Origin of the sequence: Streptomyces sp. NPDC051219, from assembly GCF_040682335.1 — a bacterium.
Lineage (GTDB): Bacteria > Actinomycetota > Actinomycetes > Streptomycetales > Streptomycetaceae > Streptomyces.
This window is the reverse complement of the sequence record NZ_JBFBAS010000008.1, coordinates 56,295-113,482: the sequence shown is the minus strand read 5'-3', so window position 1 is coordinate 113,482 and position 57,188 is coordinate 56,295. Positions and strand designations below refer to the sequence as shown.

Here is a 57,188-nt window from a genome sequence, read left to right as displayed (position 1 = left end):
TCAGCCGACGACCTTCTTCAGAGCGTCGCCAAGGGCGTCGGCCTCGTCCGGAGTCAGCTCGACGACGAGCCGACCGCCGCCTTCGAGCGGAACGCGCATGACGATGCCCCGCCCCTCCTTGGTCACCTCGAGCGGGCCGTCGCCCGTCCGCGGCTTCATGGCCGCCATGCTCGTTCCCCTTCCTGAAACCAGCTCATCGGCCGACAACCCAGGTGTCACCGGCATCGAACACATTGCTTCCAGGTCATTATCCCGCATCGCAGGACCCGATGACCAACATCGGTCTGCATCGCTTGCGCAACGCGCTTCCCCAAAACCACTCATTTCGGCGTTCCGCCTGCGATACTTCGCCGCCTCGCCCGGCACGGCGGCGCTTCCTTCTTTGACGCAGGTCACATGTGCGGCGTCCGCGATCTCCGCCATGCTGGCCCTGTACCGGTCAGTACCGATAGCTGGCCGAGCCGCGACGGAGGGGACCCCTGCCATGGCCGACACCGTGCTCTACGAAGTGACCGACGGCCTTGCGACGATCACGATCAATCGTCCCGAGGCCATGAACGCGATGAACACGGAGGCGAAGGTCGCCCTGCGGGACTCGGTCCAGGCCGCCGCGGCCGATCCGGCCGTACGGGCCGTGCTGCTGACCGCCACCGGTCGCGCGTTCTGTGTCGGCCAGGACCTCAAGGAGCACATCGGCTCGCTCGCCGCGGACCGGGAGTCGGGCAGCGGAAACACGATGAGCACCGTGCGCGAGCACTACAACCCCATCGTCCGGGCGCTCACGCAGATGCCCAAGCCCGTCGTCGCCGGGATCAACGGCGTCGCCGCCGGTGCGGGCTTCGGTTTCGCGCTGGCAGCGGACTATCGTGTCGTGGCCGAGACCGCCGGCTTCAACACCTCGTTCGCGGGCGTCGCCCTCACCGCCGACTCGGGCGTGTCCTGGACTCTTCCCCGCCTGATCGGCCAGAGCCGGGCGGCGGACCTGCTCCTCTTCCCGCGCTCGATCTCCGCGCAGCAGGCGTACGAGTTGGGTATCGCCAACAAGCTCGTCCCCGAAGCGGATCTGGCCGAGGAAGCGGCGGCCGTGGCCCGCACCCTGGCCGAGGGGCCGACAGCCGCCTACGCGGCGATCAAGGAGTCACTGGCGTACGGGGCGGGGCACTCGCTCAGCGACACCCTCGACAAGGAGGACGACCTCCAGACCCGGGCGGGTTCGTCGGAGGACCATGCGATCGCGGTGCAGGCGTTCCTGGACAAGGCCAAGCCGCGTTACCTGGGCCGCTAGGCAGGCCCTGCCCGGACCGCGCCGCTACAAGCCCCGCCGGTACGAACCCCGCCGCCGGGCCCGCCCGACGGCGGGGCTCCGGGCCGTGTCAGGTCCGACGGGACCGGAGAACACGCCCTCAGACGCCGCCGCGTGCCACACAGTCCGCCAGGTGGTCGTCCACCAGGCCGCACGCCTGTATCAGGGCGTACGCCGTCGTCGGGCCGATGAACCGGACGCCGCGCTTCTTCAGCTCCTTGGCCAGCGCCGTCGACTCCGGGGTGACCGCCGGCACGTCCGTGATCGTGCGCGGGGCCGGGCGGGCGGCGCGGTCGGGGGCGTACGACCAGATCAGTGTGTCCAGCTCGCCCGGCTGCCACTGCGCGAGGACCTTGGCGTTGGCGAGGGTGGCCGCGATCTTGGCACGGTTGCGGATGATGCCCGGGTCGGCCAGCAGCCGCCCGGCGTCCTCGTCGGTGAAGTCCGCGACCGCAGCGATCTTGAAGTCGGCGAAGGCGGCGCGGAAGCCGTCCCGGCGGCGCAAGATCGTCAGCCAGGACAGGCCGGACTGGAATGCCTCCAGGCACAGCCGCTCGTACAGGGCGTCGTCCCCGTGGACAGGGCGTCCCCATTCGGCGTCGTGGTACGCGATGTAGTCCTCGGTGGACAATGCCCAGGGGCAGCGGAGTCCGCCGTCCGGGCCGGCCACTGCCGCGCTCGTCATGACTGCCGCTCGTCGCCCTTGAAGAGGTCGGGGCGCCCCGAGGCCGCGGCCCGTGCGCCGGCCAGCGCCACCTCGAGCTCCGCGATACGGGCGTCCCGTTCGGCGAGTTCCGCGCCGAGGCGGCCGAGCACGTCGTCGACGTCGGCCATCCGGTAGCCGCGGGCGGTCACCGGCAGCCGCAGCGCCTCGATGTCGGAACGGGACACCGGGCGGGTCGCCGGGAGGGGGTCCGTTACCTGCTCGGGCGGGGCCTCGGGAAGCACGGCTTCCTCCCCGCCGCCTACGACGGCGAGCGTGACCGCGGCGACGACCACGACCAGCGCGATCAGCAAGAACCAGAACACGATCATCTCCCCAGCGCACGCAAAAACTGTCCGGCCACGATCGTGCCATGCGCCGCCGGCAGTCCGACAGCTAAGGTCGCACCGACCGATACGAGGAGGAAACTTCGGATGCTGCGCCTGGGCACGCGCGAGTTCGACGCGCACGAGCCGGTGATCATGGCGATCGTGAACCGGACGCCGGACTCCTTCTACGACCGCGGCGCGACTTTCCGGGAGGAGCCCGCACTCGACCGCGTCGAGCAGGCGGTCTCCGAGGGCGCCGCCGTCATCGACATCGGCGGGGTCAAGGCCGGCCCCGGCGAGGAGGTCAGCGCCCAGGAGGAGGCACGCCGCACCGTCGGCTTCGTGGCCGAGGTGCGCAAGCGCTACCCGGATGTGGTGATCAGCGTCGACACCTGGCGCCACGACGTGGCCGCGGCGGTGTGCGAGGCGGGGGCGGATCTGCTCAACGACGCGTGGGGCGGGGCCGACCCGAAGCTGGCAGAGGTCGCGGCCCGGTACGGAGTGGGCCTTGTCTGTACGCACGCGGGTGGCGCGGAGCCGCGGACCCGGCCTCACCGGATCGCGTACGAGGACGTGATGGCCGACATCCTGCGGGTCACCCTCGGGCTGGCCGAGCGGGCCGTCGAGCTGGGCGTGCGGCGCGACGCGATCATGATCGACCCGGGACACGACTTCGGGAAGAACACGCGCCATTCGCTGGAGGCGACCCGGCGGCTGGGTGAGATGACGGCGACGGGCTGGCCGGTGCTGGTCTCGCTGTCCAACAAGGACTTCGTGGGCGAGACCCTGGACAAGCCGGTCAAGGAGCGGCTCATCGGCACGCTCGCGACCACCGCGGTGTCGGCCTGGCTCGGTGCCCAGGTCTACCGCGTGCACGAGGTCGCAGAAACCCGGCAGGTGCTGGAGATGGTGGCGTCCATCGCGGGCCACCGGCCACCGGCGACGGGCCGCCGGGGCCTGGGCTAGGTGGTCCCGCTCGGATCAGGCCGGCCGGCAACGCCCGGCCTGATCCGGAGGACATCCCCTGCCCCTACTTGGCGACCTCCTTGGTGACGAGGGAGATCGCCTCTTCGACGTCGTCCGTGACATGGAAGAGCAGCAGATCGTGCTCGGACGCCTTGCCCTGCGCGATCACCGTGTCACGCAGCCAGTCGACGAGGCCGCTCCAGTACTCCGTACCGAAGAGCACGATCGGGAAGCGGGTGACCTTCTGGGTCTGGACCAGGGTGAGGGCCTCGAACAGCTCGTCCAGGGTGCCCAGTCCGCCGGGCAGAACCACGAAGCCGTGCGCGTACTTCACGAACATCGTCTTGCGGACGAAGAAGTAGCGGAAGTTCACGCCGATGTCGACGTGCTGGTTGAGTCCCTGCTCGAACGGCAGCTCGATGCCCAGCCCCACCGAGATGCCCTTCGCCTCCCGGGCGCCCTTGTTCGCCGCCTCCATCGCACCGGGACCACCGCCCGTGATGACCGCGAAGCCGGCCTCGACGAGCGCCCGGCCGAGTCGCTCCCCGGCTTCGTACTCGGGAGTGCCCGGCGGTGTCCTGGCCGAGCCGAACACACTGATCGCGGGCGGCAGTTCGGCGAGCGTGCCGAAGCCCTCGATGAACTCCGACTGGATGCGCAGAACCCGCCAGGGGTCGGTGTGCACCCACTCGGAGGGGCCCTCGGAGTCCAGCAGGCGCTGGTCGGTGGTGCTCTTCTGGACCTGTTCGCGCCGTCGCAGGACCGGGCCCAGGCGCTTTTCCTCCGGCTTGTGCCGGTCGCCCTCAGGGTTGCCCATCATGTGCTCCCTCCGCTACAGATCGTTGCCGGTTCAGCGTAGGCGCACCCGGGTGACATACAGGGGAATTCAGGAGGTCAGCCAGGCGCGGAGTCGCTCCTCGCAGTGCGTGATCCACCTGGTCTCGACCCGCTCGTCACGCTTGTGCGCCAGGACCGGGTCGCCGGGCCCGTAGTTCACCGCGGGTACGCCGAGCGCGCTGAAGCGCGAGACATCCGTCCAGCCGAACTTGGGCATGGGCTTGCCCCCGACGGCCTCCATGAACGCCATGGCGGCCGGGTGCGAGAGCCCGGGAAGGGCCGCGCCCGAGTGGTCGTCGACGATGAACTCCTCCACTCCGCATCCCTCGAAGACCTCGCGGACGTGGGCGAGGGCATCCTCCTCGCTGCGGTCCGGTGCGTACCGGAAGTTGACCGTGACCGTGCAGACGTCGGGGATGACGTTGTTGGCGACCCCGCCCTCGATCCGTACCGCATTGAGGCCCTCGTGGTACTCGAGCCCGTCGATCACCGGCAGCCGGGGTTCGTACTCGGCGAGCCGCGCCAGGATGGGTGCGGCGGCGTGGATCGCGTTCGACCCCATCCAGCTGCGTCCGGAGTGGGCCCGCTCCCCCGCCGTGCGCAGCACGACCCGCAGAGTTCCCTGGCAGCCCCCTTCGACCTGTCCGTTGGACGGCTCCAGCAGGACGGCGAAATCGCCGGTGAGCCAGTCGGGGTGGGCCTCCGCCACATGACCCAGACCGTTGAGGTGTGCGGCGACCTCTTCGTTGTCGTAGAAGACGAAGGTGAGGTCGCGGTTCGGCTCGGGGACGGTGGCCGCGATGCGCAGCTGCACGGCCACGCCGGACTTCATGTCGCTCGTGCCGCAGCCCCACAGGAAGCCGTCGTCGTCCAGCCGGGACGGGACGTTGCCGGCGATCGGGACGGTGTCGATGTGGCCCGCCAGCACGACCCGTTCGGCGCGCCCCAGCCGGGTACGGGCCACGACGTTGTTGCCGTACCGGTCGACGGTGAGATGCGGGAGGGTGCGGAGCGCCTCCTCGATCGCGTCGGCAAGAGCCTTCTCGTCACCGCTCACGGACGGGAAGTCGATGAGACGGGCGGTCAGCTCTGCGGCGTCCAGAGTGAGGTCAAGTGCGGTTTGGGGCATACGCCGACCCTAGCGCCCGTGCCTCCGCAGGAGCCCTGGAGTCCGGTCTGCGGACCCCGGACCGGACTCCAGTACGGTGGGCTGCGTGTCCGAGCAGACCCCGCGTGTCCGTCGTCGTGGCCGCCTCTTCCGAATCGCGGCGGCCGGTGTCGTGCTGCTCGCCCTCGCCGGCTATCTGGTGGTCCAGTACGTGAGCGGCGGTGGCCGGGGAGCTCCCCGCTGCACCGTCCGCGCGGCCGACAGTGGTGGCGGGGCGGCGTACGAGTTCAGCCCCGCTCAGGCGGCGAACGCGGCGACGATCTCCGCCGTCGGTACGACCCGCGGGATGCCGGAGCGGGCGGTGACCATCGCGCTGGCGACCGCGCTGCAGGAGTCGGGGCTGCGCAACCTCGACCATGGCGACCGGGACTCGCTCGGCCTCTTCCAGCAGCGCCCGTCGCAGGGCTGGGGAACGCCGAAGCAGATCATGGACCCGGTGTACTCCGCCGGGATCTTCTACGACCGGCTGGCCGAAGTGCCCGGATACTCACGCCTGCCGCTGACGGTCGCCGCGCAGCGCGTGCAGCTCAGCGGTTTCCCACAGGCCTACGCCAAGCACGAGCCGGACGCGGCGCTGCTGTCCGGCGCCCTCACCGGCCGGAGTGCGGCGACCCTCACCTGCACCGCCGCACCCGATGACGGCACGCCGGGTGACCCGGCCAAGGTGCGGGCGGAGCTGGTGCGGACCTTCGGGCCGGGGACGCTGCCCGGGACCGGGAAGGCCGGCGCGTCCGCCACGTCGGGCGGCAAGGGCCCCACGATCAGCGTGCCGGTGCGCACCTCCGACCGGGCCGCGGGCGGGGGCGCCCCCGAACAGCGGGGCTGGGAGCTGGCCCACTGGGCGGTGGCCCATTCCGCCGCGCTGCGCATCGAGCGGGTCTCTTTCGCCGACCGCGAATGGGCCGCCGGGGATGCCGGGGACGAATGGCGCGAGGCGGCAGATTCGGCACAGACGGCCGGTTCGGACGAGGTCCGGATCGTCATCGCGCACTAGTACGGACGCTCACTCGCCGGGGTTGGTCCGGTGGTTTTCGGCACCCCCGAAACCCTATGACCGGAGCCTTTTTCCGCGCTTCGCACGCATTCCGAAAAGCCCTTGCGATCAAAGGGATGTGACGATTCCGCAGGACGAAGAGGTGACAACCCTTTGTCCGTTTTTAACCGGAACCGATAATGCGACGCATTACCAACTCTTTACCTTGATTCACCGCAACTTCCCCCTCCCCCGGAACGGTTGTCACTGCGTAGTCAACGTCGTCTCCCGTCTAAGGAGCCTCATGTCCCTCCCCCTGACCCGCCGGATCGCTCGTGCCGCACTGCTGATCGCAGCGGGTGCGGCACCCGTGGTCGGCGCGGCCGGCTCGGCAAGCGCCGCGGGCCTCCCCGCCGCCCCCGACCTGGGTGGGCTGACCGCCGTGGACGCCGCGAGCGTCAGCAGCACGGTCGACGGCACCGCCCAGCAGGCCACCGGGCTCGCCGGTGAGGCCGGCGGCAAGGCCGTCCAGACCGCCGTTCCGGCCGCCGGCCAGACCGGCGGCAAGATCGTCGGAACCGCCACTCCTGCCGCACAGTCGGCCACCGGTCAGGCCGCGGGCAGCGCAGCCGGCCTTGTCGGTCAGACCGCCGGCACCGCCACGGAAGGTGGTCTGCCGACCGACAGCCTCGGCTCGCTGGCCTCCCAGGGCAGCCTGGCCGGCGTGAGCGACAGCGGCATCCCTGGCGCCGAAACGCTGCCGGCACTGCCGCTCGGCTAGAGCATCGCCCAGGGGGCCGGAAGCCCCCGTCCCGCGCGCGGTGCGGGTACACGAAGGGGCCCGGGGAGCACGAACTCCCCGGGCCCCTTCGAACGTCCGGAACCTGCCGGCCGTGATCAGCCGAGGCGCTTGACCGCCGCCGCCACGCGCTCGTCGGTGGCCGTGAAGGCGACCCGCACAAAACGCTCCCCGGCCTCGCCGTAGAAGTCGCCCGGCGCGACCAGGATGCCGAGCTCCGCCAGGTAGGCCACCGTCTGCCAGCACGGCTCGTCCCGCGTCGCCCACAGGTACAGGCTCGCCTCGCTGTGCTCGATCCGGAAGCCGTGCGCCTCCAGGGCGGTGCGCAGGGCGGTGCGGCGAGCGGCGTACCGGGTCCGCTGCTCCGCGACATGCGCGTCGTCGCCGAGCGCCGCGACCGTGGCCGCCTGTACCGGGCCGGGCGTCATCATCCCGCCGTGCTTGCGGATGAGGAGGAGTTCGCGCAGCACCGCGGCGTCGCCCGCCAGGAACGCCGCGCGGTAGCCGGCCAGGTTGGAGCGCTTGGAGAGCGAGTGGACGGCGACGAGCCCGTCGTAGGAACCACCGCAGACGTCCGGATGCAGTACGGAGACGGGCTCGGCCTCCCAGCCGAGCTCCAGGTAGCACTCGTCGCTGAAGACGAGGACGCCGTGCTCGCGCGCCCAGGCCACGACACGGGTCAGCTCGTCCTTGCCGAGGACCCGGCCGGTCGGGTTCGACGGCGAGTTGAGCCAGAGCAGCTTCAGGCCCGCCGGGTCCAGCTCGGTCGGATCGTCGTACACGACGGGCTCGGCGCCGGCCAGTCGCGCGCCGACCTCGTACGTCGGGTAGGCGAGCCGGGGGTAGGCGACCCTGTCGCCCGCCCCCAGGCCGAGCTGCGTCGGCAGCCAGGCCACCAGCTCCTTCGAGCCGACCACTGGCAGGACGTTGGCATGCTCGACGGAGAGGGCCCCCAGTCGCCGCTCCACCCAGCCGGTGAGCGCGTCACGCAGCTCCGTGGTCCCCCACACCGTCGGATAGCCCGGCGAGTCGGCGGCTGCGACGAGTGCCCGCTGGATCAGCTCGGGCACCGGGTCGACGGGCGTGCCGACGGACAGGTCCACGATGCCGTCCGGATGGGCGGCGGCCGTCGCCTTGTAGGGCTCGAGCTTGTCCCACGGGAAAACGGGCAGGCGGGAGGAGACTGCGGACAAGGTGCTTCCCTTTTTCGTACGTACGTGAGCAAACACCACGGTCCCGTACGGCGGAAGGTGCCGTACGGGACCGAGGACGCGCAATCAGCCGTTCTGCGGCGGCAGCGCGGCGATGAAGGGGTGGTCACGCTCGATCAGACCGAGCTTGGAAGCACCACCGGGCGAGCCGAGCTCGTCGAAGAACTCGACGTTCGCCTTGTAGTAGTCCTTCCACTCTTCAGGAGTGTCGTCCTCGTAGAAGATCGCCTCGACCGGGCAGACCGGCTCACAGGCTCCACAGTCGACGCATTCGTCCGGGTGGATGTACAAGGACCGCAGGCCCTCGTAGATGCAGTCGACCGGGCACTCCTCGATGCACGCCTTGTCCTTGACGTCGACACAAGGCTGCGCGATGACGTATGTCACGCTGTCGTTCCTCCTCGGTAGGGCGCGGCGGGCCGATCTGCGGCTCCGTCCACGTGGCGCGCGGGAGCGCGGCGTCGTCGATGCCCGCCCCTAGTATCTCCGTTCCCGGGCACGATCCGAACAGGAGGGGCTGACAGAGCTGTGGAAATCACTGCCGGTGGACGGCTTGAGGTGCGTATCACCCATGCTGACGTGGGCAAACGCGTATCGGTGCGGTGCTTGACCGGTGATCGGAAGGCAGCGGAGAAGTTCACCGACACGGTTGGTGTTCTCACATCATGGAACGCGGGTGTGCTGCTGATCACCCTCCGGACGGGTGAGACCGTCCCTATCGCGGAATCCGCGCTGGTCGCGGGCAAAGTGGTGCCCGCCGCGCCGGCCCGACGACGGGGTCCCGCGGCGAGCTTCGAGGAGCTCGCGCCGGTGGCAGCCCGCGCCTGGCCGCCCGTCGAGAGCGAAAGGCTCGGCGACTGGCTGCTGCGGGCCGCGTCCGGCTTCACCCGTCGGGCGAACTCGGTGCTGCCGCTCGGCGACCCGGGACTGCCGCTCGACGAGGCGCTGGCGCACGTGACCCGGTGGTACGGCGCACGGGGACTCCCGGCGTACATCCAGACGGCCACCGGGGCGGAAGGCACTCAGGAGCGGCTCTGTGCGGAGCTGGAGCAACGCGGCTGGATGCGCGAGGTCTCGGCCGAGCTGAGGATCGCCGCTCTCGCCCCGATCGGCGACCTCGACGCTGACGCTTCCGGGGTCCGGCTCCTGCGGGTCGCCGACGACGCCTGGCTCGCGCGGTACCAGCGAGCCAGGGACCACGGCGCGTCGGACATGAAGGCAGCCGGCCGTAAGGTGATCGCCAATGGTCCCTCGGTGTGGTTCGCGAGCGTGCCGCGCGGTACCGGCGAGTCGTCGGCCGCCATCGGCCGCTGCGTCGTCGACGGCCGCTGGGCGGGATTCATGGCTGTGGAGGTGGCCCCCGAGTACCGGCGGCAGGGGCTGGCCTCTGCCGTGATGGCCGCCCTCGCCCGGCGGGCCCTGGAGGAGGGCGCTTCCGCGTCGTGGCTCCAGGTCGAGTCGGACAACGCCGGTGCGCGAGCCCTGTACGACGGCATGGGCTTCGCCACGCACCACCACTACCACCACTTCCGGTCCCCGTAGACCGGGTCGCCTGGACGGGTACAGAGTTCGTATGCACGAGGAATCCGGCGGCCGACGGGATCAGTTCGCGGCCGAGGCCCGCGCCGAGCGGCCCGACCTCGCGCTGCTGTGCCTGCTGGTGGCTGCGGAGGCCGATCCCGCGCTCGGCGAGCGTGGGATCGACGAGGCCCAGATCGAACTGGACCGGCTCACAGGGCTGCTTCCCTTCGCCCCCGGCGCCCCGCGGGCCTGGGCCGCGGCGCTCGCCGAGCTGCTGGGCGTGCGCTGTGGCTTCCGGGGCTCCCCGGCCGACTACCAGCGGCTGGAGTCGTCGCTCCTCCACGAGGTGCTGCGGCGCCGTCGCGGTCTGCCGATCCTGCTGTCGGTCGTATGGATGGAGGTGGCCCGCCGGGCGGGCGCCCCGGTGTACGGGGTCGCCCTGCCCGGGCATTTCGTGATCGGCTTCGGCGACCCGGCGGCATCGGACCAGGTGCTGGCCGACCCGTTCGCCGGGGGCCGGCTGCTGACGGACGCGGACACGGACCTGCTGGTCGCCGGCGCGACTGGCGCCCCGCTGGACCCGGCGATGCTGGTCCCGGCCGAACCGCTGGAGATCCTGCTGCGGATCCTGAACAACATCCGGGCCTGGGCGGCGACCCGTCCGGAACGCTCCGACGTACAACTGTGGGCAGTGGACCTGGCGCTACTGCTTCCCGCGCATCCGGCCAGGCTGCGCTACGACCGCGCCCAGCTTCTCGTCCAGCGCGGCGAGTTCCTGACCGGTGCGGCGGAGCTCGACGCGTACGCGGAGGTGGTGGCCGCGGTGGACCCGGCCACGGCGGAAACCGTCCGCGGCCGGGCCCGGGCGGCCCGGGCGAGGCTGAACTGACCTCCGGGCCGATCCGAACGAGAGACCCTAGTCGGCGTTCGTCTCGATCACGCCGGTGCGTTCCGCGGGCGTCTTGCCGCGCAGGACCTTGCCCAGCACGCCGGCGACGTCCTGCGGAGTGACGGCGGTCTTGTCGCCGTTGCCACGCTGGATGAGGACCCCGTCGAAGACACTCCCGTACAGCTTCTTCAGCTCTTCGAGGTTGTAGGTCTCGACGAGCTTGCCGTCGACGGCCTTCATCCCGAGGAACTTCGGCAGCGACTTGGTCGGGCCGAACTGGATGGAGTTCCCGCCCGCCGACACCGTGACCAGCCCGGACATCGCGGGCTGCGCGAAGTCACGCATCGCCCGGTCGAGCTCGGCCTTGCCGATCGTCGGCTCCTTGGTGCTGACGGGCAGTTCGACCGGGCCGGACCTGCCGGTCGCGACCTGAGCGCGGTACGCGTCCTTCACCGAGATCATCGAGCGGCTGACGTCCAGCGACTGGCCCGACTTGCCCGGTACGGCGACGGCTTTGCCCGGCTCGAACCTGATCGTGCCCTCGGCGGCGGATCCGGAGACGCCGGCCAGGTCGGTCAGGGCGACCTCCAGCTTCTCGGCGTCGACCGGGATCACCGGTTGGGCGACGCGCTCGCCACCGAAGAGCGAGCTGATCACCGAGACCGGGTTGTAGTCGCTGCCCGCGGCGGCCCTTACGGTCTCCTGGCTGTCCAGCGAGAGCCCGGCCTTGTCCGGCTTGAGTTCCACCTGGTCGCCGCCGACCGTCAGTTGCATCGAAGCGGTGGCGCGCTTGCCGAACGCGGCGTCGAGCTTGCCGACCGCCTCCTCCTTCGTGCCTCCGCCGATGTCGACGCCGAGCACCGTGGTGCCCTTGGGGACTTCGGAGTGATTGAGCAGCAGGCCCGCGCCGTACGCGATGCCGAGCAGCCCGAAGGCGCCGACTCCGGCGAGCACCAGCTTGGACCGGCCCTTCTTCACCGGTGCGGACGCACGCGGCTCGGGGGCCGGCGCCGGGGCCGGAGCGAGGTCGGACCGCGCTCCGGTCGGCGGCCCGTCGAGCGGTGCCAGGTCGGGACGCGGGCCGCCGGTGTGAGTCGGCGGAGCGAACGGCGAGTGATGGGACGGCGGTACCGCGGGGATGCCGCTGGTCAGCGTGTCACCGGAGACATGGCCGTGGTCGGGCGGCGTGGGCGCGGGCCGCTGCGGGGTGAGTACGGCGGTGTCGTCGCTCATCCGCGGCGGGCCGGCCGGGACGTCGCCGCCCTGGCGGAAGGCGGGCGGGAGCAGCGGCATGTCGCCCGTGGCGGGTCCGGCGGTCGGCCCGGCGGGACCGGCGGCGGCACCGGGCGGCCGGAGACCCGGCCGCGGTGCGCCCGGCGGCGGCGCGAAGCCGCTGCCCGCGGGGCGCGGGGCGGTCCCCGCTCCCGGCGGCCCGGCTTGCCGGTTCTGCGCAGCCTGGCCGTTCTGGCCGGTCGGGCCACCCTGGCCGCCCTGCTGGGCGGCGTCCGAGAAGTAGGGAAGGTCGGGACGGGCAGCGCCACTGCCCCCTGGCGCAGCGGGAGCCTGCGCGCCCGCCGGTCCGGCCGGGGCATGCGCGCCCGCCGCTCCGGCCTGTCCCGCAACGTTCGTACGGGAGGCCGGGGCGGGGACGGTTGGCCCGGGCGCCGACTTCCGGGGGGCGAACCAGGCGCTCGCCCTCTCCTCGGGCTGCGGCTCCTCTGCCGGAGCTTCCTCCTGCTGAGGGGCCGCGGGCTCCGCTCCGGCCTCGGGCAGCTTGGTACTACCAGTGCGCTCACCGGCCCTGCCCGCCGCCGTCGCGTCCGAGTCCGCCATGGGCGTCCGCATCACCACGGGCGGGATCGGCCGCGAACCCGGGATGTTGATCCGGATCCGGGTGGTCAGCGTGGTCTCGGTCTTCTTCTCCTCGGGCTGCGGCTGAGCGGGCGCTTCGGCTCTCTCTTCCGGCGCGTCCGGTCCCGACGGGTGCAGCGACGGATACTGGCGGGTTCCGTACGGCGGCGTACCCGAGGGGTAGGCGGCTCCACCGCGCCCCTGGGGCCCGGAGGACGAACTGTCAGTTTCACGACTCAAGGCAGGTTCTCCCGGTTGGCTCCGCCGCCCGTCTTTGTCCGTGCGCGGGCAGCTCGGCGGCGCGCACCACCATACTGGCCGCTGCCGACACGCACCGGGCGACCGTCGGAAGGAGGCTTCCGACAGCCGTGCGGGCGTGCTGTTTTCGACAGCTGAAGTGGCACGTCACTTGCCAAGTCGGGCGTCCGGAACCGGTGGTTCCGAAAGACGCTGCAGGGTGGCGCACATCACAGCGGCGACGATTCCGCCCAGCAGGAAGGCATACGTACCCAGCCCTGCGGCAAAGATGAAGTCGCCCTCCGGACGCGTGGCCGAGAGCAGCAGAAACGACAGCATCCAGCCCGCGGCGCCCGCCAGCACCCCTGCGGGGCCGCCCGCGGCACGCCGCCCCGCGTAGAAGAAGGCGGTGGTCGCCAGCAGGACGAGCAGCAACCCGCCGGGAAACCAGGCTCCCTGGACGAGTGCCCCCGCCACGCCGACCGCCACTCCGATCATCACAAGCAGCAGATACAGCGCGATTCGGGCAGGGTTGAAGGCGGATGCCGACGAGGCGGGCGGCGTCACCGGACCACTCCGGCGAACAGATCGCTCTCACGCTCGCCGGCCGGGGCGCCGGGACGGCCGACGGCCAACTCGTAGTACTCGGCGGCGAAGAGTGGCTGCCCCAGGTCGTTCGAGAGCGCGAAGAACGGGCCGTCCACCGCGATCTGGGTGGCGTGGGCGCGCATCGCGGCCGCCTTGGCCTCCGCGTACGCCGCGCCGTCGATCTCCGCGGTGATCTGCTCGTCGTCCACCACGCCGGGCACATCGTCCGCCGAGGCGATCCCGGGGAAGGGAATGTCCTTGCCCGCCGCGCGCAGCCGGGCGAAGCCGGCCTCGACGACCGAACGCGGCACCCTGTTCCAGTAGGTCTTCGCGATCGTGTGCGGTGCGCCGAGGTCCCGGCGGTAGGCCGGCTCGGCGGCCAGCTCCGCGGCACGCATGGCCACGCGATGGGCCTGGATGTGGTCGGGGTGCCCGTAGCCGCCGTTCGGGTCGTACGTCACGAGCACCTGGGGCCGGCGTCTGCGGATCACGTCGACGAGGTACGCCGCCGCCTCGTCCACGTCCGCGTTCCAGAAGGCGCCTTCGCGGTGGTTCTGCGGAACGCCCATCATTCCGGAGTCACGGAAGCGGCCGGGGCCGCCGAGGAAGGAGTGGTCGGTGACGCCCAGCTCCTCCATCGCGGCGGCCAGTTCACCGATGCGGTGGGCGCCCAGGGTGTCGTCGCGGTCGGCGGCCAGCTGCGCGAGGTCGGGCGGGATGACCTCGCCCTCCTCGCCCAGGGTGCAGGTCACCAGGGTGACCTGGGCGCCCTCGTTCGCGTACTTGGCCATCGTGGCGCCGTTGTTGATCGACTCGTCGTCGGGGTGCGCGTGCACCAGAAGCAGACGACGGGCGGGAAGGTCCGTCATGCGGGACAGCCTACGAGCATGCGGCTAGAACTTGATGCCCCCGATCATCCCGGCGACGTTCGTGGTCAGTTCGCTGATGGTGGGCGCCACGGAGGAGCTGGCGAGATAGAACCCCAGCAGCATGCAGACCAGCGCGTGTCCGGCCTTCAGCCCGGCTTTCCGGACCAGCAGGAAGACGACGATCGCCAGCAGCACCACCGCCGAAATCGAGAGTGCCACGGCGGTTCACCTCCATATCCGGACGGCCTTCAGGGCAGCGTTCATGGGCAGGTTCATGGGCAGCCTGCATGTGCCAGGAGGTTCTTACCCACCTTGCGCTACGGATCATAACTATCCGTACCAACGCATTGTTCGGTGCACGGCAGCACGAGGGGCGCATGGCTCCGGGACAGCCCGCGGGAGAGCCCATAGGGTCGGATCATGACCTCCGGAGAGCTCTCGTTTCCCCGCCAGTACGCCAGGACTCAGCGGTTCACCCTGGGCGCCCCACGCGCGTTCACTGTCTCGCCGGACAGCGAGCGGGTCGTCTTCCTGCGCTCCGCCTCCGGTACCGATCGGGCGAATCTGCTCTGGGTGCTCGATCTCGCGGACGGCGGGCGGGAGCGCGTGGCCGCCGATCCCGCGGTACTGCTGGGCGGCGCGGACGAACAGCTGTCCGCCGAGGAGCGGGCCCGGCGCGAGCGCAGCCGCGAGGGATCCGCGGGCATCGTCGGCTATGCGGTGGACGAGGCGGCGGAGTTGGCGGCGTTCGCGCTGTCCGGACGGCTGTTCACCGCCGAACTCCGGGCAGGCACCGCGCGTGCACTGCCCGTGCCCGGCCCGGTCATCGACCCGCGCCCGTCACCGGACGGCCGGTACGTCGCGTACGTGGCGAAGGGCGCGCTGCGGGTGACCGCGGCGGAGTCCGGCGACAGCGGCGCCGGAGCCGGTGCCGGCGGGGCCGACCGAGCGCTCGCCGAGCCGGAGAGCGCCACCGTCTCGTACGGTCTTGCGGAGTTCATCGCCGCTGAGGAGATGGGCCGTTCGCGGGGGTTCTGGTGGTCGCCGGAGTCCGACCGTCTGCTGGTGTCCCGGGTCGACGACGCCGCCGTACAGCGCTGGTGGATCTCGAACCCGGCGTTCCCGGAGCGGGCGCCGGAGCAGGTCGCCTATCCCGCGGCGGGTACCGCCAACGCGGAGGTGCGGCTGTTCCTGTTCGGGCTGGAGGGCAGCCGTACGGAGGTGGTGTGGGACCGGGCCCGTCACCCCTACCTCGCGCGCGTGCACTGGTCGGCCGCGGGCGCGCCACTGCTGCTGGTGCAGTCCCGCGACCAGCGCAGCCAGCGCTATCTGGCGGTGGACACGGAGACCGGCGCGACGCGGCTGGTACACGCCGACGAGGATCCGGCATGGCTGGAGCTGAGTTCCGGGGTGCCCGCGTGGGCGCCGGACGGCCGGCTCGTCCGGATCGCCGACGAGGGCGGGGCGCGGGTGCTCGCGGTGGGCGACCGGCCGCTGACCGGGCCGCAGCTGCATGTGCGGGCGGTCCTGGACATCGGGGCCTCGGACGTGCTCGTCTCGGCGTCGGCGGGCGAGCGGGCAGAGGCACCGGAGACCGGTGAGATCCATGTGTACCGGGTCAACGAGCTCGGTATCGAGCGTGTGTCCGTCGCGGCCGGGGTCCATACGGCGGTGCGCTCCGGGCCGGTGACCGTTCTGGCGTCGGCGTCAACAGCGCACAGCGGCGCGGTCGTTCAGGTGCTGCGCGAGGGCAGGCAGGTCGCGGTCGTCGCCTCGTACGCGGAAGAACCGGCACTGCGGGCAGGTGTGAAGCTCACTGAGGGGGGCGCACGGCGGATTCCGTGCGCCGTGCTGCTCCCCACGCAGTACACGGACGCGGACGGACTACTGCCGGTACTGCTGGACCCGTACGGAGGACCGCACGGCCAGCGGGTCGTCGCCGCGCACAACCCGCATCTCACCTCCCAGTGGTTCGCCGACCAGGGTTTCGCGGTGGTCGTGGCCGACGGGCGGGGTTCTCCGGGCCGCTCGCCCGCCTGGGAGAAGGCGATCAAGGACAACTTCACGCTGAGCCTCGACGACCAGATCGAGGCACTCCACGGCCTCGCCGGCCACTTCCCGCTGGACCTCGACAGGGTCGCGATCCGCGGCTGGTCGTACGGCGGCTATCTGGCCGCGCTCGCCGTACTGCGCCGTCCGGACGTCTTCCACGCCGCGGTCGCGGGCGCCCCGGTCACCGACTGGCGGCTGTACGACACTCACTACACCGAGCGGTATCTCGGCGAACCGGGCGAGCGGCCCGAGGTGTACGACGCGAGCTCGCTGCTCGCCGGGGACGGCCGGCTCTCCGCTGCGGCGGACGCGACCCGACCGCTGATGATCATCCATGGTCTGGCCGATGACAATGTGGTGATGGCCCACACACTGCGGCTCTCCTCGGCCCTGCTCGCCTCGGGCCGCCCCCATGAGGTGCTTCCGCTGACGGGTGTCACCCATATGACACCGCAGGAAGAAGTCGCCGAGAACCTGCTCCTGCTCCAAGTGGACTTCCTCAAGCGGTCACTGGCGCACTGACCCGCCACCGGACCCCGAGGGCCGGGCGACCGGCCGGGACACATGGTGTGCCCCGGCCGGCCTACGGCACCCGCACGGCCGTACGCTGTCCAGACTGACGCGTTCGTATATCGGAGCTGCGACAGCCGAGTTGCCTGCGTGTTAACGAAGTTGATGGGCATTTATAGGTCTATGTCGTCACACAGAAAGCGCTGTCAAGCACGACGTCACGTCGATCTGCACAACCTTCGCTCAAGATGTCACCCAGCGGGGCGTCTTCCCCTGCCGGGCTCTTGACTGGCGTAGACCTCCATTGCCACAGTCCGCTCATCCCGCGGCATTCACGGAGGCCGGCGGCGGGCTCCGGGAACCGTGATCTTCGGGGGCGCGAGTAGCGATGACGAGTCCGTCTCAGGCCGCAGCACAGGGAGTCGACGCCACCTCCGCTGTTCCTGACACCTCGTCGGGTCCGGTCGGCAAGTATTCCGAGCAGCTCGCCGGGAGGTCCCCCGGGCAGCTGGCCTGGCTCCGTTTCAGGCGCGACCGTACCGGCGTGATCTCCGCGTACGTCGTGCTGTTCTTCTTCCTCGTGGCGGCCCTGGCACCGTTGATCGGCTGGCTGTACGGAAAGGATCCGTACACGACCTACGGCCTGGACCGCCCGGAGCTGCTGGATCCGGTCACCAGCTACCCGATGAAGCCGAACGGCGGTATCGACGGCGAGTTCTGGTTCGGCATCGAGCCCAAACTCGGCCGCGACGTCCTGATGCAGCTGGTGTACGGAATCCGCACCTCGCTGCTGATCGGCCTGGCCGCCACGGTGCTGTCGACGCTCACCGGAATCATCATCGGTGTGACGGCCGGCTATCTGGGCGGCCGTACCGACTACTTCCTGGGCCGCTTCATCGACCTGCTGCTCTCCTTCCCGCAGCAGCTCTTCTTCGTCGCCTTCATGCCGGTGGTCACCGCTCTCTTCGTAAGCCCGCAGAAGGAGACGCCGACCTACTTCCGGGTCACGGCGCTGGTCATGGTGCTGTGGCTGCTCGGCTGGATGACCCTGGCCCGGCTGCTGCGGGCCCAGGTTCTCGGCCTCCGGGAACGGGAGTTCATCGAAGCCGCCAAGGTCACCGGCGCACCGCCGTGGCGGATCATCAGAAAGGAGCTGCTGCCCAACCTCACCACCCCGATCCTCGTGCAGTCCACGCTGATGCTGCCGAACTTCGTGACGCTGGAGGCCGGTCTGTCCTTCCTCGGCGTCGGTCTGGTGGAGCCGACCCCCGACTGGGGGCGGATGTTCGCGAACGGCGCCGACTTCTACGAGGGCGACATCACGTACATGTTCTTCCCCGGCATCGCCATGGTGATCTTCGTGGTCGCCTTCAACCTGCTCGGGGACTCGGTCCGGGACGCCATCGACCCGAAGACCAGACGTTGACGCAGGGCCAGAAGTGTTCCGTCCGACGAGGCAGGTGCATTCACAACCATGACGTCCAACATTCTGCGCAGAGTACGGATTTCCGTGATTGCCGTGGCCGGGGGTGCGCTCGCGCTCTCCGCGTGCAGCAGTGGCGGCGGTGGCGACGGCAAGGACGAACAGAGCAAGGAGCCGAAGCTCGAGCAGCAGTCGATCACCATCGGGACCGCGGCCGACTCCACCGGCCCCGCACCCGACCTGGCCGGCGCCAAGCCGGGGGGCACGGTCAGTGTCCTGCAGCGCGACGCCTTCGAGCACCTCGACCCGGGCCAGATCTATGTCAGCGATGAGCTGATCATGCAGACGCTCTACAACCGCACGCTCACCACCTACAAGGTCGACGACAAGACCGGGAAGGTGACGCTGGTCGGCGACCTCGCCACGGACACCGGCAAGCCGTCCGACGGCGGCAGGACCTGGACGTACACCCTGAAGGACGGCCTGAAGTTCGAGGACGGCACGCCGATCACCTCGAAGGACGTCCGGCACGGGATCGAGCGTCTGTACGCGAAGTACCAGACCAACGGCCCGACCTACCTCCAGCAATGGCTGTCCGGGGCCGGCCAGGAGTACCGCAAGGCACTGCCCGACGGCCCGTACGGCGGAAAGCACCTGCCGGACAGCGTGCTCGCGACGCCGGACGACAAGACGATCGTGCTGAAGTTCGGCCAGCCGCGCGCCGAGGTGCCGTTCGCGGTCGCCATGCCGAACATCACGGCTGTACCGGCGGCCAAGGACACCAAGGAGAAGTACGACAAGGCCCCGCTCGCCTCCGGCCCGTACAAGGTGCAGAACTTCAAGCCGGGCAAGAGCGTCGAGTTCGTCAAGAACGAGAACTGGGACCCCAGGACGGACGCTGTGCGCCATCAGTACGTCGACAGTTTCCAGGTGTCGTTCGGGCACCAGTGGGTCGACTCCACCCGCCGCCTCCTCGCCGACAAGGGCGCGGACAGGACCGGCATGACCTGGACCAACGCCGTCGACCCGTCACAGATCTCCACGGTCCTGGCGAACAAGGGGGCGACGCCGCGCACGTTCACCAGGACCCAGCCGTACGTCGACGTCGTCAGCTTCAACATGGACCGGATCAAGGACAAGCGGATCCGTGAGGCGCTGGCCTGGGCCTGGCCGTCCGGGCAGGTCCTCCAGCAGTACGGCGGTCCGAAGGCCGGTGAGGTCGCCGGATCGCTGGTCGGCCCGACGCTCAAGGGTTACAAGGACTTCGACCCCTTCGGGAAGAAGAAGTACCCGGCGGGCAATCCGGAGAAGGCGAAGGCGCTGCTGAAGGAGGCGGGCGCGGAAGGCAGGACGATCGTCTACGCGTACGCCAACACCGGGCCCGCGCAGAACGCCGCGGTGGTCGTGGAACGGGCGCTGGAGAAGGCCGGCTTCCAGGTGGAGAAGAAGGAGATCGACTCCTCCACGTACTACACGCAGATCGGCAAGGTGAAGAACCTGTTCGACGCCTACCGCTCCTCGTGGGGTGCCGACTGGCCATCCGCGTCGACGGTCGTTCCGCCGCTGTACGACGGCAAGAACGTCTACGACGACTCGGCGAACTACTCGCACCTGAACTCGAAGACCGTCAACGCCGAGATCGCGCGCGTGGAGAAGATCGGCGACATCGACCAGGCAGGCGACGAGTGGGTGAAGGTCTCCGAGAAGATCCTCACCGACGAGGTGCCGCAGGTGCCCCTCTTCTTCAACCGGCTGTACACGCTCTGGGGCTCCGGCCTCGGCGGTGTGAAGTGGCACGAGCCGTACGGCGCAGTGGACCCGACCGCGGTCTTTGTGAAGTAGCGCGCCGGAAAAACCCAGCAGGTCCCCGCCCGGCCCTCTCGAGCCGGGCCGGGCGGGGGCCCCTCCCGGAAGACCGCGGACCCATGCTGAGATTCCTCACCCGCCGAACTCTCGGCGCCCTCGTGATCCTGCTGGTGATCAGCGCGGTCACCTTCTTCCTCTTCTTCGCGCTGCCCGCCGAACCCGCGCGGCTCGCCTGCGGAAAGAACTGCGACCCCGCGGCGCTCAGAATCATCAATGAGAACCTCGGCCTCGACCGGCCGGTGCCGGTGCAGTACTGGAACTTCATGGTGGGGATCTTCGCGGGCCGGGACTTCGCCGTCGGGCACTGCGACGCACCGTGCTTCGGCTACTCCTTCGTCAGCCAGGAGCCGGTCTGGGCCACGATCGTCGACCGCTTCCCGACCACCCTCTCGCTCGCGATCGGCGGCGCGGCCGTCTTTCTGACCGTCGGCGTCGGTATCGGCCTGCTCGCCGCCGCCCGCCGCGGCACCTGGCTCGACAAGCTCTTCAGCTCACTCTCGCTGCTCGGCTCGTCGATGCAGATCTACTTCGTCGGTGTGCTCTGTCTCGCCCTCTTCGTCAGCAATCTCGGGATCATGGACCAGCCCGCCTACCACTCCTTCACCGAGAATCCGGGCAAGTGGTTCGCGGGCATGCTGCTCCCCTGGCTCGTCCTCTCCATGATCTTCATCGCCAACTACAGCCGTCTGACCCGCTCCCTGATGGTCGAGCAGCTTCAGGAGGAGCACGTCAGGGCGGCGCAGGCCAAGGGCATGGCCCGCCGTACGGTCTTCTTCCGCTACGCGATGCGCGGCGCGGTCGCCCCGGTCATCACCATCTTCGGCATGGACCTGGGATCGCTCTTCGGCGGCGCCATGATCACCGAGTACACGTTCACGCTGCACGGCATCGGCCGCCTCGCCGTCGAATCCGTACAGCTCACCGACCTGCCGATGCTGATGGGCGTGATGTTGGTCAGCGCCACGGCGATCGTCTTCTTCAACATCGTCGTGGACGCCGTGTATGCCCTGCTCGACCCGCGCGTGCGTCTGGCTTAGGAGTACGGGAGTGACCATCCTGACCAAGACCGAGAGCGCCCCGCCCGCACCCGGCGGCGGCGCCTTTCTCTCCGTCCGCGACCTGTACGTCCATTTCTCGACGGAGGACGGCACGGTCAAAGCCGTCGACGGGCTCTCCTTCGACGTGGAGCGCGGCCGTACGCTGGGCATCGTCGGAGAATCCGGCTCCGGAAAGTCCGTGACCAGCCTCTCCGTGCTGGGGCTGCACGACCCGCACAGCACGCGGACCCGCGGCGAGATCGTCCTCGACGGCCAGGAGATGACCGGGGCGGACGAGCGGACGCTCGGCCGGCTGCGCGGCAACAAGGTCGCCATGATCTTCCAGGACGCGCTGACGGCGCTCTCGCCGTACTACACGATCGGCCGGCAGATCTCCGAGCCGTACCGCAAGCACACCGGGGCTTCGAAGAAGGAGGCCTGGTCGCGGGCGGTGCAGATGCTGGAGAAAGTCGGCATTCCGCAGCCGAAGCTGCGGGCGCACGACTACCCGCACCAGTTCAGCGGGGGTATGCGGCAGCGCGCGATGATCGCGATGGCCCTGGTCTGCAATCCGGAACTGCTGATCGCTGACGAGCCGACCACCGCGCTCGACGTCACCGTGCAGGCGCAGATCCTCGACCTGCTGCGAGATCTGCAGCAGGAGTACGGCTCGGCGATCATCCTCATCACCCACGACCTGGGCGTGGTCGCCAACACGGCGGACGACCTGCTGGTGATGTACGCCGGCCGGGCGGTCGAGCGCGGTGCGGTGCGTGAGGTGCTGAGCGCGCCGCAGCACCCGTACACCTGGGGCCTGCTGACCTCCATGCCGCGGCTGGCCTCGGACACGAGCGAACCCCTCACCCCGATCCCGGGCACGCCGCCGAGCCTGCTCGCACCACCACCCGGCTGCCCGTTCCATCCGCGCTGCGGCCTGGTCGCGGACGTCGGCGGGACGCGCTGTGCGGACGAGCGCCCGGAGATCTCCGAGGGGCGGGGATCCGCCTGCCACCTCACACCCGACCAGAAGCGCACGCTCTTCATCGAGCAGATCAAGCCCCGTCTGGGCCAGGGAGATTGACACCATGAACAACGACGTCACCCTCCCCGCCCCGCGCGACGAAGTCCCCCACGACGGGGCCGCTGCGGGTCCCGGCGAGGTCCTGCTCATTGCCACCGGTCTGACGAAGCACTTCCCGATTCTGGCGGGCTTTCCCTTCAAGCGGCGGGTCGGCGCGGTGCAGGCGGTCGACGGAGTCGACCTGACCGTACGGGCGGGCGAAAGCTTCGGCCTGGTCGGGGAGTCGGGGTGCGGCAAGTCGACAACGGGTCGGCTGCTGACCCGGCTGCTGGAACCGACCTCCGGACGGATCACGTACCGAGGACAGGACATCACCCACGCGAGCCGCAAGCAGCTCGCGCCCGTCCGCTCCGAGATCCAGATGATCTTCCAGGACCCTTACTCGTCGCTCAACCCCCGGCAGACGGTCGGCAAGATCATCGCGGGCCCGATGGAAATCAACGGCATCAATCCGCCGGGCGGCCACGAGCAGCGCGTCCGCGAGCTCCTCGACATCGTCGGCCTCAACCCGGAGCACTTCAACCGCTTCCCGCACGAGTTCTCCGGCGGCCAGCGCCAGCGCATCGGTGTGGCCAGAGCCCTGGCCCTGCAACCCAGACTCATCGTCGCCGACGAGCCGGTCTCGGCGCTGGACGTCTCCATCCAGGCGCAGGTCGTCAACCTCCTCCAGCGGCTCCAGCGGGAGATGGGCATCGCCTTCCTCTTCATCGCCCACGACCTCGCGGTGGTACGGCACTTCTCGCAGCGGGTCGCGGTGATGTACCTCGGCAAGGTGGTGGAGACCGGCGACCGCACCTCGATCTACACCCGCCCCCGCCACCCGTACACCCACGCCCTGCTCTCGGCGGTCCCGGAGGCAACGCCGGGTGGGGAGTCCGCACCGCACGAACGCATCCGCCTGGCCGGCGACGTCCCGTCCCCGGTCCACCCGCCTTCGGGCTGCCGCTTCCGTACCCGGTGCTGGAAGGCGCAGGACGAGTGCGCGGCGGAAGAACCGCCGCTGGTACGGATCGAGGGCAACGCGGAGGGGCATCTGACGGCGTGCCACTTCCCGGAGGAACCGACGACGGCGGCCCGGGGGAAGGACGTGATCCTGGACCCGGCCCTACGGGGCCTGGAGGGCGAGGAGTAGACGGCGTCACCCGCGTGCCCGGGGCCGGTCGCGGCAGACGCGCCGCCCGAGAGTCCCTCCCAGCATCTTCCCGGCAGTCCGACCAGTCGGTACGTTGCATGCCAGCCGAACCGCGCTGAGGCGACGACGGAGGGACTCCCATGACACAGCCCGTGCCGCAGATCGAAGGCCACTGCGACGAACGCTTCTCTGCCGTGCGTGATGCGTTCGAGGCGAACTTCCGTGAGCGCGCCGAACTGGGTGCGGCGGTGTGCGTGCAGGTCGGCGGCGAGACCGTGGTCGACCTGTGGGGCGGCTGGGCCGACGCTGCGCGCAGCCGGGCGTGGGAGCGGGAGACCCTGGTCAACGTGTGGTCGACAACGAAGGGTGCGACCGCACTGTGCGCGCATCTGCTCGCCGACCGCGGGCTGCTCGATCTGGACGCGCCGGTTGCCACGTACTGGCCGGAGTTCGCGGCGGCCGGCAAGGACTCCATCCCCGTACGCCACCTCCTTTCCCACCGGGCAGGCCTGGCGGGACTGCGCGAGGCGCACACGCTCGCCGACCTCTACGACTGGGAACTGACCACCGCACGGCTGGCGGCGACCGAGCCGTGGTGGGAGCCGGGCACGCGGTCCGGCTACCACGCCATGACGTACGGCTTCCTGGTGGGCGAGGTGATCCGGCGGATCACGGGCCTGCCTCCCGGCGAGTTCCTGCACCAGGAGGTCACCGGGCCGCTCGGCATCGACTTCACCATCGGCCTGCCGGAGAAGGAAGCCGGACGCGCGGCCGAGCTCGTACACCCGCCGGTCGCGGAGGCGAGCGAACAGGCCGCGATCTTCACCCAGTTGCAGCCTGCGGCGATCGCGGCCCTGGCCAACCCCCTGGTCGGCGCCGCCGAGGCCAACAGCCCGGAGTGGCGGGCGGCCCAGATCCCGGCCGCCAACGGCCACGGGACGGCCCGGGCGGTCGCCGAGCTGTACGGCGTCTTCGCCCAGCGGGGCACGGCCGGCGGCCGGCGGCTCCTCTCCCCGGAGGCCGCCGAACAGGCTCGCGAGGGTCAAGGCGCATGCCGGGACCTGGTCCTGGGCGCGGGCTTCGCCCACGAGACGGAGGTTGCCCTGGGCCTCTGGCTCAGCGGCCCGAACGCCTCCTACGGCCCCAACCCCAGGGCCTTCGGCCACGACGGCTTCGGCGGCTCATGCGGCCTGGCGGACCCGGAGGCGAGAGTCGGCATGGGGTACGTGATGAACCGCATGGGCCCGCACATCGCGGACGACCCGCGCAAGATGGCCCTGGTCGATGCGGTGTACAGCGCGCTCTAACTTGTCGGTGTGGCCGCACTCGGAGCACTGCTGCGAGGTGTAGGCCGGATCGACGAAGACCACGGGCACGTCGGCCCGCTTGGCCTTATAGACGATGAAGTCTCCGAGCTGGGCGAAGGCCCAGGAGTGGAGTGTGACCCGTTGGGGCTTGCGGAGCCGTACCCTCTGCCGGATTCCAGCAACGCCACAAACTCCGGCCACGCGCGTTTCTCGGCATCGGTCGGATCGGTGGGGGCCGGCGCAGCGCCCGCCGACTCCACCACATCCGCCAGACGTATGCCGTCCCCGTTCGAAATCACGCGAGAAGGATCACACGCACCGGTTCACGATCGCAACGACAGTTCGCTCAGGGCGACTTCGCCGTCGGATCAGTGACTTCCGGACCCGGGTTCTGCGGGCCCCGTTCACCCGGCCCCGGCCCCGGCCCCAACTCCCCCGGCACCACATGTTTCTCCTCCGCGAAGTGGCACGCAGAGTCGTGGTGTGCCGGGCCCTGCGTCAGGCGGAACACCGCCGGCACCGCCAGCAGCGGTACCTCCAGCGCGCAGCGCTCCTGGGCCTTCCAGCAGCGCGTACGGAAGCGGCAGCCCGAAGGGATGTTCGCCGGGGACGGGACGTCGCCCGTGAGGATGATCCGTTCGCGGTGTTCCCGGGCGGCCGGGTCCGGGACCGGCACGGCCGAGAGCAGGGCCTGGGTGTACGGATGGGTCGGGTGCTCGTAGATCTGCTCGTCCGTGCCCATCTCGATGATGCGGCCGAGGTACATCACGCCCACCCGGTCGGAGATGTGCCGGACGATCGACAGGTCGTGGGCGATGAAGACGTACGAGAGGTCGAAGTCGTTCTGCAGCCGGTCGAGCAGGTTGATCACCTGGGCCTGGACAGAGACGTCGAGGGCGGACACCGGCTCGTCCGCCACGATGATCTCCGGCCGGAGGGCCAGCCCCCGCGCGATGCCGATGCGCTGGCGCTGGCCGCCGGAGAACTGGTGCGGATACCGGTTGATGTACTCCGGGTTGAGGCCGACCACGTCCAGCAGGTCCTGGACCTTCCGTCGCCGGTCGCCCTTCGGGGCCACCTCCGGATGGATCTCGTACGGCTCGCCGATGATGTCGCCCACCGTCATACGGGGGTTCAGCGAGGTGTAGGGGTCCTGGAACACCATCTGGATGTTCCGCCTGACCGCCTTCAGGGCGCGCCCGGACAGCTTGGTGACGTCCTCGCCCCTGTACCTGATGGCTCCTGCCGTCGGCCGTTCCAGGTTGACCAGCATCTTCGCGACCGTCGACTTGCCGCAGCCCGACTCACCGACGATGCCGAGCGTTTCGCCCCGGCCCAGATCGAAGTCGACCCCGTCGACCGCCTTGACCGCGCCGATCTGCTTCTTGAAGAGAATCCCTTGAGTGAGCGGGAAGTGTTTGACCAGGCCGCGCACTTCGAGAATCGCCTCAGCCATGGAGGCACTCCTTCCAGAAGTGGCACGCGCTCCGCCGCTCTTCCGACACGACGTACAGCGGAGGAACGTCCGTCCGGCACATGTCCTGCGCCATCGGACAGCGCGGATTGAAGGCGCAGCCGGGCGGGATGTTCATCAGGTTGGGCGGCAGGCCCTTGATCGCGTACAGCTCCTGGCCCTTCTGGTCCAGGCGCGGGATCGAGTCGAGCAGACCCCGGGTGTACGGGTGGGCAGGAGCCTTGTAGATCTCGTGCACCGGGGCGGTCTCCACGATCCGGCCCGCGTACATGACCGCGATCTTGTCCGCGACGTCGGCGACGACGCCCAGGTCGTGCGTGATCAGGATCAGACCCATGTTGAGTTCGCGCTGGAGTTCCGCGAGGAGATCCATGACCTGCGCCTGGACGGTCACGTCGAGCGCGGTGGTGGGCTCGTCCGCGATGATCAGGGCCGGCTCCAGGGCGAGCGCCATGGCGATCATGATGCGCTGTCGCATGCCACCGGAGAACTGGTGCGGATAGTCCCCGACCCGCTCCTTCGCCGCCGGGATGCGCACCCGGTCCATCAGCTCGATCGCCTTGGCCCGGGCGTCCTTGCGGGACAGTCCCTGGTGGACGGTGAACATCTCGCCGAGCTGCGCGCCGACGCTGAGTACCGGGTTCAGCGACGACAGGGCGTCCTGGAAGATCATCGCCATGCCGACGCCCCGGATCCTGCGCCGTTCTTCCTCTCGGAGGGTCAGCAGGTCGCGGCCCCGGAACAGGATTTCACCGCCGGTGATCCGGCCGGGCGGCATGTCGAGGATGCCCATGACCGCCTGCGCCGTGACGGACTTGCCGGAGCCGGACTCCCCCAGCACGGCGAGCGTCTCGCCCTCGTGCACGGAGTAGTTGACCCCGTTGACGGCCTTGGCGACACCGTCACGGGTACGGAACTCCACGTGGAGGTCGCGTACTTCGAGCAGACTGCTGCCCCTGCCGCCGGCCGTACCGTTCACCGGGACCTCACCTCAGCTTCGGGTCGAGGGCGTCGCGCACGGCGTCGCCGAGCATGATGAACGCGAGGACGGTGATCGCGAGCGCGCCCGCCGGCCAGAGCAGCATGTGCGGGGCGTTGCGGATGTACGCCGACGCCGAGGAGATGTCGATGCCCCAGGAGACGGCCGGCGGCTTCAGTCCGACACCGAGGTACGACAGGGTGGCCTCCAGCGAGATGTACGTACCGAGGGCGATGGTCGCGACGACGATGACCGGGGCCACCGCGTTGGGCGCGATGTGCCGCAGCAGCAGTCGGGAGTTGCCGGCGCCCAGCGCCCGCGCCGCCTGCACGTAGTCGTTCTGCTTGGCGGTGATGACGGAGCCGCGGCCGATACGGGCGATCTGCGGCCAGCCGAGCAGCACGATGAAGCCGATGACCGGCCAGACCGTGGTGCTGGTGATGACGGAGAGGAAGACCAGGCCGCCGAGGACGACCGGGATCCCGAAGAAGACGTCGGTGATGCGGGACAGTACGGAGTCCCACCAGCCGCCGAAGAAGCCGGCCAGCCCGCCGAGCACACTGCCGAGCAGTGCGACGCCGGCAGTGGCGCAGACGCCCACGGTCACCGAAGCCCGGGCGCCGTAGACCGTACGCGTGTAGACGTCGCAGCCCTGGCCGTTGAAGCCGAAGGGGTGGCCGGGCTGGGAGCCCTCCTGGGCCTTGCTGAGGTCGCACTGCAGCGGATTGCCGTCGGCGATCAGGGAGGGCCAGATCGAGATGATCACCAGGAAGACGATGATCAGGCCGGAGACGATGAAGACGGGGTTGCGGCGCAGGTCACGCCAGGCGTCCGACCAGAGGCTCCGCGCCCTTTCTCCGGCCCCGGAGGCCCCGGACGGTCCGCCGACCGGCCCGCCGTCCGCCAAGTCGCCCGCCACGCCTTCCGGCCCGCCGTCGGGCCCGGGGCGCCTCTCCAGCGTCTCGGCCTCGGAGGTGGCCAGGTCCATCGCGCCGCCCATGCCCGTGGGTGCGATCGCTCCGTCGTCGAATCGGTCGGGGGGCTGCTCAGGCATACCGGATCCTCGGGTCGAGAACGGCGTACAAGAGGTCGACGACCAGGTTGGCCACCAGGAAGACCAGCACGAGTACGGTCACGAAGCCGACCACCGTCTGCGAGCTCTGCCGCAGGATGCCCTGGTAGAGCTGGTAGCCGACGCCGTGGATGTTGAAGATCCGCTCGGTGACGATCGCCCCGCCCATCAGCGCGCCGATGTCGGTGCCGATGAAGGTGACCACGGGGATCAGCGAGTTGCGCAGCAGGTGCCTGCTGATCACCCGGCGCCGGGGCAGGCCCTTGGCGACAGCCGTACGGACATAGTCGGCGCGGGCGTTCTCGGCGACCGAGGTGCGGGTGAGCCGGATGACGTACGCCAGGGACACCGAGGCGAGCACCAGGCCGGGGACGATCAGTTCGTCGAAGGTGGCCTCGCTGGAGACCGAGGGCTTGATGACGCCCCACTCCACACCGAGCAGCAGTTGCAGCAACAGGCCCGTGACGAAGGTGGGGATCGAGATGACGACGAGGGTCAGGAGCAGTACGCCGGTGTCCACCGGGCGGCCGCGCCGCAGGCCCGTCACCACGCCCAGGCAGATGCCGATGACGATCTCGAAAGCGATCGCGACGACGGTGAGCCGGATGGTGACCGGGAACGAGTCGGCCATCAGCTCGGTGACCTTCTGACCGTTGAACGCGGTGCCGAAGTCGCCGGTGAACACGTTCCCCATGTAGGTCAGGTACTGCTGCCACACGGGCTTGTCGAGGCCGAATTCCTTGCGGAGCTGAGCTGCGGTCGCGGGGTCGCACTGCCTGTCGCCGCAGAGGCCCGCGATGGGATCGCCCATCACGTTCACCATCAGGAAGATCAGCAGGGTGGCGCCGAAGAAGACCGGGATCATCTGCAGCAGCCGCCGGATCACATAACGTCCCATCAGACCTTCTCGAAGGGGCTCGAAGGCGCGGAGCGCCGTGGTTCAGTCGGTGCCCTGCCCACGGGCAGCGGTCGGGGCTTGGCCGTCCCGAGTGTCCTCGGACCTGGGGTTCCGAGGGGTCGTTGAAGAGCTGCGGCCCGGCGCCGGGGATGGCGCCGGCCGTCCGGTTTCCGCCGTCCCACCTCCGCCGTCAGTTGACCTTGATCTCGTTGTACACAGGGACGCTGAACTGATCGAGGGCCACGTTCGAGAGCCGCTCCGTGTAGCCGGCGCTGCCGTTCTGGTACCAGAGCGGGATGGCGCCCATGTCCTCGGCGAGGACCCTCTCCGCGTCCTGGAACTTGACGACCGCCTTGGCGGTGTCGGTCTCGGCATTGGCCTCGTTGATGAGCTTGTCGAATTCCGGGTTGCTCCACTTGCCGTCGTTGGACGAGGCGTTGGTGTAGTAGAGCGGCTGCAGGAAGTTCTGGATGAGCGGGTAGTCCATCTGCCAGCCGGCCCGGAACGGGCCCGCCATCTTGCGCTGCGTGATCTGGTTGCGGTAGTCGGCGAACGTCCCGACCGGGTTGCCCACGCAGGCGCGGTCGTTGCCGAGCGCGTTGTTGATGCTGTTGCAGACCGCGTCGACCCACTCCCTGTGGGAGCCGGTGTCCGCGTTGAACGTGATCGTCAGGCGGCCGCCGGGGATGCCGCCGCCCTCCGCGATCAGCTTCTTCGCCTCGGCCGCGTTGTAGTCGCACGCGTCACCGCACAGGCCCTCCTTGAAGCCGCCGTCCGCGCCGAGAACCGGGGACGTCCAGTCGCTCGCCGGGGTGCGGGTCTTCTGGAAGATCGTGTCGGTGATCTGCTCCCGGTTGATCGCCATGGACAGTCCCCTGCGGACCTTCTCGACGCCCGGCTTCTTCCACGCCGGGTTGTAGTAGGGGAAGGCGAGCGTCTGGATGATGCCGGCCGGGGTGTTGATGTAACGGTCGCCGAGATCGGCCTGCACGTTCTTGAGCTGCGCGGCCGGCACGTCGTCGACGAGGTCGAGGTTTCCGGCCGTCAGGTCGGTGTAGGCGGTGTTGTTGTCGGTGTAGACCTTGAGGTCCACCCCGGCGTTCTGCGCCTTGTCGTCGCCCGGGTACCCCTCCCACTTGCGCAGGCTCATCCGGGAGCCCTTGGTGTAGGACTGAACGGCGTACGGGCCATTGCCGATCGGCTTGGAGAGCCAGGCCTCGTGGTCGTCGAAGAAGGCCCTGGGCAGCGGCGCGAAGGCGGGGTAGCCGAGGGTGTCGGGCCACGTGGAGAACTTCTGCGTCAGCTTGACCGTGAAGGTCTTGTCGTCGATCGCCTTGAGACCGGAGAGCGTCTCGGCGGTGGGCTCGCCGGACTCCGGGTGAACCTTGTCGTAGCCCTCGATGTAGCCGAAGAAGTAGGCGTTGCGCTGGTTGTTCTTGAGGTGGGCCCCGTAGTTCCAGGCGTCCACGAAGGACTGTGCGGTGACCTTCTCGCCGTTGCTGAAGGTCCAGCCGTCCTTCAGGGTGACGGTGAAGTTCTGCGAGTCGGTGGTCTCGATCTTCTCGGCGAGCATGTTCTTCGCCTCGCCGGTCCTGGGGTCGTACTCCTTGAGACCGCGGAAGATCATGTAGAGGACCTTGCCGCCCTGCACCTCGTTGGTGTTCGCCGGCTCCAGCGGGTTCTGCGGGTCCCCCCAGGAGGAGCTCAGTACTCCCGCGCCGCCGCTCCCACTGCCGCCGTTGCCGCCGCAGGCCGTCGCCACGAGCGAGACGGCCAGCGCGCATGCGGCCAGCTTGGCGTGCGTGGCTCGGCGCATGGAGTGCCTCCTCAGGGTCCCAAGTCTCACTTAGGCCCACATACCACCCCAAAATTGCCGAGATCGCACGTTATTGACTGCCCTACGGCGCGTCCCAGGTTTCCGGCGCGTCCAGCGTCACCTCCCAGGTGTCCACCGCGAAGTGCAGCCGCATTCCGTGCGCCTCGTAGAGCCGCAGCGCGCCCGTCTCGTTGAGCGTGTCCACGCCGAGCCCGAGGGTGTCCCGGCCCCGGGCCGCGTACACCCCGAAGGCGTGCCGCAGCAGGTATCCGCCCAGTCCCCGGCCGCGGACCTCCTTCCGTACGCCGATGTTGCGTACCCAGGCCATCGCCGCCCGGTCGTCCCTGCTCAACAGTGCGGCGACGTCGCCGCTCCCCTCCAGAGAAGCGATCCACACCAGGGACCAGTCCAGCCGCGCCGCGTCGAGGTCGTCGAGCCACTGCTCGTACGTACGGCGCTGGTGGTCGAAGTGCTCGGCAAACGTCTCCTCGAGCAGGGCGTGCGCGAGCCGTCGGTCCGCCTCGTCCGTACAGTCCCGCAGGGTGACGCCGGCGGGGGGCTCGGGCATCGCGTCCTTCGCGGAGAGCGCCCGCGCCATCACCTGGTAGCGGCGCACCCGCTGCCAGCCGCGGCGTTCGAGTACCGCGGTGTCCATCGTCGGCCGGGCGTTCAGGTTGAGGTGGACGACCGCACGCCCCGCGCCGTTGGCGGCCGCCTTGCCCCGCGCCCGGGCCTCCATCAGACCGAGCAGCCGCTCGCCCGCGGCCTGATGGTCCGGCAGGACGTAGTGGTCGGTGTCGATGCGCTCGGCGCCCGAGTCGTCCCAGAGCAGCCCGTACGCGACGAGCTTTCCGTCCTCGAACGCCAGCCAGGAGTTGCCGGCGAGGTCGGCCTCCGGGTGGGAGAGGTCGGCCTCGACGCTGTGCAGATCGGTCTCGGGCCGGCCGATCTCGATGGTGTCGATTTCGTTGAGCAGCCCGCAGATCTCCCGCGCGTCCCCCGGCCCGGCGGGCCGTACGGTCAGCATGCGTAAACCGCGACGGTCTCGTCGCCCTCGGTCCCGGCGGTTGCGGTGAAGCCCGGAGCGCCGTGGAGGCGGGCCGCGTCCGTGTCGGGGCTCTCGTACGACAGCATTCCGAAGTTCATCGGGCCACTGTCGGGCGACGACGGCATTGCTTGCAAGCCGGTTTCGCGGCGTCCGTGAAGAGACGTCACTCCAGCTCGCGGCGTGCGAGGTCGATCGCGTCGTCCGGCACGTATTCGGACAGCCCGGCACCCAGGCCCCAGTCCCGGTTCCAGTTCTTGTCGAAGTTCCAGAGGGGTTCCCTCATGTCGTCGCCGGTCCGCGCCGCCACGTCGCGCCGCAGCTGTGGCAGCAGCCCGTAGAGGCGGTCACCCGGGCACGCGGTGGCGTTGAAGTCACGGTGCCCGTAGATCTCGGAGGACGGCAGCCCGTACTGCAGGCAGACCGTCGCACACAGCTCCACCAGGGCCGCGTACTGGACGATGCGCGGCTCGACCGTGCTGTACGTGCCCTCGTTCTCGATACCGATGGCGACGGTGTTCTGCCCGACGCAGTGCGCCGAGGAGACGTGCCGTGCGCCACCCCGCAGTTCGGCCAGGCTGTGGTGCCGGCCCTCCGTCACATACGCGCCCCGGCTGACGGTGAAGTGCTGGCCGGTGTCGATCCACCCGTGGGTGTCCATGTGGTATGTCTGGATCGCCCGCGCCAGCGCGAAGGCACGGGCCTGCGAGTAGTCGGTCACGTTCGCCGTGGCCGTGTGGTGCACGATGATCCTGAGCGGCGGCGTGGAGATGACCCTGACGGGACTGCTCGGAGGTCTGGCCCCCCACGCCGAGCAGTCGAAGACGACCTGCCCGGCGTCGGCGTGCGCGCGGCCGGGCGCGGCGACCGGCACGAGCGCCGCGGCCCCGAGGGCGAGCGCACTGGTGAACATGGTCCGGCGGGTGGGCCGGGACTCTTCCTCTGTGGTCTGACGTCCGTTCAGCACGGGCCCCATTGAAGGCGGGACATCCGCGTGCAGCGTGCAGGCGCCCCGGCGAAGAGGCCGCGTAGACCGCATCGGACGACATCGCCGGACGGACGAGGGCGCCCGGGCCGACTCGGCCCGGGCGCCCTCGTGCGCGCGTACGCGTGTCCGTACAGCGAACTACACCGCGTGGACTACGTCCTTCTCCTCAGCGAAGTGGCACGCCGACTCGTGCGCGGCCGGGGTGTCCTGTCCCGCGAAGCGCTCCGGGACGGCGAGCAGCGGCACCTCGGTGGCGCACCTCTCCTCGGCCTTCCAGCAGCGGGTACGGAACCGGCAGCCCGACGGCGGGTTGGCCGGCGAGGGGACGTCACCGCTGAGGATGATCCGCTCGCGGCCCTCGCGGGCGTCCGGGTCCGGCACCGGGACCGCCGACAGCAGCGCCTGGGTGTAGGGGTGCGTCGGGTGGTCGTAGATCTGCTGGTCGGTGCCGATCTCGGCCATCTTGCCGAGGTACATCACACCCACCCGGTCGGAGATGTGCCGGACGATCGACAGGTCGTGCGCGATGAAGAGATAGGAGAGGTTGAACTCGTCCTGGAGCTTCTCCATCAGGTTGATGACCTGCGCCTGGACGGAGACGTCCAGCGCCGACACCGGCTCGTCGCAGATGATGATCTCCGGGTTCAGCGCGAGGCCGCGGGCGATGCCGATGCGCTGGCGCTGGCCGCCGGAGAACTGGTGCGGGTACCGGTTGATGTACTCCGGGTTGAGGCCGACGACGTCGAGCAGCTCCTGCACCCTGCGGCGCCGGTCGCCCTTCGGGGCCACCTCGGGGTGGATGTCGAAGGGCTCGCCGATGATGTCGCCCACCGTCATACGGGGGTTCAGCGAGGTGTACGGGTCCTGGAACACCATCTGGATGTTCCGCCGCACCGCCTTCAGCGCGCGCCCGGACAGCTTGGTGATGTCCTGGCCCTTGTAGAAGACCTCGCCGGAGGTCGCGCTCTCCAGCGTCATCAGCAGCTTGGCGACGGTGGACTTGCCACAGCCGGACTCGCCGACGATGCCGAGAGTCTCGCCCTGGTAGAGGTCGAAGGAAACCCCGTCCACGGCCTTGACCGCACCGACCTGCTTCTTGAACAGGATGCCCTGGGTCAGCGGGAAGTGCTTAACCAGGTTGCGCACCTGGAGGATCGGCTCACCACGCTCGGCGGGCGCCTCGATGGCGGCGACCGACGCCGCCTCGGTGGCCGCGTCGACGGTCTCCACCTCGGTGACGTTGGGGGTGACGTCAGAGACTTCCGACGGGGTCGCGTCGCTCTTCTTGAGCTCAGCCATGGATCGTCTCCTTCCAGAAGTGGCACGCGCTTCCGCGGCCCGGCAGCTCGCCGCCGTCCCGCTCGGTGACCGGGAGCAGAACCGGGGTGTCCGTACGGCAGATGTCCTGAGCCGACGGGCAGCGCGGGTTGAAGGCACAACCGCTCGGGATGCGGGTGAGGTTGGGCGGCAGGCCCTTGATCGCGTACAGCTCCTGGCCCTTCTGGTCCAGGCGCGGGATCGAGTCGAGCAGACCCCTGGTGTACGGGTGCGCGGGCCGCTTGTACAGCTCGTGCACCGGGGCGGTCTCCACGATCCGGCCCGCGTACATGACCGCGATCTTGTCCGCGACGTCGGCGACCACACCGAGGTCGTGGGTGATCAGGATCAGACCCATGTGGTACTCGCGCTGCAGCTCCGCGAGCAGGTCCATGACCTGTGCCTGGACGGTCACGTCGAGCGCGGTGGTGGGCTCGTCCGCGATGATCAGGTCGGGCTCCAGGGCGAGCGCCATCGCGATCATGATGCGCTGGCGCATACCGCCGGAGAACTGGTGCGGGTAGTCGCCCACCCTCTCCTTCGCCGCCGGGATGCGCACCCGGTCCATCAGCTCGATCGCCTTGGCCTTGGCCTCCTTCTTGGAGAGGCCCTGGTGGACGCGGAACATCTCGCCCAGCTGGTAGCCCACGGAGAGCACCGGGTTGAGGGAGGACAGCGCGTCCTGGAAGATCATGGCGATCTTCTGGCCGCGGATCTTCCGCCGCTCCTCGTTGCTCATCTTGAGCATGTCCTCGCCCCGGAAGAGGATCTCTCCCTGGGGGATCCGGCCGGGCGGCATGTCGAGAATGCCCATGATCGCCTGAGCGGTCACGGACTTGCCGGAGCCGGACTCGCCGAGCACGGCGAGGGTCTCGCCGGCGCTGACGCTGTAGTTGACGCCGTTGACTGCCTTGGCCACGCCGTCACGTGTGTGGAACTCCACGTGCAGGTCGCGGACTTCGAGCAGCGGGCCGCCGTTGTCGTCCGTACCGCGCGGGGAAGGGATGCTTGCCGTCTTGTCGATGATGGTCATGTACGCCTCCCTCAGCGCAGCTTGGGGTCGAGGGCGTTGCGTACCGCATCGCCGAGCATGATGAACGCCAGGACAGTGATCGACACCATGACCGACGGGATGATCAGGACGAAGGCGGCGTTACGCAGCTGCTCCTGGCCCGACGAGATGTCCACACCCCACGAGACGGTCGGCTCGGCGAGACCGATGCCCAGGAAGGACAGCGTGGCCTCGGCCGAGATGTAACCGCCGAGCGCGATGGTCGCGACCACGATCACCGGAGCGATCGCGTTGGGCAGGATGTGGCGGAGCAGGATCCGCGTGGTGGACGCGCCGAGGGCCTTGGCCGCCATGACGTAGTCCGCCTGCTTGATCGTGATGACCGAGCCACGGGCGACCCGGGCGATCTGCGTCCAGCCGAGGAAGGCCAGCGCCAGGATCACGACGTAGAGGTGACGCTCCTCGAACGAGGTGAGGACCACCATCGCGCCGAGGATGAAGGGGACACCGAAGAAGATGTCGGTGACCCGGGACAGCAGGGTGTCGATCCAGCCGCCGAAGTAGCCGGCGAGCATACCGACGACCGTGCCGAGAATGGTGACGAGCACGGTGACCACCACGGCGACGGCGATCGAGGCGCGCGCGCCGTAGATGACACGCGCGTAGATCGAACGGCCCTGGATGTCGTAACCGAACCAGTCCTCACCGAAGAAGCTGCCCCAGTTCGGCTTCTGCAGGTAGTGCTTCGCGAGGTCCGCGTGGCGCGGGTCGGCGCTGGTGAACAGGCCGGGGAAGAGTGCCATGGTCAGCAGTACGGCGATCAGCACCGCGGAGACCAGGAAGAGCGGGTTGCGGCGCAGGTCGTGCCAGGCGTCCGACCAGAGGCTGCGAGGCTTGCCGACCTTGGCGTCCACCGGCTGGACCACCGGGGCGTCGACGGTGGGCTGGTCCTTGACGGTGTCCTTCAGTGCCTCAGGCATAACGGATCCTCGGGTCCAGGACCGCGTAGAGCAGGTCGACGAGCAGGCTGGCGACGAGATAGACGACCACGATCAGGGTCACGATGCCCACGACGGTGGAGCCCTCACGGTGCTTCAGCGCGGAGAAGACGTTGTAGCCGACGCCCTGGACGTTGAAGATGCCCTCGGTGACGACAGCTCCGCCCATCAGGGCCCCGATGTCGGTGCCGAGGAAAGTGACCACGGGGATCATGGAGTTGCGCATCAGGTGTACTCCGATGATGCGACGGCGCGGCAGCCCCTTGGCCACGGCGGTGCGCATGTAGTCGGAGCGAAGGTTCTCCGCGATCGAGGTACGGGTGAGGCGCGCGACGTACGCGAGCGACAGTGAGCCGAGCACGACAGCCGGCAGGAGCAGCTCGTTCCAGTCGGCCACGGCGCTCACGTTCGGGTCGACCCAGCCGAGCTGGTGGGCGAAGAAGAACTGGGCGAGGAAGCCGAGCACGAAGGAGGGGACCGAGATCAGCAGCAGCGTCAGGACCAGCAGACCGCGGTCCCGGAGCGTGTCGGCCTTCAGACCGGCGAAGACGCCGAGCGAGATGCCGACGAGCACGGTGAACGTGAAGGCGAACAGGGTCAGTCGGATCGTGATCGGGAACGCGTCCGCGATGATGTCGGCCACGGGCTGCCCGCTGGCGATCTGCGTGCCGAAGTCGCCCTGGAACAGGTTGACCAGGTAGTTCCAGTACTGGTGCCACAGCGGCAGATCGAGACCGAGGTCCTTCTTCAGGGCGGCGATCTGTGCTGGATCGACGGTCTGCTCTCCGGCGAGCGCGCGCACGGGGTCACCGGGCAGGGCGAACATCATGGAGAAGACCAGCAAGGTTGACCCGAGGAAGACCGGGATCATCTGGAGCAGTCGCCGCGCGACATAACGCCCCATGTTTGCCTCCGATATGGATAACTGCAGCCCCAGGGGCCGCTTCCTGGATTCAGGAAGCGGCCCCGGGGGCCTACCGCCAATTGCGGTGGCGGGTGATGGCCGAGTGGGGGGTGGCCCGCAGGCTGTTTACTTGACGACCGTGACTTCGGTGATGTTGTAGTCACCGTGGAAGTCGATGGTCACGTTGTCAACGGCCTTGGAGTGACCACCATTGGTCTTGTACTCCCACAGCGGGATGGCCGGCATCTTGGTGAGGACGAGCTTCTCGGCCTCCTGGTAGAGCTTGATCGCCTCGTCCAGGGACTTGGCGTTGTCGCCCTTCTTGAAGGCGGCGTCGACGGCCTTGTCGGAGAACCGGCCGTTGTTCGCCTCGGCGGTGGTGCCGTAGAGCTCACGCAGGAAGTTGACGTTCATCGGGTAGTCGGCGACCCAGCCACCGCGGTACATCGACTTGACCTTGTTGTTGTCACGCGCTTCCAGGTCGGTCTGGAAGTCCGGCTTGGCGTCCGGGGTGCACTCGACGCCGGTGGAGTTGCGGATCGACTCGCAGACCGCGGTCACCCACTCCTTGTGGCCACCGTCGGCGTTGTACTGGATCCAGATCTTGTTGTCCGGGACGCCGCCGCCCTCGGTGACAAGCTGCTTCGCCTTCGCCGGGTCGAACTTGAAGACGTCGGTGCCCAGGTCCTGGTTACCGGCGACACCCGGCGGGGTGAAGCTGGTGGCCGGCTTGCGGGTGCCGTTGAGCACGGTCTTGGTGATCGTGTCGCGGTCGATCGCCATCGACAGACCCTGCAGGACCTTCGGGTCGATGTCCTTGAAGGTCTTCGAGTAGAAGGTCGGCACGAGGCTCTGGATGGCCGCGTACGGCTCGTCGATCGCGCGGTCGCCGAGGTCCTGCTTGTACTTGGGCAGGTCCTTCGGGCCGACCTGGCGGATCATGTCCAGGTTGCCGGAGAGGAGGTCCTGGTACGCGGCCTCGACGGTCGCGTAGTTCTTGAAGAGGACACCCTTGTTCTTGGCCTTGTTCGGGCCCTGGTAGTCAGGGTTGGCCTTGACCTGGATGAGCTTCTTGTGGTCCCACTTCTCGAAGATGTAGGGACCGTTGCCGACCGGCTTCTGGCCGAACGCCTTGGTGTCCTTGTAGAAGACCTCCGGCAGCGGCGCGAAGGTGGTGTAGCCGAGCTTGTACTCGTAGTACGGCACCGGCGAGGAGAGCTCGATGGTGAAGGTGCTCTCGTCGATGACCTTCAGACCCGACATCTTGTCGGACTTCGGGGCGCCCTTCTCCGGGTGGACGTCGGCGTAACCGGCGATGTCCTCGAACCAGAAGGCGTTCTGCTGCTTGTTGTTGATGTTGGCGTACCAGTTCCACGCCTTGACGTACGAGTCGGCCGTGACGTCCGTGCCGTCGTGGAACTTCCAGCCCTTCTTGAGCTTGACCGTCCACGTCTTGGAGTCGGTCGACTTCACCGACTCGGCGTTCGTGTAGACGATCTTGCCCGAAGCGTCGAAGTCCAGCAGCTGGGTGAACAGCGACTGGATGACGTAGCTGCCGAGCGACTCGTTCGTGTCGGCCGGGATCAGCGGCTTCTGCGGCTCACCGACGTCGATGGAGACATAGCCCGCGGGCTTGCCCTTCTCCTTCGAAGCCGAGTCACTGTCGCTGTCTCCGCCGCCACACGCCGTCGCCGACAGAGCCACGACTATCGCACCTGCGACCCACTTGGCGCTCTTGGCACCACGCATGGGTTCCTCCTCATGAGTCCACTGATCACTACAAGAGGGGGACTTGCACACGTCGCCGACACCCCTGACGGCGATGAAGCAGTACCCCGAGTGTGCTCGTGAGTCGGCGCTCCCCACAGCGCGTGACCCATTGACCCGAGCTCAATGGAGCCAACTATTAAGTACGTCCGGGCCGTAAACCACACTTAAAGGGTCTCGTTTTGACAACATCGCCCACCATCAGTTGACCGAAATCCGGACAAAGTGATCACAGACAGACACCCGCGAAACGGACTGTTAACGCAACTTCCGGATCGTGATGGCCGCTATCCGGACATCCGGCGGACGCCCGCGCGTCCAAAAGGATTTGACCCGGAGCCAGACTTCTGGCAGTGATCAATCCCTACGGGATGACGAACGGCCCGGCCCTCACGATGGTTCCGTGCGGGCCGGGCCGTCTCGTACCGACAAGGCGTCAGCGGCGCTGGAGCGCCGTCGAAGTCAGCGCTTGGCGCGCGACGCGGCGCGGCCGCGCTCCTTCTGGTCCAGGACCACCTTGCGGATGCGCACGGTCTCCGGGGTCACCTCGATGCACTCGTCGTCGCGGCAGAACTCCAGCGACTGCTCCAGGGAGAGCTTGCGCGGCGGCACCACGTTCTCGGTGTTGTCCGCCGAAGCCGCACGCATGTTGGTGAGCTTCTTCTCCTTGGTGATGTTCACGTCCATGTCGTCGGAACGCGAGTTCTCACCGATGATCATGCCTTCGTAGACCTCGGTGCCGGCCTCGACGAAGATCACACCCCGCTCCTGCAGGTTGATCATCGCGAACGGGGTCACCGAACCGGAGCGGTCGGCGACGAGCGAACCGTTGTTACGGGTGCGCAGATCGCCGAACCACGGCTCGTGGCCCTCGAAGATGGAGTGCGCGATGCCCGTACCGCGGGTCTGCGTCAGGAACTCCGTACGGAAGCCGATGAGGCCGCGGGACGGGACGATCCACTCCATGCGGATCCAGCCGGACCCGTGGTTGGTCATCGTCTCCATACGGCCCTTGCGGGTCGCCATCAGCTGCGTGATGGCACCCAGGTGCTCCTCCGGCGAGTCGATCGTCATGCGCTCGATCGGCTCGTACGTCTTGCCGTCGACCTGCTTGGTGACGACCTCGGGCTTGCCGACGGTCAGCTCGAAGCCCTCCCGGCGCATCTGCTCGACGAGGATGGCGAGCGCCAGCTCACCGCGGCCCTGCACCTCCCAGGCATCAGGACGCTCGGTGGGCAGCACGCGGAGCGAGACGTTGCCGACGAGCTCGCGGTCCAGCCGGTCCTTCACCAGACGGGCGGTGACCTTGTGGCCCTTGCCGCCCTTGCCGACCAGCGGCGAGGTGTTCGTACCGATGGTCATCGAGATCGCGGGCTCGTCCACCGTGATGAGCGGGAGCGCGATCGGGTTCTCCGGGTCGGCCAGGGTCTCGCCGATCATGATCTCCGGGATACCGGCGATCGCGCAGATGTCGCCCGGGCCGGCCTTCTCGGCGGGCTTGCGGGTGAGCGCCTCGGTCATCATCAGTTCGGTGATGCGGACGTTCGACATCGTGCCGTCACGCTTGATCCACGCGACGGTCTGGCCCTTCTTCAGCTCGCCCTGCTCGACACGGCAGAGAGCGATACGGCCGAGGAAGTTGTCGGCGTCCAGGTTGGTGACGTGCGCCTGGAGGGGGGCCGACTCGTCGTACTCCGGGGCCGGAACGTGCGCCAGGATCGTGGAGAAGAACGGCTCCAGGTTCTCGCTGTCGGGCGGGACGGTGCCGTCCTCCGGCTTGGTCAGCGAGGCGACGCCGTCACGCGCACAGGCGTAGACGATCGGGAACTCGATCTGCTCCTCGGTCGCGTCCAGGTCCAGGAAAAGGTCGTACGTCTCGTCGACGACCTCGGTGATCCGGGAGTCGGGGCGGTCCGTCTTGTTGATGCAGAGGATGACGGGCATCTTCGCGGCCAGCGCCTTGCGCAGCACGAAGCGGGTCTGCGGCAGCGGGCCCTCGGAGGCGTCGACCAGCAGGACGACCGCGTCCACCATCGACAGGCCGCGCTCGACCTCACCACCGAAGTCGGCGTGGCCGGGGGTGTCGATGATGTTGATCGTGACGGGGCCGCTGCCGTCCTTGGGGTGGTACTTGACCGCGGTGTTCTTGGCCAGGATCGTGATGCCCTTCTCACGCTCCAGGTCGTTCGAGTCCATCATGCGGTCGTCGAGGTGCTCCGCGGCGTGCGCAGCGAAGGCGCCGGCCTGCTTGAGCATGGCGTCGACGAGGGTCGTCTTGCCGTGGTCGACGTGGGCGACGATGGCGACGTTACGAATGTCGTGGCGCGTGGGCATACTGGCGGCGCTTCTCCCGGAATCGTGGATGGTTCGCGTACGGTCCGGTACGCGTGCCTGCCGGGCGAAACCTGCCACGGCCTTACCCCATGGTACTTGGCGCGGGAGGAACCGGGCACTCGGGGGCTGTCAAGAGGCCGGACGACTAAAGATCGACGAAGAGCCGCGGGGAGGGGTGAGTCGTGCAAAGCCACAGGTCAATGGGTATGCACGACCTTGCCCGCCGGCGTCGTCGGCGGGCAAGGGACTTGAGCAGGTTCTGAGCTTGCGGCCGCTATCTCTTCGGGCTGCCGGCCTTTCCGGCCTTTTTGAAGCCGATGTCCTCGTATCGCGGGGATCCGAGTCCGAAGGCGCCCGCGTTCGCCACGGCCGGCTTGGCGGCCACCAGCTCCGGCCGCTGGTAGAGCGGGATGGATCCGGCCGCCGCCCAGATGCGCGCATCGGCCCTCCGCACCAGCTCACCGGCCTCCTCCTCGTCAAGCTCGGCCAGCGCCTGGTCGAAGAGCTGGTCGATGTGGTCCGTACCGACCCTGGTGTAGTTCTGCTCCACCAGCAACGATCCGTCGGCTGCGGGCTCGGGCTTGGCGAAGATCGGCCGGGCGTCGGTGGCCGGGAAGGCGGTGGCCGGCCAGGAGTACAGCGCGAGGTCGAACTCGCCCGAGGCGATGTGGTCCTTGAAGAAGCTCTCGTCCGCGACCTTGATGATCTCCGTACGGATGCCGATGGCGTCAAGCATCCGCGTGATCTTCGCCCCGACGGCGCGCAGGGCCTCCGAGCCGGATCCGGAGGGGAGCACGAACCGCAGGCTCAGCGCCTTGCCGTCCTTGGCCATCACGCCCGCCGCCGGTCCGGCGGGGGCCGGTGGCGCCGCGGTGCCCTTCGGCGCGTACGCACCGGCGACGGGGTGCTTCACCTCGGCCCCCGGTCCGTCCGGGGCCTCGCGAACGGCTGCCGGCGGAGCCGGCGCGAGCACCCTGGTGGAGTCGGTGCCGCGGGTGATGCCGCCTGGCTTGGAGTCGTCCTCCTGGCCGACGATGTACGTACCGTCGTCGGCGGACCCGGCGGCCGGCTTCCTCGCCGGGTCGTTCCCCGCGGACTGCGCGGACTCCTCGACTGCCTTGTTCTCGGCCGCCTTGTCCTCGGCCGCTTTGCTCTCGGCGGCCTTCTTCTCGGCGGCTTTGCCGCCCGCCTCCCGCCCGGCGCCGCCGTCCTCGTCCGACGAACTGCCGGCCTCGCGGTTCCCCGCCTCCTCCCGCACCGGACCGCCCCGCCGCCACCCGGCGTCGGCCAGCAGCGCCTGTGCGGCCTCGGTGTCCTGGTCGCCGAGGGCTCCGCTGTTGTCGGCGTACGCGCGTTGACCGGCCAGCGCGAGATGGCTGCCGAGCGGCTTCGCGGGCAGGCCGAGCGGCTTCAGTACGACCTCGGCGAGCTCCTGCCGGTCCAGCGCCCGGGCCACCGCGCGGCGTACCCGCTCGTCGGCGAGCGGACCCGAGCTGCCGTTGAGCGCGAGCTGGGTGTAGGCCGGTTCGAGCGACTTGCGGACCACGAAGCCGCGCAGCGCGGCCATGAGCGCCGAGGCGGGGGGCGCCGCCGCGTCCTGGGCGTTGGCCGACGCCGTCGGGCCCGCTCCGCCGGGCTTCTGCCGGGCGGCCCGCCAGATCCGGTCGGCCCCGTCCTTGTCGACCTCGGCGAGGTCGAGTTTGCCGGCGGCCAGTGCGGCGGGCCGCTCGGCCCTCGGCACCGCAGTGAAGACCAGGGTGTCGAGCTTCGCCGGCCGGCCCCACCAGCGGGAGCTGCGGCCCAGGGTGACCGTGCCCGCCTTCTTGTCGACGCTCTGGAGGACAAAGGGACCCGCTGTGGCCTTGAGCTGGGTGCGGGCTCCCTCGTTGAAGGCGGTCGGGGTGCCGGTGACGTCCTTCGGATAGAGCGGGGTGAAGAGAGACTGCCAGTCGGCGTACGGCTTGGCGAAGGTGACCTTGACCTCGAGGTCGTTCTTGCCGCGCTCAATCTTCTCGATGCGCTCGTAGCCCGCGTTACGGGCGGTCCAGAACGCGGAATTCTTTCCGCTCAGCGCCCGCCACTGGGCCACGAAGTCGGGTGCGCCGATCTCCCGGCCGTCGCTCCACACCGCCTGCTGATTGAGCTTGTACAGAACCACCTGCTTGGGCTCGCGTTCGACGACCTTCGCGGACTCGAGGTAGTCGGGGTTGCGCTCCGCCCGGCCGCGCGCGTCAAGGGTGAACAGAGCCGGCAGTACGGCACCGGCGATGCGCGCGGTGGTGGCGTCCGCGTCGGCCTGGAAGGTGTTGAGGGTCTCCGGCATCCCGTCGACGGCCCAGCGCAGGGCGCCGCCGTCCGCAACCCGCTCCCGGCTCGCCGCGCCGATGTCCTGGACGGCGGCCACCGCGCCCGCCTCGTCGTCACTCGAGGTGCAGCCGGCCAGCAGCGGCAGCGCGAGTACGCCCGTGGTGAGGAACGCTACGGAACGGTGCCTTCTCGAAGCCGTCCGGCGCGGGACGCCGATGTGGAACATGGCTGGTACCTCCGGGGCGGATGCCGGGCTTGATCACGTTTGGCGGTATATGGAGCTGATCACACTGACGCGTTCGCCCCCCAATGAAAGGGGCGCCCCCCGACACTCATCGGCGACACGGCGGGCGAGGGGGCAAAGCCCACCCGTGCGGCCCAACGGTGGAACAGGCATCGCGCAGCCGAAAGGGACAAAATAAGGGAAAGTGACGAACAGAGTGGGGGCGCACTCCACGTGCACGCTCCAGGAATCCCTGCACGTCCCTTCACAAGGAGGGATGTGACGCGCGACACTCGCAGGCGCATACGGAACGTCCCGGGGCCGCCCCCGGACCGCATGCCACCGCCCCCTGCGGAAGTGAGGACACGACATGTCCCAGCAGGACGATCTGACGGCAGTTCAGCGCCGCCTCGACGACCTGGTCAACCGCGTCGGAGAGCTGGAGCAGACCGTGGAGCAGCTGCGCCACGGCCGGCCGTCCCCGCCCGCCGCGCCGCCCCAGCAGCCGGGCAGCCCCGGGCGCCCCGATCTGGTCCGCATCCCGGACACCCCGTACAACAGCGCGCTGTGGACGGACTCGGACGACGAGGGTCTCGGCCTGCACGACCGCCACGCGCCCTAGGGGCCGGAGCCGCGACCCCGCCCCACTCCACGACCCCCACTCCACGACGGAGTCCTCGTTGGCCACAGGCACCGAACGAACCCCAGTGAATACGGGCGGCGGCGTGCAGGACGCCTCGCGCGCCGCCATCCCCGTCCGCCATCTGCGGACCGACCGCTGGTGGCTGTCGCCGGCCCTGACCGCGGCCGGGCTTCTCGCCTTCGTCGTGTACTCGACCTGGCGGGCATTCGCGAACGCCGACTACTACGCGGCCCCGTACGTCTCCCCGTTCTACTCGCCGTGTCTGGCGGAGAACTGCGTGCCCATGAAGGGCGGCCCCAACTGGGAGATCTTCGGCAGCTGGTGGGGCCTGTCCCCCGCGCTGCTGATTTTGATCTTCCCGCTCGGTTTCCGGCTCACCTGCTACTACTACCGCAAGGCCTACTACCGGGGCTTCTGGGCATCGCCCCCGGCCTGCGCGGTGGCCGAGCCGCACAAGAAGTACACCGGTGAGACCCGTTTTCCGCTGATCCTGCAGAACATCCACCGCTACTTCTTCTACGCGGCCGTCCCGGTCGCCGGCATCCTCACGTACGACACCGTGCTGGCCTTCCGCGACGAGCAGTACGCGTGGGGACACATGGGCCTGGGAACCCTGGTCTTCCTGATCAACATCGTGCTCATCTGGGCCTACACGTTCTCCTGCCACTCCTGCCGGCACATCGTCGGCGGCCGGCTCAGGCACTTCTCCAAGCACCCCGTGCGATACCGGCTGTGGGGCTGGGTCGGCAGGCTCAACGAGCGCCACATGCAGCTCGCCTGGGCCTCGCTGATCAGCGTCGCCGCAGCGGACTTCTACGTGTACCTGGTCGCCTCCGGCGCCTTCGACGATCCGAGGTTCTTCTGAATGGGAGGGGCTGGATGACGCAGCTCGAACGGCAGCCGTGGGACGTCGTCGTGGTCGGCGCCGGCGGCGCGGGACTGCGGGCCGCGATCGAGGCACGGGAACAGGGCGCCCGTACCGCGGTGATCTGCAAGTCCCTCTTCGGCAAGGCACACACAGTGATGGCCGAAGGCGGTATCGCGGCCTCGATGGGCAATGTCAACGAGGGCGACAACTGGCAGGTGCACTTCCGCGACACCATGCGCGGCGGCAAGTTCCTCAATCAGTGGCGGATGGCCGAGCTGCACGCGCAGGAGGCGCCGGACCGGGTCTGGGAGCTGGAGACCTGGGGAGCGCTGTTCGACCGTACGGCCGACGGGAAGATCTCCCAGCGCAACTTCGGCGGACACGAGTACCCGCGGCTCGCCCATGTCGGCGACCGGACGGGTCTGGAGCTGATCCGCACCCTCCAGCAGAAGATCGTCTCGCTTCAGCAGGAGGACTTCCGCGAGTTCGGGGACTACGAGGCCCGGCTGAAGGTCTTCCAGGAGTGCACGGTCACGCGGGTTCTCAAGGAAGGCGAGAGCGTCTCGGGCGCCTTCTGCTACGTGCGGGAGTCCGGCCGGTTCTTCGTGCTGGAGGCGCCGAGCGTCGTTCTGGCGACCGGCGGCATCGGCAAGTCCTTCAAGGTGACGTCGAACTCCTGGGAGTACACGGGCGACGGCCACGCGCTGGCGCTGCTCGCGGGCGCGCCCCTGCTGAACATGGAATTCGTCCAGTTCCACCCGACCGGCATGGTCTGGCCGCCCTCGGTGAAGGGCATCCTGGTCACCGAGTCGGTGCGCGGTGACGGCGGCGTCCTGCGCAACAGCGAGGGCAAGCGGTTCATGTTCGACTACATCCCCGACGTCTTCAAGGAGAAGTACGCGGAGTCGGAGGAGGAGGGCGACCGCTGGTACGAGGACCCGGACCACAACCGGCGTCCCCCCGAGCTGCTCCCCCGTGATGAGGTCGCCCGTGCCATCAACGCCGAGGTCAAGGCGGGCCGCGGATCCCCGCACGGCGGCGTCTTCCTGGATGTGTCGACGCGAATGCCGGCCGAGGTCATCAGGCGCCGGCTGCCTTCCATGTACCACCAGTTCAAGGAGCTGGCGGATGTCGACATCACCGCCGAGGCCATGGAGGTCGGCCCGACCTGCCACTACGTGATGGGCGGCATCGCCGTCGAGTCCGACACCGCCGCCACCGTCGGCGTCCCCGGCCTCTTCGCGGCGGGCGAGGTCGCGGGCGGGATGCACGGTTCCAACCGGCTCGGCGGGAACTCCCTCTCCGACCTGCTGGTCTTCGGACGCCGGGCCGGACTGCACGCCGCCCGCCATGCCGCGGGGCTCACCTCCCGTCCTGGCCTCGACGAGAGCCAGATCGACGCGGCGGCGGCCGAGGCGCTGCGCCCGTTCAGCGCGGAGGGAACGGAGCCGGGCGAGAACGGCCGGCCGCCGGAGAATCCGTACACCCTCCACCAGGAACTCCAGCAGACGATGAACGACCTGGTCGGGATCATCCGGCGGGCCCCCGAGATGGAACACGCCCTGGAGAAGCTCGGCGACCTGCGGGTGCGGGCCCGGCGGGCCGGGGTCGAGGGGCACCGGCAGTTCAACCCGGGCTGGCACCTGGCCCTCGACCTGCGGAACATGCTGCTGGTGAGCGAGTGCATCGCGCTGTCGGCGCTCGAGCGCACGGAGAGCCGTGGCGGGCACACCCGCGAGGACTGCCCGGACATGGAGCGGGCATGGCGCCGGGTCAATCTGCTCTGCCGGCTGACCGACCCCTCGGGCGGGCAGGCGGCCACCGATCCGGTTCAGGGCCGGATCGAACTCGCCAGCACCAGGACCGAGCCCATCCGTCCCGACCTGCTCGCCCTCTTCGAGAAGGAGGAGCTGGTCAAGTACCTCGCCGAAGAGGAGCTGTTCGAGTGACCTCGACCGCATCCAGCAGCTACACGGCAAACTTCCGGGTCTGGCGGGGTGACCAGGACGGCGGCGGCCTGTCGGACTTCTCGGTCGAGGTGAACGACGGCGAGGTCGTCCTCGACATCATCCACCGCCTCCAGGCCACCCAGGCGTCCGACCTCGCGGTCCGCTGGAACTGCAAGGCGGGCAAGTGCGGTTCCTGCAGCGCGGAGATCAACGGCCGGCCCCGGCTGATGTGCATGACCCGGATGTCGGTCTTTTCGCGCGACGAGACGATCACGGTCACCCCGCTGCGCGCCTTCCCGGTGGTCCGCGACCTGGTGACGGACGTGTCCTACAACTACGCGAAGGCCCGGGAGATCCCCTCCTTCGTACCGCCGCCGGGTGTGAAGGCGGGCGAGTACCGGATGCAGCAGGTGGATGTGGAACGCTCCCAGGAGTTCCGCAAGTGCATCGAGTGCTTCCTGTGCCAGGACACCTGCCATGTGGTGCGGGATCACGAGGAGAACAAGCAGGCGTTCGCGGGTCCTCGCTTCCTGATGCGGGTCGCGGAGCTCGACATGCACCCGCTGGACGCGGCGGCGGGCGCGGGGCTGGACCGCAGGAAGACCGCGCAGGACGAGCACGGGCTCGGCTACTGCAACATCACCAAGTGCTGTACGGAGGTCTGTCCGGAGCAGATCAAGATCACCGACAATGCGCTGATCCCGCTTAAGGAGCGCGCGGTGGACCGGAAGTACGCCCCGCTGGTATGGCTGGGAGACAAGATCCGCCGCCGGGGGGACTGAGCAGTACGGGCCGGGCCGCCGAACGGATCGGACGGCCCTTCCGTACGCGTCGTGATCCCCGCCCGTGGTCCGGTCGCGAGGTCCGGCAGCCCCTCATACCCTGCCAAATGTGACGCTGCCGCTCGTGAGCCCCGCCAGGCTCCCTCTTGCCGTCCGGGCTGTCCTCGCCGTCGTCGCCGTGCTGGTGCTCGCGGTGGGGTGGGCCGTGGCCGGCGGGGCGGCCGCCCGGGCCGACGACCCGATCCTGCTCTCCCGGGAGGGGCAGATCACCGACCGGGTGGGGGCGCTGGGGGACCGCCGGAACGCCGTGGCCACGTCACTCGACCGGCTGTACGACGTTGCGCGGGTCCAGCTCTTCGTCGCGTACGTGCGTGACTTCTCCGGCCGGTCCGCGCAGAGCTGGGCCGACGCGACCGCCGAACGCAGCGGGCTGGGGCAGGACGATCTGCTGCTGGCCATCGCGACGCACGACCGGCAGTACGCCTACTCCGCCGCCCTGGACTCAGGGTTCACCGAGGAGCAGATGCGGGACGTCGCCCGCACCGCCGTCGAGCCCGCTCTCAGGCAGAACGACTGGGCGGGCGCCGCGATCGGCGCCGCAGACGGGTACGCCGCGGTGCTGGCCGGCCGGCCCGTCCCCACGCCGGCGATCACCCCGGGCCCCGCCGACCCCGGGGGCTCGGGCACCGGCGGGGAGAGTGGCGCAGGAGACCTCGTGCTGCCCGTCGTGGCGGTGGGCGCGGCAGGCGCGCTGGCGGCGTACGCGTACTCGCGCAGGAAGCGGCGGACTGCCACGCGGACCACACCCCAGGGGCACCCCGGCTGGGGCGGACCGCAGGAGCCGCCGCAGACCCCGCTGCCCGAACTGGACGCCGAGGCCAGGCGGCTGCTCGTCGGTACCGATGACGCGATCCGCACCAGTACCGAGGAACTCGGCTTTGCCGCCGCCCAGTTCGGCGACGAGGCGGCCCGGCCGTTCACCGAGGCGGTCCGGACCGCCAAGGACGAGCTGACATCGGCCTTCCGGCTCCGCCAGCAGCTCGATGACGCCTACCCTGAGGACGACGCGACCCGCCGCAGGATGCTGGAGGAGATCGTCGCGCGGTGTACCGAGGCGAACCGGTGCCTCGACGCCCAGTCGGCCGACTTCGACCGGCTGCGTGCCCTGGAGCAGAACGCCCCGCAGGCACTGGCCACGGCAGAGGATGCGTTCCGCGAGCTGACCGGACGTACCGGCACCGCAGACGCCACCCTCACCGCGATGCGGCAGCGGTACGCCGACTCGGCGTCCGCCCCTGTCGCCGGGAACGCCGATCAGGCCAGGGACCGCCTCGAGTTCGCCACCACCAGCCTCGACGGGGCCCGGCAGGCTGTCGACAGCGGCGACAACGCGAAGGGTGCCGTGTTCGTGCGGGCCGCCGAGGGCGCTGTCGGCCAAGCCGCCGCCCTGGTGGACGCGATCGACCGCCGCGCGCAGGAGCTGGCGGAGGCCGCGGGCAAGCTGCACGGCGCGCTGGACGAGACCGAGACCGACCTCGCCGACGCACGGGGGCTGCTCAAGGGGACACCGGCCGGGGTGTCCACCGCCGACCTGCAGGGGCGGATCGGTCGCGCCGAGGCCGTCGTCGGAGACGTACGGCAGGAGCAGGAGAGCGGCCGGTACGACCCGATCGACGCGCTGCGCCGGGTGGAGGAGGCCGACGCCGTGCTGGACGAAGCGCTCGCGGGCGCCCGCGAGCGGGAAGTGAACAGCCGGCGCGCGCGGGCGCTGCTGGACCGGGCGCTGCTGACCGCGCGCAGCGCCATCGGTGCGGCCTCGGACTACATCACCACCAGCCGGGGAGCGGTCGGCAGCCAGGCCCGTACCCGGCTCACGGAGGCACAGCGGCACCTGGAGCGGTCGCAGGCGCTGGCGGACTCCGACGCCACGGCCGCCCTGGCCGAGGCCCAGCAGGCCGACGCGCTGGCCCGGCAGGCGCAGTCGCTGGCCGAGCAGGACGTGCGCGGGTACAGCAATCCGTACGGCGGAGGAGGTATGGGCGGCGGGCGCGGTGGCGGGGGTATGGGCGGCGCGGTGCTCGGCGGAATCATCCTCGGCGAGATCCTGGGCGGCGGCCGCGGCGGCTTCGGCGGGGGCTTCGGCGACGGCGGTTCCGGCGGGGGCGGCTTCGGTGGCGGACCGGGTTCGTTCGGGGGTGGCGGCACACGCGGCCGGATGGGCGGCGGCGGCCGGTTCTGAGCTCTCCCGACAACTCCACGTCGACCCGACAACTTCCCGACGGCGTACAGGCGCGCAAGTACAAGGAGGCCCGCAATGACCAAGCAGACGATCCTCGGCCGCGTGACCCAACTGGCGAAGGCCAATGTCAACGCACTGCTGGACCAGGCCGAGGACCCCCAGAAGTTGCTCGACCAGCTGATCCGCGACTACAGCAACAACATTGCGGACGCGGAAGAGGCGGTTGCCACCACCATCGGCAATCTGCGGCTCCTGGAGCAGGACCACCAGGAGGACGTGGACGCGGCCGGGGAGTGGGGCGGAAAGGCGCTGGCCGCCAGCAGGAAGGCCGACGAGCTGCGGTCGGGGGGCTCGGCCGCCGAGGCCGACAAGTTCGACAACCTGGCCAAGGTGGCGCTCGGCCGCCAGCTTCAGTCGGAGAACGAGGCGAAGACGGCCGAGCCGACGATCGCAGCCCAGACCGAGGTGGTGGACAAGCTCAAGAACGGCCTGGACCAGATGAGGAACAAGCTCACCGAACTTCAGGCGAAGCGCGACGAGCTGGTGGCACGTGCCAGGTCTGCGCAGGCCCAGAACACCATGATGGACGCGGTCAAGAACATCGACATCCTTGATCCGACCAGCGAGTTGAGCCGTTTCGAGGACAAGGTGAGGCGCGAGGAGGCGAAGGCGATGGGCAAGCAGGAAATGGCCGCCTCATCGTTGGACGCTCAGTTCGAGAGCCTGGACAGCCTCTCGGACAGCGCGGAGGTGGACGCGCGGCTGGCCGCCCTCAAGGCAGGAGGGAGGGCGGCCTGATCCGCGTACGGGCAAGGCCTGCTGATCCGGGTACGGACAGGGCCTAGTACATGCTCAGCAGCTGCTCGACGGAGAGTTCGGCGGCCGGCGCCCCGTCGGGCAGCGGGAGTTCGAACCAGACGGTCTTGCCGCGCGGCGTCCGGCGGCTGCCCCACGACGCGCTGAGCAGTCCGACGAGCTGGAGCCCGCGCCCGCCCTCGTCGGTGTCGCGCGCCCGCCGCCGGCGCGGCTGGACCAGGCCCGAGTCCCACACCTCGCAGACGAGCGTACGGTCGCGCAGCAGCCGGAGCCGGATCTCGCCCTCCCCGTACCGCAGCGCATTGGTGACGAGCTCGCTCACCAGCAGTTCCGTCGTGTCGACCAGGGCTTCGAGATTCCACGCGACCAGTTGGTCGCGGGCCAGTTCGCGGGCGCGGCTCACCGAGCGCGGCTCGCGCGGCAGCTTCCAGTCGCCCACCGCGTCGGGCCGCAGACCCTGGACCCTCGCCATCAGCAGGGCGATGTCGTCCTCGCCGTGCCGGGTGTCCAGGGTGTTCAGCACATGGTCGCAGACGTCCTCGAGCGGTCGTACGGGATCGGCGAGGGCGCCCCGCAGGCTCCGCAGGCCCTCGTCGAGCGGATGGTCGCGGGACTCGACCAGCCCGTCCGTGTACAGGGCGAGAAGCGCGCCCTCCGGCAGCTCCACCTCGACCTCCTCGAACGGCTCCCCGCCGACACCCAGCGGCATTCCGGGCGGTACTTCGAGGAGCAGCGCGGGGCGGCTGGGTTCGCCGGGCTCCCCGGGTTCGACGAGAACGGGCGGCAGATGGCCCGCGTTGGCGAAGGTGCAGCGGCGGGTGACCGGGTCGTACACGGCGTACACGCAGGTGGCCAGGTAGACCTCGGAGAGGTCGGCGTCCCGGGACTGGAGGGCGGCACGCGGGGCCTGACGGCCGCCGGCGGGGGCTCCGAGGCCGCGGGCGATCTCGTCCAGCGCGGACAGCACCTCGGCCGGCTCGAGGTCCAGCAGCGCCAATGTCCTTACGGCGGTCCGCAGTTCGCCCATCGCGACGGCGGCCCGGAGTCCGCGGCCCATGACGTCGCCGACGACCAGGGCGGTGCGGTGGCCGGGCAGCTCGATGACGTCGAACCAGTCCCCGCCGACCTCGGTGGCGGTGTTGCCCGGCAGATAGCGGCAGGCGATGTCGAGCCCGGCGGCCTCGGGGTCACCGGGCGGCAGCAGGCTGCGCTGGAGGATCAGCGCGCGCTCGTGCTCTCTCCGGTAGAGGCGTGCGTTGTCGATACAGACCGCGGCGCGGGCCGCCAGCTCGACGGCGAGGGCCCGGTCCCGCTCCCCGAAGGGCTCGCTGCCCTTGGTACGGGAGAACTGGGCGAGCCCGACGACGGTGTCGTGAGCGACCATCGGCACGGCGAGTGTGCACTGGATGAGGTCGTCGGACGCCGGGTCTTCGATCAGCCGGGGGCGTGCGGTCCGCAGCGCCCCCGCGCACGGCGAGTTGAACGGATAGCGGTGGACGGCGCCCACCGCGATCGGACCGGGAACGCCGCCTTCCGGGACGCACCAGGGAGCGGCCAGCGGGGCGTCGGAGACGGCGCTGGCGAAGGCGACCCGGCGCAGTTCCGCGCTGCCTCCTCCGTACCCTCCGGCATGGGCCGCCCCGCCGCGGCCGGGCGGAGCCTCGTCACCGGCGAGCAGCCCCTGAAAGAGGTCGACGGAAGCAAGGTCGCAGAAACCGGGGACGGTGACGTCGAGGAGCTCCCGGGCGGTGGTCTCCAGGTCCAGTGAGTTGCCTATCCGGGCGCCGGCCTCGTTCAGCAGGGCGAGATTGCGCCGGGCGTTGGCCGCCTCACGGGCGGCGAGGTGGCGGCGGGTGACGTCGGTGCCGAGGCCGGCGACCCCGACGGGGCGGCCCGCGCCGCTGTGCACCCGGTAGAGGTTGATCGACCAGTGCCTGCGTTCCTGACTGCCCGGAGCGGCACCGACGAGCTGCATGTCCGTGACGGCCTCGCCGGTCTCGAGGACCCGTTGGAGCGCCGCGGTCATCCGGTCCGCCTCACTACGGGTCAGGTAGTCGTGCACGGTCTTGCCCCGGTGGTCGTCCGCCGCGCCGCCGAAGACGGTGGCGAACCGCCTGTTGGCGCGCTGTACCGTCAGATCCGTACCGAACAGCAGGAATCCAAAGGGGGATTGGCCGAAAATCGCCTCTGACGCGGCCAGATCGGTTTCGATCCGCCGCAGGGCACGTACGTCGACCACGATGCAGAGGGCGGCCCGTTCGCCGCCCTCGGTCTCGGTCGGCATCACATAGATCTCGGCGAGCCCGCGGGCACCGGCCTGGCCCGGCATCCGGAAGGGAACCAGGCCGGTCCACTCCTTGCCGTCGAGGATCTCGGCGACCTTGCGGTGTCCGCGGTCCCGCGCGTCGGCCGGCATGAACGCCTCGACCGGATCCTTGCCCACGGCATCCCGCGCGACCAGCCCGAACAGTTCCTCGGCCCGAAGACTCCACTGGTCGATCAGGCCGTCGGGCCCGATCGAGAAGGAGGCGACTCTTATGTAGTCGTAGATCGAGCCGGGCGGACTGCTCTGCCACATCGCGTCGCCCGTCGGCTCCTCGGGCGTATCCACCTTCGCAGGTATTTCGCTCACGCGACCGTCCCCTCCAGCTCACCGCACCCGGACCGGCCTTGACCGCAGTATTCAGCACTACGGCCTTTGGCGGCACGGCGTTCACGATCACAGCACGGTCTCGTTCATTTTGAGCCGGTGATCAGCGATCGTTTTCGTCCCTCCACTCTCTTAACCGGGCAGGGCCAGCTCGAACCACACGGTTTTCCCCGACAGGTCGTGGCGGGTTCCCCAGCGCTGGGCCGAGACGGCCACCAGATGCAGGCCCCGGCCCCCCTCGTCTTCAGCCCCGGCCTCGCGCTCCAGCGGCGGATCCGGCAGCGGATCGGAGACCTCCACACGCAGGGCCGCACGTACGGACGGGGCGTCGTCGGCCGGATCCAGCCGGGCCAGCCGGACTCCGATCGGGCCCGACGCGTACCGCAAGGAATTGGTCACGAGCTCACTGACCAGCAGCACCGTCACATCGCAGACCCCATCCAGACCCCAGGCGCGCAGGGTTGCGCGCACGGCATGGCGGGCGGTTCGGACCGCGTCGGGCTCGGCAGGGAAGGTCCACTCGGCGAACTCGCCGTCGGTGTGGATCAAAACCGATCACTTCCCGGACCAGGAGCGGACTGACGTCCGACTATCAGGGGTACATAGGCGAATCAATAGCCCCATACCCTGCATTTCGGGCGCTCTACCGCCCGCGAGGGCGCACTGTGGCACGAGCGGCGTACACCGTCAGGCGCGCGCGCCCGCGCGCAGTCTGCGTACCGCTTCGGCCACCGCGGGCCGGTCCTGATCCAGCCAGTCGACCTCACCCACCTGATCGGGGCCGAGCCAGCGCAGCTCGTCATGGTCCTCGAGTGGGCGCGGCTCACCGGAGACCAGCCGGGCGGTCCAGACGTGCAGGACGTATCCGGGCTTCAGCGGCCACTCGCCGGGAATGCGCTCCAGCGCCTCCGTCTCGACACCCAGCTCTTCGCGCAGCTCACGTACGAGTGCCTGTTGCGGACTCTCGCCGGGCTCGGCCTTCCCGCCGGGCAGTTCCCAGCGGCCGGCCAGCTCGGGCGGGGCGCTGCGCCGGGCGGCGAGCAGGCGTCCCTGATGGCAGAGGGCTCCGCCCACGACGACGCGTTCAGTCATGGGCGGAGCCTATGTGAATCCCTGCGCGGCGATGTGATCAGTTGTGCGTCGCGCTCTGACCGATCCGCTCGACCCAGTAGAGCTGCTTGTGCCCCGAAGCGTCGAGGCTGTCGACGATCTTCTGGGCTTCGGCTCGGGTGGCGTACCTGCCCACCCGGTAGCGGTTGCCGTTGTCGTCCTGCCGTATGACCAGCCACGGCAGAACAGCGCCGCTGTCGTTCATTGCGCTTCACCCTCCGCCGTCGTGCGCACCTCTGAGAGTCCCCAGGAAACCGCAATCCGCATATGCCCGAGCTTACGCCCGACCTTTACTGAGCGGATACGGGTTTTCACAAAGAGGTACGGCTCACAGGTGCGCATCCAGCCAGTCGGCGGTTCGTGCGAAGCGGCGCACGACGGCGCACCCGGCGGGAGGGTGACCGAGCGTCAGCTACCGGGCATGGCAGGCATCGGCAGCGCGACCGGACTGGTCTTCGGATCCTTGCGGCAGACGTCGCCGCACTCCGCGTCCAGCGAGCAGCACAACGAGCAGATCGGGCCCGCCTGCACCGGGCAGTCGGCGATGTCCGGCAGCTCGTGCGCCGTCTCGCAGACGGCACACGTGTGGGTGGCCGTCACGTCCTCCACCAGCACCTCGGCACCGTTGACGGTGTTGGGGCGGGCCAGGCGGTAGCGGCCCTTGGTGGCCCACGCGATCAACGGGCAGAAGACCAGGGCGAGTCCGGCGGCGATGAATGTGGAGAAGGCTTCCACGTACCGGCCGAAGAGCCCGGAAAAGGCCGGAATCGATACGGTCGAGGCGATCGCCATGGCACCGAAGCCGGCCGGATTCGCCGCGTACAGATAGGCCCGCTTGAACTCGATGTACCGGGGGCTGAGTCCGATCCGCTTGTTGATGACGAGATCGGCGCGACGGCGACGATCCATGCGATGCCGACGTTGGAGTAGAACCCGGGCAGCTTGCCCAGCGCCGCGAACATGCTCATCTCCATGAGCGTCAGCGCGATGCCGAGGTTGAGGAAGATGTACCAGACGCGGCCCAGGTGCTTGTGCGTGATGCGGGAGAAAGAGTTCGACCAGGACAGCGGGCCGCTGTAGGCGTTGGTCACGAGCCAGGGCTTCAGCGCCTGGATCTGCCGCGAGCACGGCCAGGTTCCAACGACGCTTGTTCTGCCCGGTTTTGGCCGGCATGAAGCGCAGATAGTCCGCCTGCTCACCGATCTGGGCGATCAGGGACAGGGCGATACCCGTCCCGAGCCCGAAGCCGATCCAGGAGAAGCCCGCGCCCGCCCCCTCCGTACCACCGAAGGAGCCGAAAGCGCGGTGTTTCGTGGCCGTCGCACAAGGCACCGGACGCGGCACCCCGGCCCGCCGGGCCTGTCGTCCGACCGAATTGCGGATACGGACGGGAAAGGTAGGAGCCGCGCATGACAGCACGTCGCAGCGAGTGGTTGCCCGCACGTTACGGAGGCCGACGGGGCGCTAACTCGCGGTCCCAGCGGGCGGACAGGCTGTCCGGCTGGCGGTGGGGCGATCCGTCCGCCCCCCGGTCGGGGCGGCGGTCACCTCACGGGCAGGTGGTAGGCGATCCGGTAACGGTCCGCCGGGACCACCACGTCAGCGGTCTCCACGGCCCGCCCCGACGCGTAGTACGTCCGCTCGATGACCAGCACCACATGCCCCGGGACCCCGCCGAGCGCCATGATCTCCTCCGCCAGGCCCGGGCGCGCGCCGACCTCCTCCACCACGTTGTCCACGACGATGTCGATGGCGGCCATCCGTTCGACCACTCCGCAGCCACCGAGCGGGCCCTCTTCCGGCAGCATCACCGGAGTGCGGCCGGTGACGGCGAGTGGCTCCCAGGACGTGGACAGCATCATCGCCTCCCCCGCGTCCCGGAAGACGTACCGCGTGCACATCACCCGCTCGCCCGGCTCGACGCCGAGCCTCGTGGCGACCTCACGGCTCGCTTCCGTCTGCTCGCTGCTGGACTCCCAGGTGCCGCGCGCGCCACCCTCGGCCTGCTCCTGCCGGAAGGGCGTCGAGCCACCGCCCGGCCGATAGCCGGTACGGGCCACCCGGCGCGGGACGGGCTGCTCGCGTACGTACGTCCCGGAGCCGGAACGTCCCTCCACCAGCCCCTCGGCCATCAGCACTTTTCGGGCCTCCAGCGCGACGGTGTCGGAGACGCCGTACTCCTCGCGGATACGGGCCTGCGAGGGCAGCCTCGTGTGCGGTGGCAGCGAACCGCTGACGATCTTCTGCCGGAGATCACTCGCGACGCGCAGATAGGCCGGCTGCTCACCGAATGTCACTGGCCACTCCCATCAGGTTGACAGACAGCAACAGCGTGGCAACCGTGG

50 protein-coding genes and 2 pseudogenes are annotated in these 57,188 nt (G+C 69.5%); 19 read left to right on the top strand and 33 right to left on the bottom strand.

From position 1 onward, the window contains the following. The gene (locus AB0M62_RS12450; protein ID WP_003966491.1) at positions 1-168 is read right to left on the bottom strand and encodes a DUF3117 domain-containing protein; all 168 of its coding nucleotides are present in this window, start codon (positions 166-168) and stop codon (positions 1-3) included. A 316-nt stretch (positions 169-484) separates the two neighbouring features. On the opposite strand from AB0M62_RS12450, the gene AB0M62_RS12445 reads away from it, so the two are divergent. Further along, positions 485-1,285, top strand: a complete 801-nt coding sequence (locus AB0M62_RS12445; protein WP_366074113.1) for an enoyl-CoA hydratase-related protein — start codon at positions 485-487, stop codon at positions 1,283-1,285. Between the two features lie 118 nt (positions 1,286-1,403). Here the strand turns inward: AB0M62_RS12445 and AB0M62_RS12440 are convergent, their stop codons facing one another. Both AB0M62_RS12440 and AB0M62_RS12435 read right to left on the bottom strand, forming a co-directional pair. Continuing rightward, complete coding sequence (locus tag AB0M62_RS12440) at positions 1,404-1,988, bottom strand: DNA-3-methyladenine glycosylase I (RefSeq protein WP_366074112.1); 585 nt, start codon at positions 1,986-1,988, stop codon at positions 1,404-1,406. Further along, positions 1,985-2,338, bottom strand: a complete 354-nt coding sequence (locus AB0M62_RS12435) for a DivIVA domain-containing protein (protein WP_366074111.1) — start codon at positions 2,336-2,338, stop codon at positions 1,985-1,987. The genes AB0M62_RS12440 and AB0M62_RS12435 overlap by 4 nt, the downstream gene beginning before the upstream one ends. Positions 2,339-2,440: 102 nt before the next feature. Here AB0M62_RS12435 and folP point away from each other — a divergent pair, with 102 nt between their 5' ends. Next, entirely contained in the window at positions 2,441-3,301 is an 861-nt protein-coding gene (folP, locus tag AB0M62_RS12430; protein WP_366074110.1) for a dihydropteroate synthase, read from the top strand. A 64-nt stretch (positions 3,302-3,365) separates the two neighbouring features. On the opposite strand, the gene AB0M62_RS12425 is transcribed toward folP, so the two are convergent. Next, the gene (locus tag AB0M62_RS12425) at positions 3,366-4,118 is read right to left on the bottom strand and encodes a TIGR00730 family Rossman fold protein (RefSeq protein ID WP_366074231.1); all 753 of its coding nucleotides are present in this window, start codon (positions 4,116-4,118) and stop codon (positions 3,366-3,368) included. Between the two features lie 69 nt (positions 4,119-4,187). Beyond that, entirely contained in the window at positions 4,188-5,267 is a 1,080-nt protein-coding gene (gene dapE / locus AB0M62_RS12420) for a succinyl-diaminopimelate desuccinylase (RefSeq protein WP_366074109.1), read from the bottom strand. Between the two features lie 76 nt (positions 5,268-5,343). On the opposite strand from dapE, the gene AB0M62_RS12415 reads away from it, so the two are divergent. Together AB0M62_RS12415 and AB0M62_RS12410 are read left to right on the top strand one after the other, a co-directional pair. Next, positions 5,344-6,300 carry a hypothetical protein gene (locus tag AB0M62_RS12415; protein WP_366074108.1) on the top strand — a complete coding sequence of 319 codons (957 nt, stop codon included), beginning with the start codon at positions 5,344-5,346 and terminating at the stop codon, positions 6,298-6,300. A gap of 283 nt (positions 6,301-6,583) precedes the next feature. Next, positions 6,584-7,060, top strand: coding sequence for an ATP-binding protein (locus AB0M62_RS12410; protein ID WP_366074107.1), 477 nt, complete (start codon positions 6,584-6,586; stop codon positions 7,058-7,060). A gap of 116 nt (positions 7,061-7,176) precedes the next feature. On the opposite strand, the gene AB0M62_RS12405 is transcribed toward AB0M62_RS12410, so the two are convergent. Both AB0M62_RS12405 and fdxA read right to left on the bottom strand, forming a co-directional pair. Then, a complete protein-coding gene (locus AB0M62_RS12405) occupies positions 7,177-8,271 on the bottom strand; it encodes a bifunctional succinyldiaminopimelate transaminase/glutamate-prephenate aminotransferase (protein ID WP_366074106.1) in 1,095 nt (364 codons plus the stop codon). An 84-nt stretch (positions 8,272-8,355) separates the two neighbouring features. Further along, positions 8,356-8,676 carry a ferredoxin gene (fdxA, locus tag AB0M62_RS12400; protein WP_366074105.1) on the bottom strand — a complete coding sequence of 107 codons (321 nt, stop codon included), beginning with the start codon at positions 8,674-8,676 and terminating at the stop codon, positions 8,356-8,358. Between the two features lie 141 nt (positions 8,677-8,817). Between fdxA and AB0M62_RS12395 the strand changes: the two genes are divergently transcribed. Next, entirely contained in the window at positions 8,818-9,831 is a 1,014-nt protein-coding gene (locus tag AB0M62_RS12395) for a GNAT family N-acetyltransferase (RefSeq protein WP_366074104.1), read from the top strand. 31 nt (positions 9,832-9,862) lie between these two features. Next, the gene (locus AB0M62_RS12390; RefSeq protein ID WP_366074103.1) at positions 9,863-10,699 is read left to right on the top strand and encodes a transglutaminase-like domain-containing protein; all 837 of its coding nucleotides are present in this window, start codon (positions 9,863-9,865) and stop codon (positions 10,697-10,699) included. Between the two features lie 27 nt (positions 10,700-10,726). Here the strand turns inward: AB0M62_RS12390 and AB0M62_RS12385 are convergent, their stop codons facing one another. From AB0M62_RS12385 to AB0M62_RS12370, 4 genes are all read right to left on the bottom strand, one after another. Next, positions 10,727-12,790 (bottom strand): hypothetical protein, encoded by a 2,064-nt coding sequence (locus AB0M62_RS12385; RefSeq protein ID WP_366074101.1) that lies wholly within the window; start codon positions 12,788-12,790, stop codon positions 10,727-10,729. Between the two features lie 165 nt (positions 12,791-12,955). Further along, on the bottom strand, positions 12,956-13,354 hold the full coding sequence (locus tag AB0M62_RS12380; protein ID WP_366074100.1) for a DUF6113 family protein: 399 nt from the start codon (positions 13,352-13,354) through the stop codon (positions 12,956-12,958). Then, entirely contained in the window at positions 13,351-14,244 is an 894-nt protein-coding gene (gene mshB, locus AB0M62_RS12375) for an N-acetyl-1-D-myo-inositol-2-amino-2-deoxy-alpha-D-glucopyranoside deacetylase (RefSeq protein WP_366074099.1), read from the bottom strand. Before mshB ends, AB0M62_RS12380 begins: the two co-directional genes overlap by 4 nt. A gap of 24 nt (positions 14,245-14,268) precedes the next feature. Continuing rightward, positions 14,269-14,463 carry a hypothetical protein gene (locus AB0M62_RS12370; protein WP_254373580.1) on the bottom strand — a complete coding sequence of 65 codons (195 nt, stop codon included), beginning with the start codon at positions 14,461-14,463 and terminating at the stop codon, positions 14,269-14,271. 201 nt (positions 14,464-14,664) lie between these two features. Here AB0M62_RS12370 and AB0M62_RS12365 point away from each other — a divergent pair, with 201 nt between their 5' ends. The 7 genes from AB0M62_RS12365 to AB0M62_RS12335 all read left to right on the top strand — a co-directional run bounded on the left by AB0M62_RS12365 (position 14,665) and on the right by AB0M62_RS12335 (position 24,652). Continuing rightward, positions 14,665-16,818 carry an alpha/beta fold hydrolase gene (locus tag AB0M62_RS12365; protein WP_366074098.1) on the top strand — a complete coding sequence of 718 codons (2,154 nt, stop codon included), beginning with the start codon at positions 14,665-14,667 and terminating at the stop codon, positions 16,816-16,818. A gap of 376 nt (positions 16,819-17,194) precedes the next feature. Next, complete coding sequence (locus AB0M62_RS12360; protein ID WP_366074097.1) at positions 17,195-18,232, top strand: ABC transporter permease; 1,038 nt, start codon at positions 17,195-17,197, stop codon at positions 18,230-18,232. Between the two features lie 48 nt (positions 18,233-18,280). Continuing rightward, positions 18,281-20,071 (top strand): ABC transporter substrate-binding protein, encoded by a 1,791-nt coding sequence (locus AB0M62_RS12355; RefSeq protein WP_366074096.1) that lies wholly within the window; start codon positions 18,281-18,283, stop codon positions 20,069-20,071. An 83-nt stretch (positions 20,072-20,154) separates the two neighbouring features. Next, complete coding sequence (locus tag AB0M62_RS12350) at positions 20,155-21,132, top strand: ABC transporter permease (protein WP_366074095.1); 978 nt, start codon at positions 20,155-20,157, stop codon at positions 21,130-21,132. Positions 21,133-21,142: 10 nt separating this feature from the next. Next, positions 21,143-22,213 (top strand): ABC transporter ATP-binding protein, encoded by a 1,071-nt coding sequence (locus tag AB0M62_RS12345; RefSeq protein WP_366074094.1) that lies wholly within the window; start codon positions 21,143-21,145, stop codon positions 22,211-22,213. 4 nt (positions 22,214-22,217) lie between these two features. Next, positions 22,218-23,345, top strand: coding sequence for an oligopeptide/dipeptide ABC transporter ATP-binding protein (locus tag AB0M62_RS12340; RefSeq protein WP_366074093.1), 1,128 nt, complete (start codon positions 22,218-22,220; stop codon positions 23,343-23,345). 140 nt (positions 23,346-23,485) lie between these two features. Further along, entirely contained in the window at positions 23,486-24,652 is a 1,167-nt protein-coding gene (locus tag AB0M62_RS12335; protein ID WP_366074092.1) for a serine hydrolase domain-containing protein, read from the top strand. Here AB0M62_RS12335 and AB0M62_RS12330 read toward each other — a convergent pair. The 16 genes and pseudogenes from AB0M62_RS12330 to AB0M62_RS12255 all read right to left on the bottom strand — a co-directional run. Next, positions 24,653-24,835, bottom strand: a pseudogene (locus AB0M62_RS12330) (zinc ribbon domain-containing protein); the annotation flags it as partial. Between the two features lie 163 nt (positions 24,836-24,998). Continuing rightward, the gene (locus AB0M62_RS12325) at positions 24,999-26,108 is read right to left on the bottom strand and encodes a dipeptide ABC transporter ATP-binding protein (RefSeq protein WP_366074091.1); all 1,110 of its coding nucleotides are present in this window, start codon (positions 26,106-26,108) and stop codon (positions 24,999-25,001) included. Beyond that, a complete protein-coding gene (locus AB0M62_RS12320) occupies positions 26,101-27,072 on the bottom strand; it encodes an ABC transporter ATP-binding protein (protein ID WP_366074230.1) in 972 nt (323 codons plus the stop codon). Before AB0M62_RS12320 ends, AB0M62_RS12325 begins: the two co-directional genes overlap by 8 nt. A gap of 40 nt (positions 27,073-27,112) precedes the next feature. Beyond that, entirely contained in the window at positions 27,113-28,159 is a 1,047-nt protein-coding gene (locus tag AB0M62_RS12315) for an ABC transporter permease (RefSeq protein ID WP_366074090.1), read from the bottom strand. After that, positions 28,152-29,075, bottom strand: a complete 924-nt coding sequence (locus tag AB0M62_RS12310) for an ABC transporter permease (protein ID WP_366074089.1) — start codon at positions 29,073-29,075, stop codon at positions 28,152-28,154. The genes AB0M62_RS12315 and AB0M62_RS12310 overlap by 8 nt, the downstream gene beginning before the upstream one ends. A 190-nt stretch (positions 29,076-29,265) precedes the next feature. Beyond that, a complete protein-coding gene (locus tag AB0M62_RS12305) occupies positions 29,266-30,891 on the bottom strand; it encodes an ABC transporter substrate-binding protein (RefSeq protein WP_366074088.1) in 1,626 nt (541 codons plus the stop codon). 82 nt (positions 30,892-30,973) lie between these two features. After that, complete coding sequence (locus tag AB0M62_RS12300; protein ID WP_366074087.1) at positions 30,974-31,918, bottom strand: GNAT family N-acetyltransferase; 945 nt, start codon at positions 31,916-31,918, stop codon at positions 30,974-30,976. Then, positions 31,912-32,037 carry a hypothetical protein gene (locus tag AB0M62_RS12295; protein WP_366074086.1) on the bottom strand — a complete coding sequence of 42 codons (126 nt, stop codon included), beginning with the start codon at positions 32,035-32,037 and terminating at the stop codon, positions 31,912-31,914. The genes AB0M62_RS12300 and AB0M62_RS12295 overlap by 7 nt, the downstream gene beginning before the upstream one ends. A gap of 65 nt (positions 32,038-32,102) precedes the next feature. Beyond that, a complete protein-coding gene (locus AB0M62_RS12290; protein ID WP_366074085.1) occupies positions 32,103-32,903 on the bottom strand; it encodes a peptidoglycan recognition family protein in 801 nt (266 codons plus the stop codon). Between the two features lie 159 nt (positions 32,904-33,062). Continuing rightward, a complete protein-coding gene (locus tag AB0M62_RS12285) occupies positions 33,063-34,223 on the bottom strand; it encodes a dipeptide ABC transporter ATP-binding protein (RefSeq protein WP_366074084.1) in 1,161 nt (386 codons plus the stop codon). Continuing rightward, the gene (locus AB0M62_RS12280; RefSeq protein ID WP_366074083.1) at positions 34,216-35,274 is read right to left on the bottom strand and encodes an ABC transporter ATP-binding protein; all 1,059 of its coding nucleotides are present in this window, start codon (positions 35,272-35,274) and stop codon (positions 34,216-34,218) included. The genes AB0M62_RS12285 and AB0M62_RS12280 overlap by 8 nt, the downstream gene beginning before the upstream one ends. 11 nt (positions 35,275-35,285) lie before the next feature. After that, positions 35,286-36,233: an ABC transporter permease gene (locus AB0M62_RS12275; protein WP_366074082.1), complete on the bottom strand. Its 948-nt coding sequence runs from the start codon at positions 36,231-36,233 to the stop codon at positions 35,286-35,288. Next, positions 36,226-37,155 carry an ABC transporter permease gene (locus AB0M62_RS12270; RefSeq protein WP_366074081.1) on the bottom strand — a complete coding sequence of 310 codons (930 nt, stop codon included), beginning with the start codon at positions 37,153-37,155 and terminating at the stop codon, positions 36,226-36,228. The genes AB0M62_RS12275 and AB0M62_RS12270 overlap by 8 nt, the downstream gene beginning before the upstream one ends. Before the next feature lie 126 nt (positions 37,156-37,281). Next, a complete protein-coding gene (locus tag AB0M62_RS12265; RefSeq protein WP_366074080.1) occupies positions 37,282-38,904 on the bottom strand; it encodes an ABC transporter substrate-binding protein in 1,623 nt (540 codons plus the stop codon). Between the two features lie 480 nt (positions 38,905-39,384). Then, positions 39,385-41,256 (bottom strand): translational GTPase TypA, encoded by a 1,872-nt coding sequence (gene typA, locus AB0M62_RS12260; protein WP_366074079.1) that lies wholly within the window; start codon positions 41,254-41,256, stop codon positions 39,385-39,387. Positions 41,257-41,530: 274 nt separating this feature from the next. Further along, positions 41,531-43,789 carry an ABC transporter family substrate-binding protein gene (locus tag AB0M62_RS12255; protein WP_366074078.1) on the bottom strand — a complete coding sequence of 753 codons (2,259 nt, stop codon included), beginning with the start codon at positions 43,787-43,789 and terminating at the stop codon, positions 41,531-41,533. A 367-nt stretch (positions 43,790-44,156) separates the two neighbouring features. On the opposite strand from AB0M62_RS12255, the gene AB0M62_RS12250 reads away from it, so the two are divergent. The 6 genes from AB0M62_RS12250 to AB0M62_RS12225 all read left to right on the top strand — a co-directional run bounded on the left by AB0M62_RS12250 (position 44,157) and on the right by AB0M62_RS12225 (position 51,065). Next, entirely contained in the window at positions 44,157-44,408 is a 252-nt protein-coding gene (locus tag AB0M62_RS12250) for a hypothetical protein (protein ID WP_366074077.1), read from the top strand. Between the two features lie 58 nt (positions 44,409-44,466). Next, complete coding sequence (locus AB0M62_RS12245; protein ID WP_366074076.1) at positions 44,467-45,294, top strand: hypothetical protein; 828 nt, start codon at positions 44,467-44,469, stop codon at positions 45,292-45,294. A gap of 14 nt (positions 45,295-45,308) precedes the next feature. Continuing rightward, complete coding sequence (locus tag AB0M62_RS12240; RefSeq protein ID WP_366074075.1) at positions 45,309-47,246, top strand: fumarate reductase/succinate dehydrogenase flavoprotein subunit; 1,938 nt, start codon at positions 45,309-45,311, stop codon at positions 47,244-47,246. After that, a complete protein-coding gene (locus tag AB0M62_RS12235) occupies positions 47,243-48,028 on the top strand; it encodes a succinate dehydrogenase/fumarate reductase iron-sulfur subunit (protein ID WP_366074074.1) in 786 nt (261 codons plus the stop codon). Before AB0M62_RS12240 ends, AB0M62_RS12235 begins: the two co-directional genes overlap by 4 nt. Positions 48,029-48,206: 178 nt before the next feature. Continuing rightward, positions 48,207-50,267, top strand: a complete 2,061-nt coding sequence (locus tag AB0M62_RS12230) for a TPM domain-containing protein (RefSeq protein ID WP_366074229.1) — start codon at positions 48,207-48,209, stop codon at positions 50,265-50,267. Between the two features lie 75 nt (positions 50,268-50,342). Continuing rightward, positions 50,343-51,065, top strand: a complete 723-nt coding sequence (locus tag AB0M62_RS12225; protein WP_366074073.1) for a PspA/IM30 family protein — start codon at positions 50,343-50,345, stop codon at positions 51,063-51,065. A gap of 43 nt (positions 51,066-51,108) precedes the next feature. Here AB0M62_RS12225 and AB0M62_RS12220 read toward each other — a convergent pair whose 3' ends face one another. From AB0M62_RS12220 to AB0M62_RS12195, 6 genes and pseudogenes are all read right to left on the bottom strand, one after another. Continuing rightward, positions 51,109-53,661, bottom strand: a complete 2,553-nt coding sequence (locus AB0M62_RS12220; RefSeq protein WP_366074228.1) for a SpoIIE family protein phosphatase — start codon at positions 53,659-53,661, stop codon at positions 51,109-51,111. Positions 53,662-53,865: 204 nt separating this feature from the next. Beyond that, positions 53,866-54,282: an ATP-binding protein gene (locus AB0M62_RS12215; protein WP_366074071.1), complete on the bottom strand. Its 417-nt coding sequence runs from the start codon at positions 54,280-54,282 to the stop codon at positions 53,866-53,868. Between the two features lie 138 nt (positions 54,283-54,420). Then, complete coding sequence (locus AB0M62_RS12210) at positions 54,421-54,825, bottom strand: (deoxy)nucleoside triphosphate pyrophosphohydrolase (protein WP_366074070.1); 405 nt, start codon at positions 54,823-54,825, stop codon at positions 54,421-54,423. 37 nt (positions 54,826-54,862) lie between these two features. Then, positions 54,863-55,048, bottom strand: coding sequence for an SPOR domain-containing protein (locus AB0M62_RS12205; RefSeq protein WP_366074069.1), 186 nt, complete (start codon positions 55,046-55,048; stop codon positions 54,863-54,865). 203 nt (positions 55,049-55,251) lie between these two features. After that, a pseudogene (locus AB0M62_RS12200) lies at positions 55,252-56,145 on the bottom strand (hypothetical protein); the annotation flags it as partial. A 242-nt stretch (positions 56,146-56,387) separates the two neighbouring features. Beyond that, entirely contained in the window at positions 56,388-57,140 is a 753-nt protein-coding gene (locus AB0M62_RS12195; RefSeq protein ID WP_366074068.1) for a GntR family transcriptional regulator, read from the bottom strand. Positions 57,141-57,188: the final 48 nt, after the last annotated feature.

Bases quoted from the DNA above. Each gene is read 5' to 3' on its own strand.
- AB0M62_RS12450 (WP_003966491.1), bottom strand. From the start codon at position 168: ATGGCGGCCATGAAGCCGCGGACGGGCGACGGCCCGCTCGAGGTGACC.
- AB0M62_RS12445 (WP_366074113.1), top strand. From the start codon at position 485: ATGGCCGACACCGTGCTCTACGAAGTGACCGACGGCCTTGCGACGATC.
- AB0M62_RS12440 (WP_366074112.1), bottom strand. From the start codon at position 1,988: ATGACGAGCGCGGCAGTGGCCGGCCCGGACGGCGGACTCCGCTGCCCC.
- AB0M62_RS12435 (WP_366074111.1), bottom strand. From the start codon at position 2,338: ATGATCGTGTTCTGGTTCTTGCTGATCGCGCTGGTCGTGGTCGTCGCC.
- folP (WP_366074110.1), top strand. From the start codon at position 2,441: ATGCTGCGCCTGGGCACGCGCGAGTTCGACGCGCACGAGCCGGTGATC.
- AB0M62_RS12425 (WP_366074231.1), bottom strand. From the start codon at position 4,118: ATGGGCAACCCTGAGGGCGACCGGCACAAGCCGGAGGAAAAGCGCCTG.
- dapE (WP_366074109.1), bottom strand. From the start codon at position 5,267: ATGCCCCAAACCGCACTTGACCTCACTCTGGACGCCGCAGAGCTGACC.
- AB0M62_RS12410 (WP_366074107.1), top strand. From the start codon at position 6,584: ATGTCCCTCCCCCTGACCCGCCGGATCGCTCGTGCCGCACTGCTGATC.
- AB0M62_RS12390 (WP_366074103.1), top strand. From the start codon at position 9,863: ATGCACGAGGAATCCGGCGGCCGACGGGATCAGTTCGCGGCCGAGGCC.
- mshB (WP_366074099.1), bottom strand. From the start codon at position 14,244: ATGACGGACCTTCCCGCCCGTCGTCTGCTTCTGGTGCACGCGCACCCC.
- AB0M62_RS12365 (WP_366074098.1), top strand. From the start codon at position 14,665: ATGACCTCCGGAGAGCTCTCGTTTCCCCGCCAGTACGCCAGGACTCAG.
- AB0M62_RS12360 (WP_366074097.1), top strand. From the start codon at position 17,195: ATGACGAGTCCGTCTCAGGCCGCAGCACAGGGAGTCGACGCCACCTCC.
- AB0M62_RS12355 (WP_366074096.1), top strand. From the start codon at position 18,281: ATGACGTCCAACATTCTGCGCAGAGTACGGATTTCCGTGATTGCCGTG.
- AB0M62_RS12350 (WP_366074095.1), top strand. From the start codon at position 20,155: ATGCTGAGATTCCTCACCCGCCGAACTCTCGGCGCCCTCGTGATCCTG.
- AB0M62_RS12340 (WP_366074093.1), top strand. From the start codon at position 22,218: ATGAACAACGACGTCACCCTCCCCGCCCCGCGCGACGAAGTCCCCCAC.
- AB0M62_RS12335 (WP_366074092.1), top strand. From the start codon at position 23,486: ATGACACAGCCCGTGCCGCAGATCGAAGGCCACTGCGACGAACGCTTC.
- AB0M62_RS12325 (WP_366074091.1), bottom strand. From the start codon at position 26,108: ATGGCTGAGGCGATTCTCGAAGTGCGCGGCCTGGTCAAACACTTCCCG.
- AB0M62_RS12315 (WP_366074090.1), bottom strand. From the start codon at position 28,159: ATGCCTGAGCAGCCCCCCGACCGATTCGACGACGGAGCGATCGCACCC.
- AB0M62_RS12310 (WP_366074089.1), bottom strand. From the start codon at position 29,075: ATGGGACGTTATGTGATCCGGCGGCTGCTGCAGATGATCCCGGTCTTC.
- AB0M62_RS12305 (WP_366074088.1), bottom strand. From the start codon at position 30,891: ATGCGCCGAGCCACGCACGCCAAGCTGGCCGCATGCGCGCTGGCCGTC.
- AB0M62_RS12300 (WP_366074087.1), bottom strand. From the start codon at position 31,918: ATGCTGACCGTACGGCCCGCCGGGCCGGGGGACGCGCGGGAGATCTGC.
- AB0M62_RS12295 (WP_366074086.1), bottom strand. From the start codon at position 32,037: ATGAACTTCGGAATGCTGTCGTACGAGAGCCCCGACACGGACGCGGCC.
- AB0M62_RS12285 (WP_366074084.1), bottom strand. From the start codon at position 34,223: ATGGCTGAGCTCAAGAAGAGCGACGCGACCCCGTCGGAAGTCTCTGAC.
- AB0M62_RS12280 (WP_366074083.1), bottom strand. From the start codon at position 35,274: ATGACCATCATCGACAAGACGGCAAGCATCCCTTCCCCGCGCGGTACG.
- AB0M62_RS12275 (WP_366074082.1), bottom strand. From the start codon at position 36,233: ATGCCTGAGGCACTGAAGGACACCGTCAAGGACCAGCCCACCGTCGAC.
- AB0M62_RS12270 (WP_366074081.1), bottom strand. From the start codon at position 37,155: ATGGGGCGTTATGTCGCGCGGCGACTGCTCCAGATGATCCCGGTCTTC.
- AB0M62_RS12265 (WP_366074080.1), bottom strand. From the start codon at position 38,904: ATGCGTGGTGCCAAGAGCGCCAAGTGGGTCGCAGGTGCGATAGTCGTG.
- typA (WP_366074079.1), bottom strand. From the start codon at position 41,256: ATGCCCACGCGCCACGACATTCGTAACGTCGCCATCGTCGCCCACGTC.
- AB0M62_RS12255 (WP_366074078.1), bottom strand. From the start codon at position 43,789: ATGTTCCACATCGGCGTCCCGCGCCGGACGGCTTCGAGAAGGCACCGT.
- AB0M62_RS12250 (WP_366074077.1), top strand. From the start codon at position 44,157: ATGTCCCAGCAGGACGATCTGACGGCAGTTCAGCGCCGCCTCGACGAC.
- AB0M62_RS12240 (WP_366074075.1), top strand. From the start codon at position 45,309: ATGACGCAGCTCGAACGGCAGCCGTGGGACGTCGTCGTGGTCGGCGCC.
- AB0M62_RS12225 (WP_366074073.1), top strand. From the start codon at position 50,343: ATGACCAAGCAGACGATCCTCGGCCGCGTGACCCAACTGGCGAAGGCC.
- AB0M62_RS12220 (WP_366074228.1), bottom strand. From the start codon at position 53,661: ATGTGGCAGAGCAGTCCGCCCGGCTCGATCTACGACTACATAAGAGTC.
- AB0M62_RS12210 (WP_366074070.1), bottom strand. From the start codon at position 54,825: ATGACTGAACGCGTCGTCGTGGGCGGAGCCCTCTGCCATCAGGGACGC.
- AB0M62_RS12205 (WP_366074069.1), bottom strand. From the start codon at position 55,048: ATGAACGACAGCGGCGCTGTTCTGCCGTGGCTGGTCATACGGCAGGAC.